The following is a 57117-nucleotide window of genomic DNA, read 5'->3' as shown; positions in this document are numbered from 1 at the left end:
CTTCGACACGATCACGATCGCGATGACGAGCAGGACAACCCAGATGATCAGCGAATCCATGAAGTATTTCCTCCTTGTTGTTGTATCAGCGGACGATCAGCCCGCGGGTTTCGCCACGACCACGAGGCAATTGCCGCGCACGGCGCTCACCTGGTACACGCGCGCATCGTCGCGCTCGCCGTGCGCGAGCTCGACGTCCCAATCGGCCCCGCGATACTGCACGCGCGCGCGGCCGTCACGCCACGCGTCGACCGTGATGGTCGAGCCGATATCGAGATTGACGTCGGGATTCGTCGACGTGTCGCGCTTCTGCTTGCGGCCGAGTCCCGAACGGCGCAGCACGATCATCGCGACGATCGCGACCGCGGCCGCTGCGCCGAACTGCACGTGCGGCGCGAAACCGGCCAGTTGCAACAACCCGCCGGCGAGAAAGCCGAGCGCGATCATCAACAGATAGAACGTGCCGGTCAGCAATTCGGCCACGACCAACACGCCGACTCCGACCCACCAGAACAGATGCCCCGACATCATTGTGGTCTCCAGAAAAACGTCCCCGATGCTCACTATATTCGCTGCGCTCGCGGCTGTGCGAAGCGGTCGGCACTCTTGGGGCGGCCCGGCGAGTACCGACGAAAAAAAACACCCCGGTGCTTACCGGGGTGTTTATAGCACGAACCTTGCATTTTGCCTTCAACGAAAGCGCGGCGGACCGCCCTTTCGTCGAAGTTGCATCACGACTCGTTACTTGCGGTTGGCGGCGAGCGCCTGCCACGTATCGATGATCGTGTCGGGGTTCAGCGAGATCGACACGATGCCTTCGTCCGTCAGCCATTGCGCGAAGTCCGGGTGATCGGACGGGCCCTGGCCGCAGATACCGACGTACTTGCCCATCTTGCGGCAGGTATCGATCGCACGCTTCAGCAGGAACTTGACGGCCGGGTCGCGCTCGTCGAAGTCGACTGCCAGCAGTTCCATACCCGAATCGCGGTCGAGGCCGAGCGTGAGCTGCGTGAGGTCGTTCGAGCCGATCGAGAAACCGTCGAAGTGTTCCAGGAACTCTTCGGCGAGGATCGCGTTGGTCGGGACTTCGCACATCATCACAAGGCGCAGGCCGTTTTCGCCGCGCTTCAGGCCGAACTTCTCGAGTAGGCCGACGACGCGCTCCGCCTGCTTCACGGTCCGCACGAACGGCACCATGATCTCGACGTTGGTCAGGCCCATCTCGTCACGCACGCGCTTCAGTGCACGGCATTCCATCTCGAACGCCTGCGCGAAGTCCTCGGCGATGTAGCGCGACGCGCCGCGGAAGCCCAGCATCGGGTTTTCCTCGTCCGGCTCGTAACGCGAACCGCCGATCAGCTTCTTGTACTCGTTCGACTTGAAGTCGGACAGACGCACGATCACCGGCTTCGGATAGAACGCCGCCGCGATCGTCGCGACGCCTTCCGTCAGCTTGTCGACGTAGAACTGACGCGGCGACGCGTGGCCGCGCGCCACGCTCTCGACCGCCTTCTTCAGGTCCTGGTCGATGTTCGGGTACTCGAGAATCGCCTTCGGGTGAACGCCGATGTTGTTGTTGATGATGAACTCGAGACGCGCGAGACCCACGCCGCCGTTCGGCAGTTGCGAGAAGTCGAACGCGAGCTGCGGGTTGCCGACGTTCATCATGATCTTGACCGGGATTTCCGGCAGCTCGCCGCGCTGCACTTCCGTGACTTCCGTCTCGAGCAGCCCGTCGTAGATCTTGCCTTCGTCGCCTTCCGCGCACGACACGGTGACGAGCGCGCCGTCCTTCAGGATGTCGGTCGCATCGCCGCAGCCGACGACTGCCGGCACGCCAAGCTCACGCGCGATGATCGCCGCGTGGCAGGTGCGGCCGCCACGGTTCGTGACGATCGCCGCCGCACGCTTCATCACCGGCTCCCAGTTCGGGTCGGTCATGTCGGCCACCAGCACGTCGCCCGGCTGCACGCGTTCCATTTCCGACGGATCCTGGATCACGCGCACGGGGCCTGCGCCGATCTTCTGACCGATCGCACGACCCGTCGCGAGCACCTGCGACTGCCCCTTCAGCTTGAAGCGCTGCTCGGCCTTGCCGGATGCCTGGCTCTTCACCGTTTCCGGACGTGCCTGCAGGATGAAGATCTTGCCGTCGCGGCCGTCCTTGCCCCACTCGATGTCCATCGGACGCTGGTAGTGCTTCTCGATGATGACCGCGTACTTCGCCAGCTCGATCACGTCTTCGTCCGTGATCGAGTAGCGGTTGCGCTGCTCGTGCGGCACGTCGACCGTCTTCACGCGGCCCGGCTCGCCCGGCTGCGTGAATTCCATCTTGATCAGCTTCGAGCCGATCGAGCGGCGGATGATCGGGTACTTGTCCTGCGCGAGCGTCGTCTTGAACACGTAGAACTCGTCCGGGTTCACCGCGCCCTGCACGACGGTTTCGCCCAGGCCGTAGCTCGACGTGATGAACACGGCGTCCTTGAAGCCCGATTCGGTATCGATCGTGAACATCACGCCGGCAGCGCCGACGTCCGAGCGGACCATGCGCTGCACACCGGCCGACAGCGCGACTTCGGCGTGCGTGAAGCCCTTGTGGACGCGGTACGAGATCGCGCGGTCGTTGTACAGCGACGCGAACACGTGCTTCATGCGGTCGAGCACGTCGTCGATACCGACGACGTTCAGATACGACTCCTGCTGGCCGGCGAACGATGCGTCGGGCAGATCCTCCGCGGTCGCGGACGAGCGCACCGCGAACGACAGCTCGCTCGGCGAGCCGTTCTTCAGCACTTCGAACTGCGCGCGGATTTCCTGCTCCAGGCGCGGCTGCAGCGGTGCGTCGACGATCCATTTACGGATTTCGGCACCGGCTTCGGCGAGCGCCTTCACGTCGTCGATGTCGAGCGACTCGAGACGCTTGGCGATGCGATCGGTGAGGTCGTTGTGCTTGAGGAAATCGCGGAATGCGAGCGCGGTCGTGGCGAAACCGGTGGGTACGCGAACGCCTGCTTCGGAAAGCTGGCTGATCATCTCGCCGAGCGACGCATTCTTGCCGCCCACGATTTCCACATCGGTCATCCGCAACTGCTCGAACGGAATTACATACGCCTGGTCCTTTGCGACGTTTGCTGCGTTAGTCATACAAGCCCCTAAGTGTGAAAAAAATGCTCGATCGCGCAAGTGGGCTCGAACGCGGGCGCCTGCAAAAAGGCGCGGCGCGTCTTGCGCAACCTGTTAGATAAACACTCGCAGCGGCGGAAATCTTCCGACCCGATTTGCAAAAATCCCGGCAGAAGGGCGATATTTTCAGACAAATCGCCAGACTTGCCGGGAGTTTCGGAATCGCGCGGCCCAGCCACGGGGCGCCGTTCGCGCCCTGCCCCCGCAATTGCTTATCCAACAGGTTGCCGCTATTCTACCGTGCCGGCTGCCGGATGTGGCGCGACCTTGTCACTGGGTCTGGAGGCTCGCCTCCAGCCGCCCGCGCAACTGCCCTTCACGCTCGACGTCCAGATTCATGCTGCCTACCGTATTCATCGTCTCCGACGGCACCGGGATCACTGCCGAAACCTTCGCGCACTCGATCCTCTCCCAGTTCGACCAGAAATTCCGTCTCGTGCGCGTGCCGTTCGTCGACTCGCTCGACAAGGCCTATGCGACCGTCGAAAAGATCAACGAAGCCGCCGTGCACGACGGCCGTCGCGCGATCGTGTTCACGACGCTCGTCGACAGCGAGTCGAACGACATCGTCAAACGCTCGAACGCGCTCGTGCTCGACATGTTCCAGCGCTTCGTCGAACCGCTCGAGCAGGAACTCGAGCTCAAGTCGAGCCACGCGATGGGCCGCGGCCACCAGAACGCGGACACCGAGGAATACAAGACGCGGATCGAGGCGATCAACTTCTCGCTCGCGCACGACGACGGCCAGTCGAATCGCAACCTGTCGGAGGCCGACGTGATCCTCGTCGGCGTGTCGCGCAGCGGCAAGACGCCGACGAGCCTGTATCTCGCGATGCAGTACGGCGTGAAGGCGGCCAACTACCCGCTGATTCCGGAAGACTTCGAACGCGGCAAGCTGCCGTCGGCGCTGGCGCCGTACAGCGAGAAGCTGTTCGGGCTGTCGATCGACCCGCAGCGCCTGTCGGAGATCCGCAACGAGCGCCGGCCGGGCAGCAAGTACGCGGCCCCCGAGAACTGCCGCTACGAGATCAACGAGGCCGAAGCGATGATGCGCCGCGAAGGGATCAAGTGGCTGTCGTCGACGCACAAGTCGATCGAGGAAATCGCGACGACGATCCTGCAGGAAATCCGGCTCGACCGGCAGTCGTACTGAGCGCGGAAGCGCTGGTGGCCGTCAAGCCGTCGCCGAAAACAACAAGGCCGCGTCAAACGCGGCCTTGTTTCGTTTTACGGCACATGCACCGCGCGCGGCGTCACGCCGGCCGCTGCTGCCGCACCTGCTCGAACAGGCACACCGCGGCGGCCGCCGCCACGTTCAGCGACTCCATCCCGCCCGGCTGCGGAATCGTCACGCGATGCGCGGCCGCGTCGCGCCAGAATGCCGACACGCCGGCACCTTCGTTGCCGAACACCCAGGCGACGGGCCCCGACAGGTCGCAGTCGTAGACCGCCTGCGCGCCGTGCGAGTCGGTCAGCGCGACCGGGACGTCGAGGCGTTCGGCCAGCGCCTCAGCTTCGACGTCCTCATGGATCGACAGCAGGAAATGCGCGCCCATGCCCGAGCGCAGCACCTTCGACGACCACGCATAGGCCGTCCCCGGCGCGCAGAACACGTGACGCACGCCGGCCGCCGCCGCGCTGCGCAGGATCGAGCCGACGTTGCCGGCATCCTGCACGCCGTCGAGCACGACCGACGTGTGCGTCACGCGTTCGGGCAGCGGGTGCGCCGGCCGGTCGACCAGCAGCAGGAAGCCGACGCCGTTGACGACGTTCGACAACTGCCCGAACAGCGCGTCCGGCAGCGTGACGATCCGCTGCGCGTCGATGCGTGCGACGATCGCCTGCGCCTCGGCGTGGCCGAGCGCGCCTTCGGTCGTGACGCACAGCTCGGGCGTCGCGCCCGTATCGAGGTACGCGCTTGCCAGATGGAAGCCTTCGAGCAGCGCCTGGCCGCTGCGGCGCTGATGGGGCGTCGAACCCGCGAGCGCCTTCAGGCGCTTGTACAGCGGATTGTCGCGGGATGTGATGCTTTTCATCGAATCAGGTCAAGCGCCGCACGAACCGGCGCGAACGAGCGCCGATGCGCTTCGCACGGGCCGTGCTCGCGGAGTGCGGCAAGGTGTTTCGCGGTGCCGTAGCCCGCATGCACGTTGAAGCCGTACACCGGGAAGCGTTCGTGCAGGTCGACCAGCATCCGGTCGCGCGTGACCTTCGCGAGGATCGATGCGGCCGAGATGCTCGGCACGAGCGCGTCGCCGCTGACGATCGCCTCGGCACGCACGCTCAGCGTCGGGCAGCGGTTGCCGTCGATCTGCGCGAGCGTCGGCAGTACCGACAAGCCTTCGACGGCCCGCTTCATCGCGAGCATCGTCGCATGCAGGATATTCAGCGTATCGATCTCGTCGACACTCGCCGACGCGACGCAATACGCGTGCGAACGCGTGACGATCAGGTCGTACAGCGCGTCGCGCTTCTTCGCGGACAGCACTTTCGAATCGTCGAGCCCGTCGATCGGCTGTGCCGGATCGAGGATCACCGCGGCGGCGACTACCGGCCCCGCGAGCGGGCCGCGGCCGGCTTCGTCGACGCCGCAGACGATCTCGTCCGGACGGCTGAAGTCGAAACCGCCCTGCACGTCGCTCGACGCACGGCGGCGTGGTGCACGGACCGCGGTCATGCGCGCCCCTTGCGTTGCTCGAGCACACGCACGACGGCCTCGGCCGCCTTCGCGGCCGTGTTCTGCCGCAGCGACAGATGCATTTCGGTAAACACTTCGGTCAGCGTGCGGCGGTTCGCGTCGTCGCGCAGCTGCGTGAGCGTCGCATCGGCGAGCGCCTCGGGCGTCGCGAAATGCTGCAGCAGTTCGGGCACGACGAAGCGCCCCGCGAGAATGTTCGGCAAACCCACATACGGCAGGTAGCCCTGCCGGCGCATGATCTGCCCGGTCAGCCAGGGCACCTTGTACGAGATCACCATCGGCTTCTTCAGCAGTGCGGCTTCCAGCGTGACGGTGCCGCTCTTCACGAGGATCGCATCGGCAGCCGTCATCGCGACCTGCGAGCGGCCGTCGGTGATCGTCAACGCGAGCTGCGGGTGCGCGTCGACGAGCGGCTGCAGCAGTTCGCGCAGTGCGGGCGTCGCGGCCGGCATCACGAACCGCACGCCGGGTTCGCGCTGCTGCATCAACGCCATCGCCGCGAAGAACGTCGGGCCGATCAGCGCGATCTCCGAGCGCCGGCTGCCCGGCAGCACCGCGATCACGGGGCCGTCGGCCGGCAGACCCAGCGCGATGCGCGCACCGTGCGTGTCGGGTTCGAGCGGGATTTCGTCGGCGAGCGGATGACCGACGTAGGTCGATGCGACGCCGGCCTTGTCGAGGATCGCCGGCTCGAACGGGAACAGGCACAGCATGTGGTCGACGGACTTCGCGATCTTCTTGATGCGGCCGCCGCGCCACGCCCAGATCGACGGGCACACGAAGTGGATCGACGGGATGCCCGCGTCGCGCGCGGCCTGCTCGACGTTGAAGTTGAAATCGGGTGCGTCGACGCCGATGAACGCGGCCGGACGCTCGGCGAGCAGCTGGCGCTTCAGTTCGCCGCGAATCCGCAGGATCTCGGGAATCTGGCCCAGCGCCTCGACATAGCCGCGCACGGTCAGCTTGTCCATCTGCCAGTGCGAGTCGAAGCCCTGCGCGATCATGCGCTGCCCGCCGATCCCGTAATACTGGGCCGATTCGGGCAGCCGCTCGCGCAGCCCGCCGAGCAGCGATGCCGCGAGCAGGTCGCCCGACGGCTCGCCGGCCACCATCGCGAGTCGCAGCTGATTGGTCGGGAGCGGCATCGCTTAGCGGATGATGCCGCGTTGCGACGCGTCGATGAACTCGACGAGCGCCGTCACCGGTGCATCGCCGTCGCCGCCCGCTTCCGCGAGTTCGCGCAGTTGCACCTTCGCCTCTTCCAGCGACAGGCCGTTCTTGTACAGCACGCGGTACGCGCTGCGCAGCGCCGAGATCGCATCGGCCGAAAAGCCGCGCCGGCGCAGCCCTTCGACGTTGATCCCGTGCGGCTCGGCCTTGTTGCCGGCAGCGATCACGAACGGGGGGATGTCCTGCACGAGCGCCGACGCGCCGCCCAGCATCGAGTGCGCGCCGATGCGCACGAACTGGTGCACGCCCGACATCCCGCCGATGATCGCGAAGTCGCCGATCTCGACGTGACCGGCCATCTGCGCGTTGCTCGACAGGATCACGTTGTTGCCGACGCGGCAGTCATGGCCGATGTGCACGTAGGCCATGATCCAGTTGTCGTCGCCGAGCGTCGTCACGCCGACGTCCTGCACGGTGCCCGTGTGGATCGTCGTGAATTCGCGGATCGTGTTGCGGTTGCCGATCACGAGCTTCGTCGGCTCGTCCTTGTACTTCATGTCCTGCGGACGGCCGCCGACCGACGCGTAATGGCCGATGCGGTTGTCCTCGCCGAGCGTCGTATGGCCTTCGATCACGCTGTGCGAGCCGATCGTCGTGCGCGCGCCGATCGTGACGTGCGGGCCGACGATCGCGTACGGGCCGATCTCGACCGATTCGTCGATCTGCGCGCCCGGTTCGACGATCGCGGTAGGATGAATCCTGGTCATGCGCCGTTGCCTCTCGATATGATGTGTCGCGTTGTTCGCGTGATGTTACCCATGCGTGCCGCGTCGCTCAGGGCGCCGCGTCGGCCGTCTTGACCGTGCACATCAGTTCGGCTTCCGCCGCCACCTTGCCGTCCACTTCCGCCACCGCCTTGAACTTCCAGATGCCGCGGATGTAGCGCTCGAACGTCACGTTCAGGATCAGCTGGTCGCCCGGTTCAACCACGCGCTTGAAGCGCGCGCCGTCGATCCCGACGAAGTAATACAGCGTGTTCTCCGGATCCTTCGGCTGCTCTTCCGCGAACGTCAGCAGCGCCGCGGCCTGAGCAAGCGCCTCGAGGATCAGCACACCCGGCATCACCGGCCGCTTCGGGAAATGCCCCTGGAAGAACGGCTCGTTGATCGACACGTTCTTCAGCGCTTTGATCCCTTTGTGCGGCTCGAGTTCGAGCACGCGATCGACGAGCAGAATCGGGTAGCGATGCGGCAGCAGCGTGAGGATCTTGTGGATGTCGAGATTGATTTTTTCAGTGCTCATGATGGTTCGTCTCACGCAGAGGCTGCGCGGTGGTGATGCAAAGGCTGAAGCGGGCCGCCGCGCGGCCCCGTCTGGCAAACCGGGCCGGTTGCGCTGGCCGTGCCCGGTTCGTGGTCTCGCATGATGCGCTCAGGCGTCGGTGCCGCCCTGGGCGGCGAGCGCGGCTTCGAGCGCCTTGATGCGCTCGCGCAGCTTGTCGAGGTTGCGCACGAGCGCGGCGCTCTTGTTCCATTCGCCGTGGTCGACGGCCGGAAACGCGCTGGTATAGATGCCGGCCTTCGGCAACGACTTCGATACGCCCGACTTCGCGGTGATGATCACATAGTCGCCGAGCGTCACGTGGCCGGCGATCCCGGCCGCGCCACCGATCATGCAGTGGCGGCCGATCGTCGTGCTGCCCGCGATGCCGGCGCTGCCGGCGATCACCGTATACGCGCCGATCCGGCAGTTGTGGCCGATCTGGACCTGGTTGTCGATCTTCACGCATTCCTCGATGACGGTATCCGCCATCGCGCCGCGATCGATCGTCGTGTTCGCGCCGATTTCGACGTCCGGGCCGATCGTCACGCCGCCGACCTGCGGGATCTTGACCCAGCTGCCGGTGCGCGCGTCGCCGTCGCCGACGAAATCCGGTGCGAAGCCGAAGCCGTCGGAGCCGATCACGGCGCCCGCATGGACGATCGCGCGCGGGCCGACCTTGCAGCCGTGGTACACCGATGCGTTCGGATAAAAGTGCGAGCCGGCGCCGATCGTCGTGCCGCGGCCGACGAACACGTTCGCGTCGAGCTGCACGCCGTCTTCAATCACCGCGCCGGCCTCGATCGTCACGTGCGGGCCGATCACCGCGGTCGCGGCGACCTTCGCGGCCGGATCGATCGTCGCGCTCGGATGCACGCCGGCCGCGCGCGGCGGCGTGGCGAGATCGATGAACATCTGCGCGACGCGCGCGAAGTACGCGTAGGGATTCGGCGTCACGATGAAGTTGCGGGGGCCGGCCGTCCGGCCTTGAGCGGCCGCACCCAGCTTTTCCAGATCCTTCGGTGCGATCAGGACCGCACCGGCGCGGGTCGACTCGACCTGCGACAGGTACTTCGGGTTCGCGAGGAACGCGAGCTGCTGAGGGCCCGCCTGGTCGAGCGGTGCGAGCCCGCCCACCTTGCACTGTGCGTCGCCGGCGATCTCGCCGCCGAACCGTTTTACGAGTTCCTCAAGCGTCAATGCCATTCGTCGTCTGCTCCGTTCAGTTCGTCGAGCCGGACGCGAGCGCCTTGAGCACCTTGTCGGTGATGTCGATGCGCGGGCTGACGTACACGGCTTCCTGCACGATCAGGTCGTAATTCTGCTGCTCGGCGATCTGCTTGATGACCTTGTTCGCCTTTTCCAGCACGGCCGCCAGCTCTTCGTTGCGACGCTGGTTCAGGTCTTCGCGGAACTCGCGCTGCTTGCGCTGGAAGTCGGTGTCGAGCTGCGCCAGATCGCGCTGCTTCTGCGCGCGATCGGCCGCCGACAGCGACGCGCCGTTCTTGTCCAGCGAATCGGACATCGACTTCAGACGCGCCGCCAGGTCCTGCAGATCCTTGTCACGCTTCGCGAACTCGGCTTCGAGCTTCGTCTGCGCCGCCTTAGCGGGCGCCGACTCGCGCAGGATCCGATCCGAATTGACCGCCGCGATGCGGGCGACGTCCTGTGCGTGCACCGTTGCCGCGCCCAGGGCCAGCGCAACGGTCAGCGCGCACATCACTCGTTTCGAAAACTTACCGGTTAGCAAAATTACCCTCTCGTTGCTGTTGTCATGCGTTCGGTCAGAACGCCGTCCCGATCTGGAACTGGAATTTCTGGTACTGGTCGCCTTCGTGCTTCTGCAGCGGGAAGCCCAGGCTCAGCTTCAGCGGGCCGATCGGCGAGATCCACGCGAGACCCACACCGTAGCCGTAACGCAGGCCGTTGGCGCCCGTACTCGTGCCGCCCGGCGCATTGCCCCACACGTTACCGCCGTCGAGGAACGTGAACACGCGCAGCGTGCGGTCGTAACCCGTGCCCGGCAGCGGGAACGTCAGTTCGATGTTGCCGACCAGCATCTTCGAACCGCCGATCGGGTCGTTCGTCTTCGTGTCGCGCGGGCCCAGCGAGCTCGGCTCGTAGCCACGCACGGAGCCGATACCGCCCGCGTAGTAGTTCTTGAAGATCGGGTACGGGTTGCCGATACCGTTACCGTAGCCGCCTTGCAGGTTCAGGCCCAGGATGAAGCCGCGCGAGAACGAATAGTAGTACTGCGCCTGCAGGTCGGCCTTGTAGTACTGGATCTTGCCGACCGGCACGCCGTACTCCATGTTCGCCTGCGTGAAGTAGCCGCGGCTCGGAATCAGCGCGCTGTCACGCGCGTCGCGCGACCATGCGACCGTCAGCGGCACCGTGTTCGACACGCGGCCGAACTCGTTCACGTAATCCTGGTAGCTCTGCGGCGTGTTCGAATCGACGTCCAGGCGGTTCTGCTCGAAGCCCGCGCCGAAGTAGACGGTGTCGACTTCCGAGAACGGAATGCCGAACTTCAGGTTGCCGCCCGCGCTGATGATCCGGAAGCTCGAGCTCGTCGAATAGTAGAGCGGCTGGTACGTGCGGTAGAAGACGTCGGTGATCCGCTTGATGCCGTCGACCGTGAAGTACGGGTCGACCTGCGTGACGGTCAGCGTGCGGTAGCTCTTCGCGGTGTTGACGTTCACCGACAGGCTCGTACCCGAACCGAACACGTTGTCCTGCGACACGCCGGCCGACAGCACGACCTTGTCCGTCGACGAGAAGCCGGCGCCCAGCGTGATCGCGCCGGTCGGCTTTTCGTCGACCTTCACGTTCACGTCGACCTGGTCGTTCGTGCCTTCGACCGGCACCGTCGTCACGTCGACGTTGGTGAAGTAGCCGAGGCGGTTCACGCGGTCCTTCGACAGCGCGAGGCGGTTCGAGTCGAACCACGAGCTTTCGAGCTGACGCATTTCGCGGCGCACCACTTCGTCGCGCGTGCGCGTGTTGCCGACCACGTTGATGCGGCGCACGTACACGCGGCGGCTCGGATCGACGACGAGGTTCAGGTTCACCTTGTGGTTCGCCTGGTCGATGTCCGGCTGCGCGTTGACGGTCGCGAATGCGTAGCCGTATTCGCCGAGCTTGTCGACGATCGACTTGGTGGTCTGCTGCAGCTTTTCGGCCGAGAAGCGGTCGCCCGGCTTGATCTTGATCAGCTTGTTGAGTTCGGCCTCGCGATCGAGCAGGTTGCCCGACAGCTTGATGCCCGACACCGTGTACGGCTCGCCTTCGTGCAGCGTGACCGTCAGGTACATGTCCTTCTTGTCCGGCGAGATCGACACCTGGGTCGACTCGATGTTGAACTCGAGGTAGCCGCGGTTCAGGTAGTACGAGCGCACGGCCTCGAGGTCGCCCGTGAGCTTTTCCTTCGAGTACAGGTCGTTCTTCGTGTACCAGGAGAACCAGTTCGGCGTCGACAGCTGCATCTCGTCGCGCAGCGTGCTGGTGCTGAACGCCTTGTTGCCGATGAAGTTGATCTGGCGGATCTTCGCGCTCGGGCCTTCGGCCACCGCGAACAGGATCGACACGCGGTTCGCGTCGACCGGCGTGATCGTCGTCTTGACCTCGGCCGCATAGAAGCCGCGCGTCAGGTACTGGCGCTTGAGCTCCTGCTCCGCCTTGTCGACGAGCGCCTTGTCGTAGTAGCGGCCATCGGCGAGGCCGACCGCGCGCAGCGCCTTCGTCAGGTTGTCCTTGTCGAATTCCTTCGTGCCGGTGAAGTCGATCGACGCGATGGCCGGACGCTCCTGCACCTGCACGATGACGACGTTGCCCTGCGTGGCAACGCGCACGTCGTTGAAAAAGCCCGTCGCGTACAACGCGCGGATTGCTTCGGATGCCTTGTCGTCCGTGAAGGTATCGCCCTGCTTGATCGGCAGATAGGCGAACACCGAACCCGCTTCGACGCGCTGCAGCCCCTCGATCTTGATGTCTTGCACCACGAACGGTGCCGCTGCATGCGCCGCGAGGCCGTGCGCGGCGAGCGCGGCCGCTGCAACTGTCTTAGGTACAAAGCGATGAGGTTTGAACAACATGCATCCCCAATATTTAGCTGCATCAAATCGGGCGGCTGGCCAGCGGCCGCCGCCTGACGCTTCAGAAATGGATTAACCGAGCCAGATCGTTGAACAGCGCGATCGCCGACAACGCGACGATGCAGATCAACCCGGCTCTTTGCAGAATCAGCTGCCAGCGCTCCGAGACGGCTTTCCCGGTCGCGGCTTCAACCGCATAATATAACAGATGCCCCCCGTCCAAAACGGGAATCGGCAACAAGTTCAGGACGCCAAGGCTAATGCTGACAAGGGCGAGGAACGACAGGAACGCCGACGGACCGAGTCGCGCGCTCTTGCCTGCGTAGTCGGCGATCGTCACCGGGCCGGACAGGTTCTTCAGCGACGCGTTGCCCGTGATCATCCGCCCGAACATCTTCAGCGAATACACGGAAATGTCCCACGTGCGGTGCGCGCCGAGCCGCAGGCTCTCGATCGGCCCGTAGCGCACGTCCACCGATGGCGCGTGCATCGACAGCGCCGCGCCGATGCGGCCGATCTGCTGCCCCGATTCGTCGTCACGCTGCATCTGCGGCACGATCGACACCGTCTGTGCGGCGCCATTGCGCTCGATCCGCAGCTCGAGCGGCTGGCCCGCATGGTGCTTCACCGTATCGATGAAACGCGCCGCGCCGCCGATCGGCTTGCCGTCGAGCGCGACCAGCTTGTCGCCGACCTTCAGGCCGGCCTGCTCCGCCGCGCTGCCCGGCTGCACCGACGCGACCGACAACGTGCCGCCGCCGGCCTCGAAGCCCAGATGGGCCATGAAGTCGTCGTCGAGCTGGCTGTCGGGCACGTTGCGGAGGTCGACGCGGAAGTCGAACGTCGCATTGCCGTCGCGCGCGCCGAGCACGACCTCGCGATGGTCGAACGCGGCCGACAGCAGCTTCCAGCGCAGGTCCGACCACGATCGCACCGGCTCGGACTCGCCGCCCTGCGCGTTGCGGATCGACACGACCGTCTCGCTGCCGTCGAAGCCCGCGCGGGCCGCCGCGGTGCCGGCGGCCGGCGGCGCGACGATCGCGGTCGGCTCGGTCACGCCGGTGGCGAATACGAGGGAAAACAGTGCGATTGCCAGCAGGAAGTTTGCAATCGGCCCGGCCGCGACGATCGCGATGCGCTTGTAGACCGACTGGCGGTTGAATGCCTGGCCGAGCGCCTCGGGCGGAATGCCTCCCGGGCCCGGATCGCGCTCGTCGAGCATCTTCACGTAGCCGCCGAGCGGCAGCACGGACAGCGTCCACTCGGTGCCCGTCCTGCGGCTGACCCAGCGCGCGATGGGCTGGCCGAAGCCGATCGAGAAACGCAGCACCTTCACGCCGCACCAGCGCGCGACGCGATAATGTCCGTACTCATGCACGACGACCAGTACCCCGATCGCCACCGCAAACGCGACCAGTTCGACCAGCACGTTCATGAGCACCCCATTCAGACAGTACGCTCCACGCGTGGCGCAGGCGCTTTCGCAATGATCGCGGCGGCGAGGCGGCGAGCCTCGGCATCCGCCGCGAGGACGTCGTCGAGCCCGTCGGGCGCGCGGTTCGGCAGCGTGTTGAGCACGGCGTCGACCGTCGCCGCGATCGCCATGAAGCCGATCCGGCGCTCGAGAAATGCTTCGACCGCCACTTCGTTCGCCGCGTTCAATGCGGCGCTCGCGATACCGCCTTCCTCGAGTGCCTTCAGCGCGAGCGCGAGGCACGGGAAGCGCGCGTAATCGGGCTTCTCGAACGACAGCTGGGCGATCTGCGCGAGGTCGAGCTGGTCGACGCCCGCATCGACGCGCTCGGGGAATGCGAGCGCGTGGGCGATCGGCGTGCGCATGTCGGGGTTGCCGAGCTGCGCGAGCACCGAGCCGTCGCGGTACGATACGAGCGAATGGATCACGCTCTGCGGATGGATCAGCACGTCGATCCGGTCGCCCGGCAGCCCGAAGATCCAGTGCGCCTCGATCACCTCGAGGCCCTTGTTCATCATCGTCGCGGAATCGACCGAGATCTTGCGGCCCATCACCCAGTTCGGGTGCTTGCACGCCTCGTCCGGCGTCACGTCGACGAGCGTGGCCGGCTCGCGCGTGCGGAACGGCCCGCCCGACGCGGTCAGGATGATCTTCGAGATCCCGCCGTGCTCGGCCGCGTCGCGCGGCATGCACTGGAAGATCGCGTTGTGTTCGCTGTCGACCGGCAGCAGGATCGCGCCATGGTCGCGCACGGCATCCATGAAGATCGCGCCCGACATCACGAGCGCTTCCTTGTTCGCGAGCAGGATCCGCTTGCCGGCGCGTGCGGCCGCCAGGCTCGGCGCGAGGCCGGCCGCGCCGACGATCGCCGCGACCACCGTGTCGCAGCCGTCGCTCTTCGACACGTCGACGAGCGCCTGCGGCCCGTGCAGCACGACCGTCTTGCTGCCCGCCGCGCGCAGTTTCGCGTCGACGTGCGCGGCGGTTGCGGCATCGCCGACCACCGCCACTTCGGGCGCGAAGCGCAGACACTGCTCGACGAGCTTGTCGCCGTTGCGGTGCGCGGTCAGCGCGTAGACCGAGAAGCGCTCGGGATGGCGCGCGACCACGTCGAGCGTGCTGTCTCCGATCGAGCCCGTGGAACCGAGCAATGTCAGACGTTTTTGCATAACAGGAATAATGGTTTAACCAAGCAGCAGCATCGCGAGCGGCAGCACCGGCAGCAGCGCGTCGACACGATCGAGCACGCCGCCGTGGCCCGGCAGCAGTCCGCTCGAATCCTTCACGCCCGCCTGCCGCTTCAGCAGCGACTCGAACAGGTCGCCGATCACGCTGTAGGCAACCAGCAGCGTCAGCGCGGCCCACGCACCGGGCATCCCGTAGCGCGCGGCAAATGCAGAAAACAGGGTCGGTTCGAATGCGTGCACGGCTATCGCGACACCGGCGACGACCATCACCGCGAACCAGCCGCCGATCGCGCCTTCCCAGCTCTTGCCGGGGCTGATCGTGATGGCCAGTTTACGCTTTCCGAAGGCCTTGCCCGCGAAGTATGCGCCGATATCGGCCAGCCAGACGACGAGAAGCAGCGACAGCACGAACGGCACGCCCTGCGCGCGGGCTGCGACGAGCGCGTGCCAGCAGGCGGCAAACACGACCAGGCCGGCGGCCAGCAGGAACGGCCGCCAGACGCCGCCCGCGAGTGCGGGCTTGCGCCGCAGCGCGAACGGGCCGACCAGCAGCCAGAACACGCCGGCCGCCATGAAAAGGGGACGGGACGCAGCCGCATCGACGCCGAGCGGCGCGGTGGCCGCGAGCGCGAGCGCCGCGACGAGCGCATAGACGACCGGACCGGCGCCGCCGAGCTTCAGCAGGCGCGCCCATTCCCACGCGGCGAACACCAGCACGACGCCGATCAGTGCGCCGAACCCGGCGAGCGGCGCGAACAGCGTCACCGGCAGCAGCACTGCCAGCATCACGATCGCCGTGATCACACGGGTTTTCAACATGAAAGGGAGTCGGCGTTCTGCGATTGCGGTTCGAGCTGCGCACTCGTGCGCCCGAAACGGCGCTCGCGCTCGGTATACGACGCCATCGCGTCGGCCAGTGCCGCGCCGTCGAAATCCGGCCAGTACTTGTCGGTGAAATAGAATTCGGCGTACGCGAGCTGCCACAGCAGGAAGTTGCTGACGCGTTGCTCGCCGCCGGTGCGGATGAAGAGATCGGGCTCCGGCGCGTAGGCCATCGCCAGGTGCGGCGCGAATGCGTCCTCGGTCACCTCGACCTCGCGGCCTTCGCGCACGGCCTGCTCGACGAGCTTCTTCGTCGCCTGCAGGATGTCCCATCGGCCGCCGTAGTTGGCCGCGATGGTGAGCGTCAGACGGGTATTGCGCGCCGTCTTGGTTTCGGCGCGGCGAATCAGCTCGCGGATGCGCGGCTCGAAACGGTCGAGATCGCCGACGACACGCAGGCGGATCCCGTTCGCATGCAGCTTGCCCACTTCGCGCTCGAGCGCGGTGATGAACAGCCGCATCAGGAACGACACTTCGTCGTTCGGCCGGCGCCAGTTTTCCGAACTGAACGCGAACAGCGTCAGGTATTCGACGCCGGCGCGCGCGCAGCCTTCGACCACCGCCCGCACAGCATCGACGCCGCGGGTGTGCCCCGCGACGCGCGGCAAGCGGCGTTCGGTCGCCCAACGGCCATTGCCGTCCATGATGATCGCGATGTGACGCGGCACGACACCGACGTCAGGCACGCGAACGGTAGAGCTGGTATAGGTCATGGCCGTTGAGACAGTAATGCGGGAAGAAGGCGGCGCGCGAGGACGGTCGTCAGACCGTCATGATCTCGGCTTCCTTGGTCTGCACGAGCTTGTCGATTTCGGCAACGTGCTTGTCGGTCAGCTTCTGCACGTCGTCGCTCGCGCGGCGCTCGTCGTCTTCCGAGATTTCCTTGTCCTTCACGAGCTTCTTCAGCGCTTCGTTCGCGTCGCGGCGCAGGTTGCGGATCGCGACCTTGGCCGTTTCGCCTTCGCTCTTCACGACCTTGGTCAGCTCGCGGCGGCGCTCTTCCGTCAGCGCGGGCATCGGCACGCGGATCAGGTCGCCGGTCGTTGCCGGGTTCAGGCCCAGATCGGCTTCGCGGATGGCCTTCTCGACCTTCGCGACCATGTTCTTTTCCCACGGCTGCACGCCGATCGTGCGCGCGTCGACGAGCGTCAGGTTCGCGACCTGCGAGATCGGCACCATCGAGCCGTAGTAGTCGACCTGCACGTGATCGAGCAGACCGGTGTGTGCACGGCCCGTACGGATCTTGGCCAGATCGTTCTTGAACGCTTCGATCGAGCGCTGCATCTTTTGCTCGACGCCCTTCTTGACATCAGCGACACTCATTTCAACCTCCGAACCTTCAAACCTTCAAAGAACACGGGCCCCGCCCGGCGCATGTCGCGCGCCGCGGCCGGTCGCCCGCATCCGCGGGAGTTTACACGTGGACGAGCGTACCTTCGTCCTCGCCCAGCACGATGCGCTTGAGCGCGCCCGGCTTGTTGATCGAAAACACGCGAATCGGCAGCTTCTGGTCGCGGCACAGCGCAAACGCCGTCGCGTCCATCACCTGCAGGTTGCGGCTGATCGCCTCGTCGAAGCTGATCGTCGTGTAACGCGTGGCCGACGGATCCTTCTTCGGATCGGCAGAATATACGCCATCGACCTTGGTCGCCTTCAGCACGACTTCGGCGCCCACTTCCGAACCGCGCAGCGCGGCGGCGGTATCCGTCGTGAAGAACGGGTTGCCGGTGCCGGCCGCGAAGATCACGACGCGGCCTTCCTCGAGCTGGCGGATCGCGCGGGGCCGGATGTACGGCTCGACGACCTGGTCCATGCGCAGCGCGGACTGCACGCGCGCCTCGATGCCGGCGTGGCGCATCGCGTCCTGCAGCGCCAGCGCGTTCATCATCGTCGCCAGCATCCCCATGTAGTCGGCCGTCGCGCGGTCCATGCCGGCCGCGCCACCCGCGACACCACGGAAAATATTACCGCCACCGATCACGACCGCGAGCTGCGTCCCGAGACGCACGACTTCGGCGATATCGGCCACCATCCGTTCGATCGTCGCGCGATTGATGCCGAAGGCATCGTCGCCCATCAGCGCTTCGCCGGAGAGTTTGAGGAGGACGCGTTTATAGGCATTGGACATAGGGGCTTCCGAGCGACGAGAGGATGACAACCACGAACTGTAGGGGCGAAATACTGATTCGGGCAAGCGCCGACGACCGGACCGGGGTTCCCGGCCGGCCGGCGGCGCCGCCGGCCGCGGCGGAGCGGACGCCCGCCGCGGATGCTGCCTGACTGCTTACTGCTGCTTTGCTGCTGCGACTTGCGCGGCCACTTCGGCGGCGAAGTCGTCCTGGCGCTTCTCGATGCCTTCGCCGACGACGAACAGCGCGAACTTCTGCACCGTCGCATTCGCTGCCTTCAGCATCTGCTCGATCGTCTGCTTGTCGTTCTTCACGAACGTCTGGTTCAGCAGCGACACTTCCTTCAGGTACTTCTGGACGCTGCCGTCGACCATCTTGGCGACGATTTCGGCCGGCTTGCCCGATTCCGCGGCCTTCTGCTCGGCGACGCGGCGCTCCGTCTCGATCAGTTCAGCCGGCACGTCGGCCGACGACAGCGCGACCGGCTTCATCGCGGCGATGTGCATCGCGACGTCCTTGCCGACCTGCTCTTCCGCACCCGTGTACTCGACGATCACGCCGATACGCGCGCCGTGCAGGTACGTGGCGATCTTGTTCGCGGTTTCGAAACGGACGAAACGGCGGATCGACACGTTCTCGCCGATCTTGCCGATCAACGCCAGACGCACTGCGTCGACGGTCGAGCCTTCGAGCGGCAGCGCCGACAGCGCGGCCACGTCGGCCGGGTTCTGCGTCGCGACGAGTTCCGCGACCGTCTTCGAGAACGCGAGGAAGTCGTCGTTCTTCGCGACGAAGTCGGTTTCGCAGTTCAGTTCGACCAGCGCGCCTGCGTTGCCGCCGACGAACGATGCGACGACGCCTTCTGCCGTCACGCGCGATGCGGCCTTGCTCGCCTTGTTGCCGAGCTTGACGCGCAGCAGTTCTTCAGCCTTGGCCAGATCGCCGTCGGCTTCCGTCAGCGCCTTCTTGCACTCCATCATCGGTGCGTCGGTCTTCGCGCGCAGTTCTGCCACCATGCTTGCGGTAATTGCCGCCATCATTCGCTCCTTGAGTCTGTATTCACAACGCCGCCCGCTTGGACGCGAACGGCCGAGATTCGTTTCCGGACCCACGCCGATTCGGCGCGATCAGGTCCGGCGCACAAGCTTAAAAAAAGGGGGCCTGTTGAGAGCCCCCTTTTTGCGCCGGCTCGGGGCCAGTTACGCGTTTTCCTCGACGTACTCGTCGTCGCCGCGTGCGGCCTGGACCACTTCGTTGACCGCATTCGCGCGGCCTTCGAGGATCGCGTCGGCCACGCCTTCGGCGTACAGCGCGACTGCCTTGCTCGAGTCGTCGTTACCCGGGATCACGTAATCCACACCTTCCGGCGAGTGGTTCGTATCAACCACGGCGATGACCGGCACGCCCAGCTTGTTCGCTTCCGTGACGGCGATCTTGTGGTAGCCGACGTCGACGACGAAAATTGCGTCCGGAATGCCGCCCATGTCCTTCACGCCGCCGATCGACTTCTGCAGCTTGGCGATTTCGCGTTCGAACAGCAGCGCTTCCTTCTTGCTCATCTTCTCGGTTTCGCCCGATTCGACGGCTGCTTCCATGTCCTTCAGGCGCTTGATCGATACCTTCAGCGTCTTGAAGTTGGTCATCATGCCGCCGAGCCAGCGTGCGTTGACGTACGGCATGCCCGCACGTTGCGCTTCCTGGGCGATCGTGTCACGCGACTGGCGCTTCGTGCCGACGAACAGGATCGTGCCGCGGTTCGCTGCCAGCTGGCGCACGTACTTCTGTGCGTCCGTGAACATCGGCAGCGTCTTTTCGAGGTTGATGATGTGAATCTTGTTGCGGTGACCGAAAATGAACGGAGCCATCTTCGGGTTCCAGAAGCGCGTCTGGTGACCGAAGTGGACACCCGCTTCCAGCATTTGGCGCATCGTAACTGCCATGTAAATTCTCCACGAGGGTTGGGTCTTAAGCCGGCTGCCGTACCGCCGCGCGAACCCGCCTCGAAGGACGTGGATTCCGCACGGACGGCACCCTGGTTGCGCCGGCTTGCGATTCGGCACGTGCAAAACGCCCGTGCCGTAAGCCTTTCACCGCGATGCCGCCCCGAAATGGGGCACAACGGCAAATTTGGATATCGACTTAGCCAAAGAGTATAGCACGCGGATTTGTCCGCTCTCAAGTCGCGCGGCACTTCCGCTTGCCGCGCGGCGGCGGGCCGGACAATCCGCGAAAACCCGCATCCGCGCGGCCGGCAGGGGCTGCGAGGCCCGCCATAAGGTGCGATAATCCGTCAATTCACCGCATTCCAGGCATACCTCGATGGCTATTACGCTCAAAAACGAACACGATATCGCGGAGATGCGCGTCGCCTGCCGTCTCGCGAGCGAAGTGCTCGACTTCATCACGCCGCACGTCGTCGCGGGCGTCACGACCGCCGAACTCGACCGCCTCTGCCACGAGTTCATGCTCAACGAGCAAGGCACGATCCCCGCGCCGCTGAACTACCAGCCGCCCGGCTATCCGCCGTACCCGAAGGCCACCTGCATTTCGGTCAACGACGTGATCTGCCACGGCATTCCCGGCGAGAAGGTGATCAAGAACGGCGACGCGCTGAACATCGACATCACCGTGATCAAGAACGGCTACTTCGGCGACACCAGCCGGATGTTCATCGTCGGCGAGGGTTCGATCCTCGCGAAGCGCCTCGTGCAGACCACCTACGAATGCATGTGGCTCGGCATCGACCAGGTCAAGCCCGGCGCGCACCTCGGCGACATCGGCTACGCGATCCAGAAGCACGCGGAGGCACAGGGCTACAGCGTCGTGCGCGAATACTGCGGCCATGGCATCGGCACGGTGTTCCACGAGGACCCGCAGGTCGTCCACTACGGTCGCCCGGGCACCGGCATCGAACTGAAGGCCGGGATGATCTTCACGATCGAGCCGATGATCAACGCCGGCAAGCGCGACATCCGCACGATGCCCGACCAGTGGACGGTCAAGACGCGCGACCGCAGCCTGTCCGCGCAGTGGGAGCACACGGTGCTCGTCACCGAAACCGGTTACGAAGTGCTGACCGTGTCGGCCGGCACGCCGGCGCGCCCCGTGTTCGCGCAACCGGCCGCCGCCGTCTGAGCGCCGTCGCGCCAGCCCGCCCCACTCCGCACCTGAACGGCCGCCCATGAGCGCTCACGCTGCCCCCTCGCCCGAAGCGCTGTCGCGGCGCGCCGAATTCAAGGCCGCCAAGACGGAGATGCTGGAGCGCTTTCGCCACGCGGCGAACGTCGCGTCGCTGATGCACGCGCTGTCGAAACTCACCGACGATGCATTGAAGCGCGTGTGGGACGAATGCGGACTGCCCGCGACGCTCGCGCTCGTCGCCGTCGGCGGCTACGGGCGCGGCGAGCTCGCGCCCTATTCCGACGTCGACATCCTCGTGCTGCTGCCGGATGCGCACGACGCGGCGCTCGACGCGCGCATCGAGCGCTTCATCGGGATGGCGTGGGATCTCGGCCTCGAGATCGGCAGCAGCGTGCGCACGGTCGCGCAGTGCATCGAGGAGGCGTCGCAGGACGTCACGGTGCAGACCTCGCTGCTGGAAGCGCGCCGCATCGTCGGCAGCACCGCGCTGTTCGAGCGCTTCACCGTGCGCTACCACGAAGCGCTCGACGCCCGCGCGTTCTTCACCGCGAAGGTGCTCGAGATGCGCCAGCGCCACGCGAAGTTCCAGGACACGCCGTACAGCCTCGAACCGAACGTGAAGGAAAGCCCCGGCGGGCTGCGCGACCTGCAGACGATCCTGTGGATCGCGCGCGCCGCCGGCTTCGGCAGCAGCTGGCGCGAACTCGACACGCGCGGCCTCATCACCGACCGCGAAGCGCGCGAGCTGCGCCGCAACGAAGGCTTCCTGAAGACGCTGCGCGCGCGGCTGCACGTGATCGCCGGGCGCCGCCAGGACATGCTCGTGTTCGACCTGCAGACGCAGGCCGCCGAGAGCTTCGGCTACCAGCCGACGCAGGCCAAGCGCGCGAGCGAGCAGCTGATGCGCCGCTACTACTGGGCGGCCAAAGCCGTCACGCAGCTCGCGACGATCCTGATCCAGAACATCGAGGCGCAGCTGTTCCCCGCGACGAGCGGCATCACGCGCGTGCTGTCGGCCGATCGCTTCGTCGAGAAACAGGGGATGCTCGAGATCGTCGACGACGGCGTGTTCGAACGCCATCCCGACGCGATCCTCGAAGCGTTCCTGCTGTACGAGACGACCCGCGGCGTGAAGGGCCTGTCCGCCCGCACGCTGCGTGCGCTGTACAACTCGCGCGAAATCATGAACAACACGTGGCGCCGCGATCCGCAGAACCGCGCCACGTTCATGCGCATCCTGCAGCAGCCCGAAGGCATCACGCACGCGTTCCGGCTGATGAACCAGACGAGCGTGCTCGGCCGCTATCTGCTGAATTTCCGCCGTATCGTCGGCCAGATGCAGCACGACCTGTACCACGTGTACACGGTCGACCAGCACATCCTGATGGTGCTGCGCAACATCCGCCGCTTCGCGGTGGCCGAGCATGCGCACGAATACCCGTTCTGCAGCCAGCTGATCGGCAACTTCGAGCGCCCGTGGGTGCTGTATGTCGCGGCGCTGTTCCACGACATCGCGAAGGGCCGCGGCGGCGATCACTCGACGCTCGGGATGGCCGACGCGCGACGCTTCTGCCGTGAGCACGGCATCGCCGGCGACGACGCGGCGTTGATCGTGTGGCTCGTCCAGCATCACCTGACGATGAGCCAGGTCGCGCAGAAACAGGACACGAGCGACCCCGAAGTCATCAAGCGCTTCGCCGAGGTGGTCGGTAACGAACGCTACCTCACCGCCCTCTACCTGCTGACCGTCGCCGATATCCGCGGCACGAGCCCGAAGGTGTGGAACACGTGGAAGGGCAAGCTGCTCGAGGATCTGTACCGCATCACGCTCGCGGTGCTCGGCGGCGCGAACCCCGACGCGCATTCGGAGCTGAAGTCGCGACAGGAGCAGGCGCTCGCGCTGCTGCGCCTGGAAACCGTGCCCGACGACGCGCACCGCGCGCTGTGGGATCAGCTCGACGTCGGCTTCTTCCTGCGTCACGACGCGGCCGACATCGCGTGGCAGACGCGCGTGCTGTACCGGCACGTGAACGCCGAAACCGCGATCGTCCGCGCGCGGCCGTCGCCGATCGGCGACGCGCTGCAGGTGCTCGTGTACGTGAAGGATCGCCCCGACCTGTTCGCGGGCATCTGCGCGTATTTCGACCGCAACGGGCTGTCGGTGCTCGATGCGCGCGTCAGCACGACGCGGCACGGCTACGCGCTCGACAACTTCATCGTCACGCAGACCGAACGCGACGTGCGTTACCGCGACATCGCGAATCTCGTCGAGCAGCAGCTCGCGACGCGGCTCGCCGAAACCGCATCGCTGCCGGAACCGTCGAAGGGCCGCCTGTCGAGGCTGTCCCGGACGTTCCCGATCACGCCGCGCGTCGACCTGCGGGCCGACGAGCGTGGTCAGTACTACATCCTGTCCGTGTCCGCCAACGACCGGCCGGGCCTTCTCTATTCGATCGCGCGCGTACTCGCCGAACATCGGATCGGCGTCCATGCGGCGCGGATCAATACGCTCGGCGAGCGCGTCGAAGACATCTTCCTGCTCGCGGGCGCCGGCCTGTCCGACAACCGCCTGCAGATCCAGCTCGAAACCGAATTGCTGCGTGCGATCGCAGTCTGAATGAATCCCAGCGTTTATGCGCACCAAATTAACCGTCAAGAATCCGAAGCCGGCGTCGCCGACTCGCGCCCCTGTCCGCTCCGGCAGCCTCGTCGCCCGCAAGGCGGTGCGCCCCGCCGCGCCGCCCGCGGGGGACAAGCCGACCCGCCCGAAGAAGGCGCCCGCTGCGGCCGCCGCCACCGGCGAGCGCTCGTTCAAGCCGCGCGGTGCGGCCGGCGCCGAGCGTCCGGGCGCGGATCGCGCACCGGCCAAGCGCGCACCGCGTGACGGCGGTGCCGAGCGTGGCGCGCGCGCGCCGTATCGCGAGAACGCGGCCGGTGAAGGTGCGAAGCGCAGTTTTGGCGATCGACGCACATCGTCCGATCGTCCGGCTCGCCGCGATGACGATGCACGTCCGCGTCGCGCGAGTGGCGAAGGCAGCACGCGCGCGCCCTATCGCGATAACGCATCCGGCGAAGGCGCGAAGCGCAGCTTCGGCGACCGCCGCACGTCGTCCGATCGTCCGCCGCGCCGTGATGACGATGCACGTCCGCGCCGCGCAGGTGCCGACGAAGGCAAGCGCCCGTCGTATCGCGACAATGCAGCCGGTGAAGGTGCGAAGCGCAGCTTCGGCGACCGTCGCACGGCGTCCGACCGTCCGCCGCGCCGTGACGACGATGCGCGTCCGCGTCGCACGGGCGCCGATGAAGGCAAGCGCCCGTCCTATCGTGACAACGCATCCGGCGAAGGCGCGAAGCGCAGCTTCGGCGACCGCCGTCCGTCGTCCGATCGTCCGCCGCGCCGTGATGACGATGCACGTCCGCGCCGCGCGGGCACTGATGAAGGCAAGCGCCCGTCCTATCGCGACAACGCATCCGGCGAAGGCGCAAAACGCAGCTTCGGCGACCGCCGCACGTCGTCCGATCGTCCGCCGCGCCGTGATGACGATGCACGTCCGCGCCGCGCGGGCACTGATGAAGGCAAGCGCCCGTCCTATCGCGACAACGCATCCGGCGAAGGCGCAAAGCGCAGCTTCGGCGACCGCCGCACGTCGTCCGATCGTCCGCCGCGCCGCAGCGACGACGATGCACGTCCGCGCCGCGCAGCAGGCGGTGACGACAGCAAGCGCCCGTCCTACCGCGACAAGCCCGCCGGCGATGGCGCGAAGCGCAGCTTCGGCGACCGTCCGGCCCGCCCCGCGCGCGACGGCGAGCGCCGTTCGTTCGGCGCGGTGAAGACCGCGCAACCCGTCAAGCGCGCGGCGGCCGACGTCGACTACGGCGACGAAACGGGCCTGATGCGCCTGTCGAAGCGGATGTCCGAACTCGGCATGTGCTCGCGCCGCGAAGCCGACGAATGGATCGAAAAGGGCTGGGTGCTCGTCGACGGCGAACGCATCGACACGCTCGGCACCAAGGTGCGCGCCGACCAGAAGATCGAGATCGACGAGCGTGCGAGCGCCGCGCAGGCCGCGCAAGTGACGATCCTGCTGCACAAGCCGGTCGGCTACGTGTCGGGTCAGGCGGAAGACGGCTACGAGCCGGCGGCCGTGCTGATCACGCGCGCGAACCGCTGGAGCGGCGACCATTCGCCGGTGCGCTTCTCGCCGCAGCACCTGCATGCACTCGCACCGGCCGGCCGTCTCGACATCGACTCCACCGGCCTGCTCGTGCTGACGCAAAACGGCGTGATCGCGAAGCAGTTGATCGGCGAACAGTCGGACATCGACAAGGAATACCTGGTGCGCGTGCGCTTCGGCGAACGACTGATCGACATCGACCAGCACTTCCCGGCGGAATCGCTCGCGAAGCTGCGCCACGGCCTCGAGCTCGACGGCGTCGCGCTGAAGCCCGCGCTGGTGAGCTGGCAGAACGGCGAGCAGTTGCGCTTCGTGCTGCGTGAAGGCAAGAAGCGCCAGATCCGCCGCATGTGCGAACTGGTCGGCCTCGACGTGATCGGCCTGAAACGCGTGCGCATGGGGCGCGTGATGCTCGGCGCGCTACCGCAAGGCCAATGGCGCTATCTGTCCGCCGACGAGACGTTCTGACCTCAGGCGCACCCGGTGCGCGATCCAATGAAAAAGCCCGCTCAAGCGGGCTTTTTCTTTTTCGCAGAAGCGCGGACGATCAGTCGTCGTCGGCCGGATCGAGCCCGGGGAACAGCACCTCGGTGAAACCGAAGCGCGTGAAATCGGTGATCCGCATCGGATACAGCTTGCCGATCAGGTGATCGTACTCATGCTGGACCACACGCGCATGGAACCCCTCGGCGACGCGATCGATCTTCTGGCCGAACTGGTCGAAGCCGCTGTAGCGCACCTTCGCGTAACGGCTGACGACGCCGCGCATGCCCGGCACCGACAGGCAGCCTTCCCAGCCCTCCTCCATCTCCGGCGGCAGGTACTCGACCTTCGGGTTGATCAGCACGGTCTCCGGCACCGGCGGCGCATCCGGGTAGCGGTTGTTGTTGCCGAAGCCGAAGATGATGATCTGCAGCCCGATGCCGATCTGCGGCGCGGCGAGCCCCGCGCCGTTCGCGTGGTGCATCGTCTCGAACATGTCCGCGACGATCTCGTGCAGCTCGGGTGTATCGAACCGCTCGACCGGCTGGGCGATTTCGAGCAGGCGCGGATCGCCCATCTTCAGGATCTCGCGAATCATGGCGTATTGCCCTCCAGGAGTTGGTGCAGACCGTCTTCGTCCAGCACGGGGATGCCGAGTTCCTCGGCCTTCGCGAGCTTGCTGCCGGCTTCGGCGCCCGCGACCACGTAATCCGTCTTCTTCGATACCGAGCCGGCCACCTTGGCGCCGGCCGCTTCGAGCATCTCCTTCGCCGCATCGCGCGTGAGATTCGGCAGCGTGCCCGTCAGCACGACCGTCTTGCCGGCCAGCACGCCCTGCGGCGCCTTCGGCGCGGGCGGCCCTTCCGGCCACGTGACCTTGCCCGGCGCGCGCAACTGCTCGATCACGGTCCGGTTGTGTTCCTCCGCGAAGAACTGGTGAATCGACTCGGCCACGATCGGCCCGACGTCGTTGACTTCGAGTAGTTCCTCGATCGACGCGTCCATGATCGGCGTCAGCGAGCCGAAATGCTTCGCGAGATCCTTCGCGGTCGATTCGCCGACATGGCGGATACCGAGCCCGTAGATGAAGCGCGCGAGCGTCGTATGCTTGGCCTTCTCGAGCGAATCGATCAGGTTCTGCGCGGACTTCTCGGCGAACCGGTCGAGTTCGGCCAGCGTCGCGAAGCCCAGATTGAACAGGTCGGCCGGCGTGCGCACGAGATTCAGCTCGACGAGCTGGTCGATGATCTTCTCGCCGAGGCCGTCGATGTCGAGCGCGCGGCGTTGCGCGAAATGCCACAGCGCCTGCTTGCGCTGCGCCGGGCAGAACAGCCCGCCCGTGCAGCGCGCGATCGCCTCGTCCGGCAGGCGCTCGATCTTCGAGCCGCACACCGGGCATTCGGTCGGCATCACGAATTCGGCCGCATCCGCCGGGCGCCGGTCGAGCAGCGCGCCGACGACTTCCGGAATCACGTCGCCCGCGCGGCGCACGATCACGGTGTCGCCGATCCGGATGTCCTTGCGGCGCACCTCGTCCTCGTTGTGCAGCGTCGCATTGGTCACGGTCGCGCCGCCGACGAACACCGGCTCGAGACGCGCGACCGGCGTGATCGCACCGGTGCGGCCGACCTGCACGTCGATCGCGACGAGCTTCGTCAGCGCTTCCTGCGCGGGGAACTTGTGCGCGAGCGCGAAGCGCGGCGCACGCGACACGAAGCCGAGCCGCTCCTGCTCGTCGCGCCGGTTGACCTTGTAGACGACGCCGTCGATGTCGTACGGCAGCGACTCGCGCTTCTCGCCGACCTTGCGGAAGAAGTCGAGCAAGCCTTCGGCGCCGTGCACGACCGCGCGCTCGCGATTCACCGGCAGGCCGAGCGACTCGTACCAGTCGAGCAGCGCGCTGTGCGTGTCGGGCATCGGCATCCCGTCGAGCACGCCGATCCCGTACGCGAAGAACGACAGCGGCCGCTGCGCGGTGATCTTCGAGTCGAGCTGGCGCAGGCTGCCGGCCGCCGCGTTGCGCGGGTTCGCGAATTCGCGCTGCTCGGCCGCGCGCTGGCGTTCGTTCAGGCGTGCGAAATCGCGCTTGAACATCAGCACCTCGCCGCGTACGTCGAGCACCGCCGGCACGTGCTTGCCCTTCAGCTTCAGCGGAATCGAGCGGATCGTGCGCACGTTCTCGGTCACGTCCTCGCCCGTCGTCCCGTCGCCGCGCGTCGCGGCCTGCACGAACACGCCTTGCTCGTAGCGCAGCGAGATCGCCAGGCCGTCGAACTTCAGTTCGCACGCATATTCGACGGGGTCGGTCACCGAGCCGGCGAGATCGGTCGTCTTGGCGAGCGCGTCGGCGACGCGCTTGTCGAACGCGACGATGTCCTCGTCGGCAAAGCCGTTGTTCAGCGATAGCATCGGCGCATCGTGGACGACCGGCGTGAAACCGCCGGCCGCTTCGCCGCCGACACGCTGCGTCGGCGAATCGGGTGTCACGAGTTCGGGATGGTCGGTTTCGAGCTGCTGCAGCTCGCGGAACAGCCGGTCGTATTCGGCGTCGGGCAGATCCGGCTGGTCGAGCACGTAATAGGCGTAGTTCGCCCGCTCGAGTTGGTCGCGCAGCCACGCGGCGCGCGCGTCGGGCTGGCTGGCTGGCGGTTCGGCTTGGGTTCGGGCCATGCTGGCGGCAGAGTCGTTCTGGGAAAAATCGGATACCCGATTATCTCAGTTTGACGCCACAGCGGGGCACGCAATGCGGGCCGGATGACGTGCTGCAGCGCACACGAAACGGTGCGCGCCGCAGCGACGGACGACGGCGCCCACGACCGTCGCCCGCGCCACCGCGTTACTGGCTGAATAGGCGGCGCGTGATCGGCGAACCGGCCGGGATGCCGGCTTCCTCGAGCTTCGCGTACAGCTTCATCAGTTGCTGGTCGATCGCGACCAGCGTCGACTCCGGCAGCGGCCGGCGCGAATCGTCGACGACGCGTGCGCCGATCCGCTCGGACAGCGACTTCGCGTAATCGCACATCAGCCGGAACGGCAGGATGTCCTCTTCCGCCACCGGCACGTCGAGCACCAGCGTGATCATGTTGCCGCCCTTGTACGTCAGGTCGTCGCGCAGGAAGTTGGTATCCCCGAACTGCAGCATGAATACCGGGTTCTGCTTCGCGTCGAGCTTCACGAAGCGCGTGCCGTCGCGCGACAGCAGCAGCCCGTCCTGCGACGCGACCGCCTGCACGTAGTTCGCCGACCACGGCGCACCGTCCGACATCACGTTGATCGACAGTTGCGCGTCGCACTGCGCGGCAAACGCGTCGAGCTCGCGCGCCATCGCGACCGTTTCCATCATGTCCGGGAATTCCGGCGCGCCGTCGATCGCGTCCGCGAACTGCTGGACGCCCGTCACGAATTCGGAGAATTCGAGCTCGTTCAGCGCGCCGCTGCGGTTCGCGAGCTGGGCGGCCGCGCGCAGTTCTTCGTAGCGCACGCCGTTCTGCAGCAGTTCCCACTGGCCGCCTTCCGGCTTGCCTTCGATGTGCACGGGCTTGCTGCCCGCGCGGCGCAGCCGCTGCGCGACCGGCAGGATCTTGTCGCCCGGCAGCGGACCGTTGAGGCGGATCGGCACGATGCAGTCGATCCGGCGGTCGACGATCGCAGGCGGCGCCGACGAGACCGTCGTCGCGGCCGGCATCACCGGTTCGGTCGGCTCGGCCTGTTCGGCCGCCGCTTCGTGTGCGGCGGCGGGCACGGCTTCTTCACCGGCAACCGGTTCGGTCGATTCGGCCGACGTGTCGACGCCCGTCGCCTCGGCCTGCAGGTCGGCCGGCGTATCGGCCGGCGCCGCGCCGCTCCCGGCCCCGCCGAACGTCGGCTCGACGCGCGCGGCGTCGGCCGCAGCCGCCGGCGCCGCCGCGACCGGTGCCGCGGGCTCGCGGCGCACCGGCTGACGCACCGGTTCGATGAACGGCAACTCTTCGTCGCGCTCGGGGCGGTTCATCGCCTCGGCCGCTTCCTCCGGCATCGGGCGCGGCATCCTGCGCCGCACTTTCGCGCCCTGCCATGCGTTGTAGACCACGACGCCGCCCACCACGACAGCGCCCGCGCCGATCAAACCGAGTGTCAACTCGTCCATGCACGCTCCATCAGCAATTCTTTTTCGTCGGGACCGCGAACGGGCGCTCGTGCGCCGCGCGAACGCGGTCCGGTTTCGTCAAACGTCAATTCTGGGCAAAACCCGCGGCGGTTTCCATGTCCACCGCCACGATCCGCGACACGCCCTGCTCCTGCATCGTCACGCCGATCAGCTGCTGCGCCATTTCCATCGCGATCTTGTTGTGCGAGATGAACAGGAACTGCGTCTTGTCCGACATCGCGCGCACGAGATTCGCGAAACGCTCGGTGTTCGCATCGTCCAGCGGCGCGTCGACCTCGTCGAGCAGACAGAACGGCGCCGGGTTCAACTGGAACATCGCGAACACGAGCGCGGTCGCGGTCAGCGCCTTCTCGCCGCCCGACAGCAGGTGAATCGTCGCGTTCTTCTTGCCCGGCGGCTGCGCCATCACCTGCACGCCGGCATCGAGAATCTCGTCGCCCGTCATGATCAGCTTCGCCTGGCCGCCGCCGAACAGGCGCGGGAACAGGTCGCTGAAATGACGGTTGACCTCGTCGAAGGTGCCCTGCAGCAGCGTGCGGGTTTCCTGGTCGATCTTGTGGATCGCGTCCTCGAGCGTCGTGATCGCGTCGATCAGGTCGGCCGATTGCGCGTCGAGGAACACCTTGCGCTCGCTCGCGGCCTTCAGCTCGTCGAGCGCGGCCATGTTCACCGGGCCGAGCGCGTTGATCGCGTTGTTCAGGCGCGTGACTTCGCCCTGCAGGTACGACGGCTTGAGATCCGGCGTCAGCTTCGCGGCCAGCGCGGTTTCGTCGACCTCGGCGGCTGCGAGCTGCTCGGCGAACTGCTCGACGGCCAGGCGCGCGGCCTGCTCCTTCAGCTGCAGTTCGGTGATGCGGTCGCGCAGCGGTTGCAGCGAACGCTCGGCGACGAGCCGTTGCTCGTCCGACGCGCGCAGCTTCGCGGTCAGGTCGTCGAGCTCGATCCGCGCGGCCTGCAGCGCTTCTTCCTTCGCCGCGCGAATTTCGAGCGCGTCCTGCAGGCCCGTGTGCGCGGTTTGCTCGTTGATCGTCTCGAGTTCGGCGCGCGCGTCTTCCAGCGACGCGGCGACGCGCTCGCTCTGCTCGTGCGCGACCTGGATCGTGCGCTTGAGCTCGTCGATCCGGGTCACCGCGTTGCGGGCGGCGAAGCGCGCGTCGTTCGCGCCGCGCTCCAGGTCGCGCGCTTCCTGACGCGCCTGCGTCAGCGATTCGTCGAGCGACTCGAACGCGAGCTGGTCGTCCTCGAAGCGCGCCTGCAGTTCGGCGAGCTCGCCGTCGAAGCGCTCGAAATTCGCTTCCGACTCCGCGCGCAATGCACGCTGCTCCTCGATCTGCGCGCCGATTTCCTCGAGTTCCTCGCGGATCTGCGTGCTGCGCTGCGTATAGCGTTCGTGCGCCTGGGCGAGCTTGAGCACGTCCATCTGCAGCGCATGCACGCGCTGCGTCGCGCGTTCGGCCTGCGCGCGCACGTCGCCAAGCGCCTGCGTGGCCTGCGTGTGTGCGGCTTCCGCCCGCACGGCAGCCGTGCGCGCCTCGTCGGCGAGCAGCGCCTGCGCCCGCACCTGGCGCGCCAGGTTTTCGATTTCCTGCTGGCGGGCCAGCATCCCGGCCTGCTCCGAATCGGCGGCGTACAGCTGCACGCCGACGCGCGTGACGATATGGCCGGCCTTGACGACGAACGCGCCGCCTGCCGGCAACTGCGTGCGCGTCGCGAGCGCCTGCGCGACGTCGTCGGCCACGTACACGTTGCCGAGCCAGTCGTTCAGCACCGCGCGGATGCCTGCGTCGTCGATGCGCACGAGCGACAGCACCGGCCGCAGCCCGGCCACCGCGGCGAGCGGCTCGCCGGCCGCGGGCGGCGCGTAGAACGCGAGCTTCGCGGGCGGCGCATCGGTCGCGAATGCCTTCACCCAGTCGAGATTCGATACTTCGAGCGCGGCGAGACGCTCGCGCAGCACGGCCTCGAGCGCCGCTTCCCAGCCGGCCTCGACGTGCAGCTTCTTCCACAGACGCGGCAGCGCGCCGAGCTCGTGCTTGTCGAGCCACGGCTGGATCTTGCCTTCAGTCTGCACGTTTTCCTGCAACTGCTTCAGCGCGGCGAGGCGCGCTTCGAGCTGGTGGATCTGCGCGGCTTCGGCCTGCACGCGCTCCTGCGCGGCGCGGCGCTCGCCGTCGAGGCGCGGCACCGTTTCCTGCGCGTCGGCGAGGCGCGCCTGCGCTTCAGCGAGAATCTCTTCCTGCTCGGCCAGCTGCATGCGCAGCTCTTCGAGCTGCGTTTCGTCCGGCGCGTCGAGCCCGCCCGCTTCGCTCTTCAGGCGCTCGTGACGCTGCTGAAGCTGCTGGAGCTGCTGATCGGCGTTGCGCTGGTGCGCGGCCTCGAGCTTCAGCGACTGCTCCGTCTGCGCGATCCGCGCGCGCTCGTCGTTGAGCTGCGCCTGCGCGTCGCGCCACTTCGCTTCGAGCGCCGGCAGCGCATCGTGCTTCGCGGCCGCGTTGTCTTCGGCGAGCGCGGCCTTCTCGTCGGCCATCGCGCGCGCCTCTTCGGCTTCCTCGAGCTCGTCCTGCGACTTCTCGGCCTGCGCGCGCCACTGCTCGCGCTGCGCGTTCAGCGCGGCGATCTGCGCCTGCACGCGATTACGCGATTCGACGATGAACTTGATCTCGGCTTCGAGGCGGCTCACCTCGGCGTTCGCCTCGTAGAGCGCACCCTGCGCGCCCTGCATCGCGTCGCTCGCCGAATAGTGCGCGACGCGCAGCGTCTCGAGCTGCGCCTCGACTTCGCGCAGTTTCGCCGTCTGCGCCTCGAGGTCGATCTGCGCCTGTTCGATCGCGCGCTGCTGCTTCTGCTGCTCGCCGGCGGCCTCGTTCTTGCGCAGCAGCCACAACAGGCGCTGCTTCTCCTCGCCGTCGGCGACGAGTTCCTTGTACTTGGTCGCGACCACCGCCTGCGCCTCGAGCTTTTCGAGGTTCGCGCCGAGTTCGCGCACGATGTCCTCGACGCGCGTCAGGTTCTCGCGCGTGTCGTGCAGGCGGTTCTCGGTTTCGCGGCGACGTTCCTTGTACTTCGACACGCCGGCGGCTTCCTCGAGGAACACGCGCAGCTCTTCCGGCTTCGCCTCGATGATCCGCGCGATCATGCCCTGCCCGATGATCGCGTATGCACGCGGCCCGAGGCCGGTACCGAGGAAGATGTCCTGGATATCGCGGCGGCGCGCCGGCAGGTTGTTGATGTAGTAGCTCGACGTGCCGTCGCGCGTCAGCACGCGCTTGACGGCGATTTCGCCGTACTGGCCCCACTGCCCGGCCGCGCGGCCGTCGGAGTTGTCGAAGATCAGTTCGACGCTGGCCCGGCTGCCGGGCTTGCGGGCGGTCGAACCGTTGAAGATCACGTCCTGCATCGATTCGCCGCGCAGCTCGGAGGCGCGCGACTCGCCGAGCACCCAGCGCACGGCATCGATGATGTTGGACTTGCCGCATCCGTTCGGGCCGACCACGCCGACAAGCTGGCCCGGAACCTGGAAATGCGTGGGATCGACGAAGGATTTGAAGCCAGCGAGTTTGATCGAGCTCAGACGCACGGCGGTATCGGATGTGAAGAAGGTGTGAAACGGACGGGGCCGCACGGCGCAGGGCCGGAGAGCCCCTGCGCGCCACGCGCCCCGGAATTCAAAAACGGGGCCGCGCGCATCCAGCGTTGGGCCCCGCAAACGGCTTCCATCATACCATCGCGCGTGCGCCGTCCCGACCGTCGCCGGGTTTGTCCGGTGCCGGCGCGGCACGATGGACCCGACTCGACAGCAACGTCGCGAGCACGATGCACGCGCCGCCCGCCCACTCGCGCGCGCTCGGCAACTCATTCGCGAACACCCACGCCGACAGCGCGGTGATCACGATCTCGAACAGCATGATGATCGACGCGCGGTTCGCCGGCACGCGCGCGAGACCGTACTGCACGAGCAGGTTGTTCGACGCCATCGTCACGCCGATCGCCGCGATGATCAGTGCGGCCACGCCCAGTTGGCCGCTCGCCGGCGCGGCCGGCAGCCCTTCGAACAGCGACGCGATCGCGCCGAACACGGCCGCGCCGCCGAACAGCGTCGCGGTGCGCATTTCCGCGCGCATGTCGGGCAGCTCGCGGCTCGCCTTGATCACCAGCACGTTGCTCATCGCGAAGCTCAGCCCGGCCGCGAGACCAGCCCATTCGGCCGGGTTGGCCGGCAGCGGCAAGCCGAGCGCCGGCGACCACAGCATCAGCATCGCGCCGCCGATCGACAGCGCCGCGAGCCCCGCGCCGGCCCAGGTCAGCCGCTCGCGCAGCAGGAAGTGCGCGTAGATCGCGGTCCAGGCCGGCGTCAGGTAGAACAGCAGCATCACGCGCAGCACCTCGCCGTGGATCGTGCCCCATACGAACCCGAGATTCGTCACGCCGGCCGTCACCGCGATGCCCGGCAGCACCCAGTGCCAGCGCAGCGTCGCGATCGTGCGGTGCCGCGCGACGATCACGAACAGGAAGGCGACGAGGCTCGTCAGCGCGCTGGCCAGCGTGCCCGTCACGCCGAGCGACGCGAGAATCCGCAGCGGATACCAGATCAGGCCCCATACCGACGCGCCGATCAGGATGGCCAGCGTCGGCAGGCTGCCGCGTACCGCGTTGTTCATTTGGTTCGATACCCTTTATTCGACCGGCCCGGCCGCCGCTCCGGCAGGCCGTGACCGCATTGCGTCACGCTATAATCGTCCGCTGCGAGCCGCGCGCCCCGGCGCCCGTTCGCAGCCGCGCGGCGCGCCCGCCGCTTCTTTCGCTCCAACCGGCCGCGATGGCCGCTTCGCCCGTGAACCCTCGACTCGACTCGCTCCAGCCCTATCCCTTCGAAAAGCTGCGCGCCCTGTTCAAGGACGTGACGCCTTCCGGCGACCTCAAACCGATCAGCTTCGGCATCGGCGAGCCCAAACACGCGACGCCGGCGCTGATCCGCGACGCCGTGGTGGCCGCGCTCGACGGGCTCGCGTCGTACCCGGCCACGGCCGGCTCGGACGCGCTGCGCACGTCGATCGCGCACTGGCTCGAGCGCCGCTACGGGTTGCCGGCGATCGATCCGGCCACGCAGGTGCTGCCGGTGTCGGGCTCGCGCGAAGCGCTGTTCTCGCTCGCGCAGACGGTGATCGATGCACGGCCGTCCGCAGACGGCAAGAAGGCGATCGTACTCTGTCCGAATCCTTTCTATCAAATTTACGAAGGCGCGGCACTGCTCGCCGGTGCCGAACCCTATTTCGCGAACAGCGACCCGGCCCGCAACTTCGCGTGCGACTACGCGGCCGTGCCCGACGACGTGTGGGCGCGCACGCAGCTGCTGTACGTGTGCTCGCCCGGCAACCCGACGGGTGCCGTGCTGACGCTCGACGACTGGCGCGAGCTGTTCGCGCTGTCGGACCGCCACGGTTTCGTGATCGCGTCCGACGAGTGCTATTCCGAGATCTATTTCGACGAAGCGGCGCCGCCGCTCGGCGGCCTTGAGGCCGCGCACCGCCTCGGCCGCGGCTTCGAGCGGCTCGTGATGCTCTCCAGCCTGTCGAAGCGCTCGAACGTGCCGGGCATGCGCTCGGGCTTCGTCGCCGGCGACGCCGCGCTGCTCAAGAAATTCCTGCTGTACCGCACGTACCACGGCGCCGCGCTGTCGCCGGTCTGGCAGCACGCGAGCATCGCCGCATGGAACGACGAGGCGCACGTGCGCGAGAACCGCGCGCTGTACCTGCAGAAGTTCAACACGGTCACGCCGATGCTCGCCGACGTGATCGACGTGAAGCTGCCCGACGCCGCGTTCTACCTGTGGGCCAACGTGTCGCGCACCGGCCTGTCGGACACCGAGTTCGCCCGCCGCCTGTACGCCGACTATAATGTGACGGTTCTGCCCGGCTCGTACCTGGCGCGCGATGCGCACGGCACGAACCCGGGCCGCGATTTCATCCGGATCGCGCTCGTCGCGGGCACCCCCGAATGCGTCGAGGGCGCGCAACGCATCGTCGATTTCTGCCGCGCTCTCGCGCGGTAAGACGTCCATCCCGATCAATTCCATCCATCTCCTGCGAAAACGAACATGTCGCAACAACTTCAGCAAATCATCGATACCGCCTGGGAAAACCGCGCCGAGCTGTCGCCGAAGGCCGCGCCCGCGGACGTCCGCGAAGCCGTCGCTCACGCGATCGAGCAACTCGACAAGGGTGCACTGCGCGTCGCCGAGAAAATCGACGGCAACTGGACGGTCCACCAGTGGCTGAAGAAGGCCGTGCTGCTGTCGTTCCGCCTGGAAGACAACGCGCCGATGCCGGCCGGCGGCTACTCGCAGTTCTACGACAAGGTGCCGTCGAAGTTCGCGAACTACACGGCCGAAGACTTCGCCGCGGGCGGCTTCCGCGTCGTCCCGCCGGCCATCGCGCGCCGCGGCTCGTTCATCGCGAAGAACGTCGTGCTGATGCCGTCGTACACCAACATCGGCGCGTACGTCGACGAAGGCACGATGGTCGACACGTGGGCCACGGTCGGTTCGTGCGCGCAGATCGGCAAGAACGTGCACCTGTCGGGCGGCGTCGGCATCGGCGGCGTGCTCGAGCCGCTGCAGGCGAATCCGGTCATCATCGAAGACAACTGCTTCATCGGCGCGCGCTCGGAAGTCGTCGAAGGCGTGATCGTCGAGGAAAACTCGGTGATCTCGATGGGTGTGTACCTCGGCCAGAGCACGAAGATCTACGATCGCGAGACGGGCGAAGTCAGCTACGGCCGCATCCCGGCCGGCTCGGTCGTCGTCGCAGGCAACCTGCCGTCGAAGGACGGTTCGCACAGCCTGTACTGCGCGGTGATCGTCAAGAAGGTCGACGCGAAGACGCGTGCGAAGGTCGGCCTGAACGAGCTGCTGCGAGGCGACTGATGGCAAAGCCGCACACCGTGGTCGTCTACGGTATTCCGAACTGCGACACCGTGAAGAAGGCCCGCGTGTGGCTCGACGATCACGGCGTCGAATTCGAGTTCCACGATTTCAAGAAGCTCGGCGTCAGCGCGCCGCTGATCGAAGACTGGCTGAAGGACGTGTCGCTCGACGCGCTCGTGAACAAGCGCGGCACCACGTGGCGCGGCCTCGACGACGCGATGAAGGCGGCTGCCGAAACGAAGACCGGCGCGGTCGCGCTGATGATCCACAAGCCGTCGGTCATCAAGCGCCCCGTGCTCGTCGTCAACGGCCGCGTGAAATCGCTCGGCTTCGTGGCCGATCAATACGCGGCGCTGTTTGCCGCATAGGGTTGCCCGCGCTGCGCCCACGGGCGCCGCCCTGTCGCTGCCGGCCACCGCGCCGGCATTTTTTATCGAAAGTGGTCCGAACCATGTCCGCCACCCTAGCCCTTACCGAACAGCTGATCGCCCGCGCGTCCGTGACGCCCGACGACCAGCACTGCCAGCAGATCATGACCGAGCGCCTCGCCGCGCTCGGCTTCGAATGCGAGACCATCGCGTCGCACGGCGTGACCAACCTGTGGGCCGTCAAGCGCGGCACCGACGGCCTCGACGGCAAGCTGCTCGCGTTCGCGGGCCACACCGACGTCGTGCCGACCGGCCCGCTCGAACAGTGGACCTCGCCGCCGTTCGTCCCTGCCCATCGCGACGGCAAGCTGTACGGCCGCGGCGCGGCCGACATGAAGACGTCGCTCGCGGCGTTCGTCGTCGCCTCCGAGGAATTCGTCGCGGCGCATCCGGACCACCGCGGCGCGATCGCGTTCCTGATCACGAGCGACGAGGAAGGCCCGGCCACCGACGGCACCGTGAAGGTCGTCGAGCTGCTGCAGGCACGCGGCGAACGGCTCGACTACTGCATCGTCGGCGAACCGACGTCGACGGCCGAGCTCGGCGACGTCGTCAAGAACGGCCGCCGCGGGTCGATGTCCGGCGAACTGGTCGTCAAGGGCGTGCAAGGCCACATCGCGTATCCGCACCTCGCGAAGAATCCGATCCACCTGCTCGCGCCGGCGCTCGCCGAGCTCGCCGCCGAGCAATGGGACGCCGGCAACGAATACTTCCCGCCGACCACCTGGCAGGTGTCGAACTTGCACGCCGGCACCGGCGCGACCAACGTGATCCCCGGCCACGCCGACCTGCTGTTCAACTTCCGCTTCTCGACCGCGAGCACCGTCGAAGGCCTGCAGGCCCGCGTGCACGCGATCCTCGACAAGCACGGCCTCGAATACACGCTGAAGTGGTCGGTGAGCGGCCTGCCGTTCCTCACGCCGCGCGGTGAACTGTCGGGCGCACTCGAAAACGCGATCCGCACCGAGACCGGCATCACGGCCGAGCTGTCGACGACGGGCGGCACGTCGGACGGCCGCTTCATCGCGCGCATCTGCCCGCAGGTGATCGAGTTCGGCCCGCCGAACGGCAGCATCCACAAGATCGACGAGCACATCGAAGTGCGCTTCGTCGACCCGCTGAAGAACGTGTACCGACGCGTGCTCGAACAACTGATCGCCTGACGGAGCCTCGCATGACGACACCTTTTGCCACAGTCCGCGACCTGCTGCGCTACGCGGTCACGCGCTTCTCGAAAGCAAAACTCGCGTTCGGTCACGGTTCGGACAACGCGTACGACGAAGCGGCCTACCTCGTGCTGCATACGCTCGACCTGCCGCTCGACACGCTCGAGCCGTTCATGGACGCGCGCCTCTTGCCCGACGAAATCGCGGCCGTGCTCGCGGTGATCGAACGACGCGCGGCCGACCGCGTGCCGGCCGCGTACCTCACGCACGAAGCATGGATGCATGGCCACCGCTTCTACGTCGACGAACGCGTGATCGTGCCGCGCTCGTTCATCGGCGAACTGCTCGACGACGGGCTGCAGCCGTATGTCGCCGATCCCGAGCAGGTCGGCGCGGTGCTCGAACTGTGCACCGGCTCCGGCTGCCTCGCGATCCTCGCGGCAAGCGCGTTCCCGAATGCCGAGATCGACGCGGTCGACCTGTCGGACAAAGCGCTCGAAGTCGCGGAAATCAACGTGCGCGACTACGGCCTCGAAGACCGCATCGGGCTGCACCGCGGCGACCTCTACGCACCGCTGCCCGCGTTCCGCACCGATCCCGACTCGCGCTACGACGTGATCCTGACGAACCCGCCGTACGTGAACGCGGCGTCGATGGCCGCGCTGCCGCCCGAATATCGGCACGAACCCGAGATGGCGCTCGCCGGCGGCGACGACGGGATGGACATCGTGCGACGCATCGTCGCCGAAGCGCACCGCTGGCTGCATGACGACGGCGTGCTCGTCGTCGAGATCGGCAACGAGCGCGAGCACGTCGAAGCGGCGTTCGGCGGCCTCGAGCTCACGTGGCTGCCCACCAGCGCGGGCGATGACGCCGTATTCCTGATCCAGGCGTCCGATCTGCCGCGCAAGGCCTGAGCGTTGCCGGCCCACCCGCCGTGCGGCACACCGTTGCGCCGCACGGTTGGGTAAGATGCGCGTAGGCGGCCGCCCGGCCGCACGACCTGCGGAATCCCCCTCGGGAGTCCGCTCGGGAGTCCTTTACGCGCCCATGACCCTCGACTGGCTACATCTCGGCACCCTGATCCTGACCATCCATGTGCTCGGGATCGTTGCGGCGTGCCACGCGATCATGAACACGCGCACGTCGCAAGGCGCGATCGCGTGGGCCGTCTCGCTCACGGCCATGCCGTACCTGACGCTCGTTCCATACCTGTTCCTCGGCCGCAGCAAATTCTCCGGCTACGTCGACGCCCGGCGCCACGAGCTGGAAATGTTGCGCACACACACACCGCGTGCGCCGTGGCGCGCGACCGATGCGACCGACGGGCCGGCCGCCGACGCGCTGGGGCAGGCTGCCGTGCTCGCGCTCACGCGGCTCGGCGGCATGCCGTTCCTCGGCGGCAATTCGGTACGCACGCTGGTCAACGGCGACGCGACGTTCTCCGCCATCCTGTCGGCGATCGACGCCGCACGCGACTACGTGCTCGTCCAGTTCTTCATCGTGCGCGACGATGCGCTCGGCCGGATGCTGCGCGACTCGCTGCTCGCGCGCGCGGCCGCCGGCGTACGCTGCTGCCTGCTGTACGACAGCATCGGCAGCTTCGACCTGCCGCACAGCTACGTCGACGCATTGCGCCGGGGCGGTGTGGAAGTCCATCCGTTCGCGACCAACCGGAAATTCGTCAACCGCTTCCAGCTGAACTTCCGCAACCATCGCAAGATCGTCGTCGTCGACGGCAATCGCGCGTTCGTCGGCGGCCACAACGTCGGTGTCGAATATCTCGGCGCGAAGCCGCGCCTGTCGCCATGGCGCGACACCCACATCGAGATCCGCGGCCCCGTGGTGGCGAGCATCCAGTACGTGTTCGCCGAAGACTGGCACTGGGCGACGCAGAAACTGCCGCCCATCGCGCTGCCGCCGCCCGCGCAGCCCGGCGACGGCATGCATTGCCTCGCGGTGCCGATGGGGCCGGCCGACAAGCAGGAAACCGGCTCGCTGTTCTTCGTCGAATCGATCAACGCCGCCCGCGAGCGGGTCTGGATCACCACGCCGTACCTCGTTCCCGACGAAGCCGTGGTCTCCGCGCTAAAACTCGCCGTGATGCGCGGCGTCGACGTACGCATCCTGATTCCGAGCCGGCGCGATCACTACGTCGTGTTCGAGGCGTCCAAGCTTTATGCGCGCGACCTCGTCGATGCGGGCGTGAAGGTGTTCCGCTACCGGCCCGGCTTCCTGCACCAGAAGGTCGTGCTGATCGACCGCATCGCGGCGGCGGTCGGCAGCGCGAATCTCGATAACCGTTCGTTCCGCCTCAATTTCGAGGTCATGGTCATGACCGTCGATCGCGCGTTCGCCGGCGAAGTCGAGACGATGCTCGATGCCGACTTCGCGCAGGCGTACGAGGTGGATGCGGACGAATACCGGCACTCACCTGCCTGGCGGCGCATCGCGATGCACGTCGCGCGGTTGTTCGCCCCGATCCTGTAACGGCGGCACACGCACGATCTGCACCGGCGCGGCCCACGCCGCGCATCGCCGTCACAGCAGCTTGTCGATGTCCGCTGCGATTTCATCGGGCTTGGTGGACGGCGCGTAGCGCTTGACGATGCGCCCTTCGCGGTCGATCAGGAATTTCGTGAAATTCCACTTGATCGCCTTGAGGCCGAGAATGCCGGGCGCCTCGTCGGTCAGGTAGCGATACAGCGGATGCGCATGGTCGCCCTTCACGTCGATCTTCGCGAACATCGGAAACGTGACGCCGTAGTTGCGCTCGCAGAATGCACCGATCTGCGCGGCGTCGCCCGGCTCCTGCTTGCCGAACTGGTTGCACGGGAAGCCGAGCACGAAGAAACCACGCGCCGCGTACTGGTCGTACAGCTTCTGCAGACCCGCGTACTGCGGCGTGAAACCGCACTCGCTCGCGGTATTGACGATCAGCAGCACCTTGCCGCGATACGCGTCGAGCGATACCGGCGCACCGGCGAGCGTCTCTGCGCTGAACGAATACAGGGTAGACATCGGGCACTCCTTTTACGAAACCGATCGACGTGGAGTCTAGGCGAAATTGCGCCGTTGCGGCATCCGCCGAACGGCCGATGCCCGGCGCAACCGGCGCGCGGTCTAGAATAGCGGTTTTGGCCAGTCATTTCCGCCGTGATCCGTTTCAATCAGTTCAGCCTTGCGCGCGGCACCAAGCCGCTGTTCGAGTCGACCTCGTTCGTGCTCAATCCCGGCGAGAAAGCCGGCCTGATCGGCGCGAACGGCGCCGGCAAGTCGACGCTGTTTTCCGTCCTGCGCGGCGAGCTGCATTCCGACGGAGGCGATTTCTCGATGCCGCCGTCGTGGCGGATCGCCCACGTGTCGCAGGAAACGCCCGCGGTCGACCGCTCGGCGCTCGACTACACGCTCGACGGCGATACCGCGCTACGCGAGATCGAGGCACGCATCGCCGCCGCGTCGGCCGCGCATGACGGCGCCGCCGAAGCCGACGCGCACGCGGCATTCGCCGATGCCGACGGCTACACCGCGCCGGCCCGCGCCGAAGCGCTGCTGCTCGGCCTGGGCTTCACGCTCGCGCAAACGCGCGAATCCGTCGCGAGCTTCTCCGGCGGCTGGCGCATGCGCCTGAACCTCGCGCAAGCGCTGATGTGCCGCTCCGACCTGCTGCTGCTCGACGAACCGACGAACCACCTCGACCTCGACGCGATCGTCTGGCTCGAAGACTGGCTGCATCGCTACCCCGGCACGCTCGTCGTGATTTCGCACGACCGCGAATTCCTCGATTCGATCTGCAACGTCACGCTGCATCTGGAAAACCGCCAGGTGAAGCGCTACGGCGGCAACTACTCGCAGTTCGAAGTATTACGCGCGCAGCAACTGGCGCTGCAGCAAAGCGCGTACGAGAAGCAGCAGAAGACGATCGAGCATCTGCAGAGCTTCGTCGACCGCTTCAAGGCCAAGGCGACCAAGGCCAAGCAGGCGCAAAGCCGGATGAAGGCGCTCGAGAAGATGGAGTTGATCGCGCCCGCGCACATCGCGTCGCCGTTCACGTTCGAATTCCGCACGCCCGACGCCGCGCCGAATCCGATGATGGTGATGGAAGACGTCCGCTGCGGCTACCACGCCGACGACGGAACGGACATCCCGATCGTCGAGCGCGTCGCGCTGTCGATCCAGAACGGCCAGCGTATCGGCCTGTTGGGCGCCAACGGCCAGGGCAAGTCGACGCTGATCAAGACGCTGGCCGGCACGCTCGCGCCGCTGTCGGGGCACGTGCGCGACGGCAAGGGGCTGACGATCGGCTATTTCGCGCAGCACCAGCTCGAAACGCTGCGCGAAGACGATTCGCCGCTCGCGCATCTGGCACGGCTTGCGCCCGACACGCGCGAGCAGGAACTGCGCGACTTCCTCGGCGGCTTCAATTTCTCGGGCGACATGGCGACCAGCCCGGTCGGGCCGTTCTCGGGCGGCGAAAAAGCCCGCCTCGCGCTCGCGCTGATCATCTGGCAGAAGCCGAACCTGCTGCTGCTCGACGAACCGACGAACCACCTCGACCTCGAAACGCGCCACGCGCTGACGATGGCGCTCGCGCAATTCGAAGGCACGCTGATCCTCGTGTCGCACGATCGTCACCTGCTGCGCGCGACGACCGACCAGTTCATGCTGGTCGCGAAGCACCGGCTGCAGCCGTTCGACGGCGACCTCGACGACTACCGCGACTGGCTGCTGCAGCACGCGGCCGAGCAGCGCGCGGCCGCGAAAGCCGACAGCGCGGCAGCCGCGGGCGCCGATCCGGGCGTCAACCGCAAGGATCAGAAGCGTCAGGCGGCCGAGGAACGCCAACGGCTGTCCCAGTTGAAGAAGCCGCTGCAGAACCGCATCACGAAGCTCGAGAAGGAAATGGAAGCACTGCACGCCGAGAAGGCGCGCCTCGACGCGTTCGTCGCCGATCCGGCGAGCTACGAAGCCGCGCGCAAGACGGAACTGACCGACGCGATCCGCAAGCTCGGCGAAGTCACGACCCGGCTCGAAACGGTCGAGGCGGACTGGCTCGCCGTGCAGGAAGAACTCGAGCAGATCAGCTGAACGGCGGCCGTCGGGCCGTCGGCAATGAGCGCGTCATCGGCGACGTAGCGCATTGGGGGCGTCGGGCGTCGACGCCCCATGAATCCGCCCGGCCGCACTCCGGCCCTGGAAACGACGAGGCCGGGCGCCTGGCCCGGCCTCGTTGTCATTGCTGCGTTCGACGTGGCTGCGTCGGCCAGCCGCATCCACACTCAGCGGCGCGGCAGCGTGTCGCGCGGCATCTGCTCGTCATCGCCCATCAAGTGCCGGCGCCCCTTGATCGGCCGGCGGATCGCAGCGGCGACTTCGGCTTCCGTCACGTCCTCGGACACGACCTTGCGCGCCAGCCGCCCTTCTTCGTCGATCCATTCGACGATCCGGCATCCACCGCCCCACGGCTGGCGAATCGGCTCCGACACGCGGCAGCCGCGCAGGTTGTAAAGGCGTCCGCCAGGCGCTTCCCCGTACGATTTCAACATAGGTTCCCTTCGCATTGCGCGGTTCGACAATCCGGCAAAGGATAGGGAAAAGCGATGTCCGGCGGGTTACATCAGCCTACATATTCTTTACAGCGAATTACGCGACAGATCGCCCGGCCCGCTACGGCCCCTGCCAGGGCCCGGCCCGCTCATTCGAGATCGCGCACGCGGTCGATCGCCTGCTCGAGCCGCTCGACGGCCATCACGTTCAGCCCTTCGATCGGCTGTTTCGGCGCATTCGCCTTCGGAATCAGCGCGGACGTGAAACCGAGCTTCGCCGCTTCGCGCAGCCGTTCCTGCCCGCGCGGGGACGGCCGGATTTCGCCCGCCAGTCCCACCTCGCCGAACACGATCAGCCCTTTCGGCAGCGCCTTGTTGCGCATCGACGAGTGAATCGCGAGCAGCACCGCGAGGTCGGCGGCCGGCTCGGTGATCTTCACGCCGCCCACCGCATTGAGGAACACGTCCTGGTCGAAGGCCGCGATGCCCGCGTGGCGGTGCAGCACCGCGAGCAGCATCGCGAGCCGGTTCTGCTCGAGGCCGACCGCTAGCCGGCGCGGGTTCGGCACGTGCGCCGTATCGACGAGCGCCTGGATTTCGACGAGCAGCGGGCGCGTGCCTTCCTGCGTGACGAGCACGCACGAACCGGGCACGACCTGCTCGTGCTGCGACAGGAACAGCGCGGACGGGTTGGCTACGCCGCGCAGCCCGCGCTCGGTCATTGCGAACACGCCGAGCTCGTTGACCGCGCCGAAGCGGTTCTTGAACGCGCGTACGAGCCGGAACGACGAATGCGTGTCGCCTTCGAAGTACAGCACGGTATCGACGATGTGCTCGAGCACGCGCGGGCCGGCCAGATTGCCCTCCTTCGTCACGTGCCCGACCATGATGATCGCGGTGCCCGACTGTTTCGCGATGCGCGTGAGTTGCGCCGCGCATTCGCGCACCTGCGCGACCGAGCCCGGCGCCGACGTGAGCGCGTCCGAATAGACGGTCTGGATCGAGTCGATGACGGCCACGTCCGGCCGCTCGGTATCGATCGCGGCCTGGATCTTCTCGAGCTGGATCTCGGCGAGCAGCTTCAGTTCGGCCGCCGGCGCGCCGCCGTCGAGCAACGCGAGCCGTTGCGCGCGCAACGCGATCTGCGCGGCCGATTCCTCGCCGCTGATATAGAGGGCACGCCGCTCGCTCGCGATGTCCGCGAGCGACTGCAGCAGCAGCGTCGACTTGCCGATGCCCGGATCGCCGCCGATCAGCACGACACCGCCGGGCACCAGCCCGCCGCCCAGCACGCGGTCGAATTCGCCGATGCCGGTGGAGAAGCGCGGCACGTCGGCGGCCTCGATGTCGGCGAGCCGCTGCACCGGCGCCCGCTTCGCGAGCGACTGGAACCGATGGGCGGCCGGCGACTCGGCGACCGATTCGACGAGGGTGTTCCAGGCCTGGCACGACGGGCACTGGCCCTGCCACTTCGGGGTCTGTCCGCCGCACTCGCTGCAGACGTAAACGGTTTTCTGTTTGGCCACGCGCGATGCCCTTATTCCGCTCGCACCGGCACGCGGGCCGCGACCGCGCACATCAGCTCGTAGCCGATCGTGCCGCAATGGCGCGCGACGTCGTCGATCGGCAGCGCGTTGCCCCACAGCTCGACACGCGCGCCGACGCCGGCCTGCGGGCACGGCGTCAGGTCGACGGTGATCATGTCCATCGACACGCGGCCGACGATCCGCGTACGGATGCCGTCGACGATCACGGGCGTGCCTTCGGGCGCCACGCGCGGATAGCCATCCGCATAGCCGCACGCGACGACGCCGATCCGCATCGGCGCCTGCGCCGAAAACGTCGAACCATAGCCGATCGCCTGGCCCTTCCCGATCGTCTGCACCGCGATCAGCTCGGACGCGAGCGTCATCGCGGGCTTCAACCCCGTGTCCGCGATATCGGACGACAGCCCGGACGGCGACGCGCCATACAGCACGATCCCCGGCCGCACCCAGTCGAAGTGCGTATCCGGATGCCACAGCACGGCAGCCGAATTCGCGAGACTGCGCGCGCCGGCGATGCTTTCCGCGCCGCGCTCGAACGTCGCGAGCTGCTCGGCGACGCCGCGCTCGTTGTCCGCGTCCGAAAAATGGGTCATCAACGTGATCTGGCCGATGCCGGGGCACGCGCGGGCACGCTCCCACGCGGCACGGTATTTTTCCGGCATGTAACCGAGCCGGTTCATCCCGCTGTTCATCTTGAGCTGCACGTTGACGGGTTTCGACAGCCGCGCCGTTTCCAGCATCCGCATCTGCTCGTCGTTGTGGACGGTCGTGGTCAGGCTGTAGCGGTCGATCACGTCGATGTCGGTCGAGCGGAAGAAGCCTTCGAGCAGCAGGATCGGGCCGGCCCAGCCGAGCTCGCGCAGCTTCACCGCCTCGTCGAGGTCGAGCAGGCCGAAGCCGTCGGTGCCGCGCAGGCCCGGAAACGCGCGGGCGAGACCGTGGCCGTACGCGTTGGCCTTGACGACCGCCCAGACCTTGGACGGGCCGGCAAAGCGGCGGACGACAGAGAGATTGTTCGCGAGAGCGGCGGTGTGGATGGTGGCGGAGATCGGGCGCGGCATGGGAAATTTACGTAAAGACGCTTGCGAATCATCAGCTTACCGCGCCTTTTGAGCACCGAAGCCGACAATTTGCGGAACGATCGGGGAATCTTGCTAGTCCGAATTCGCGTATTTTCATGTTATAAAGCCGTGCGCACAACCCATTTCGAACGGAATAAGCCGATCGCATACCAGGCGGCCTACGCGGCCCTGCCGCAGCGACGAAAGCATCGCATCAGATGAAAAAAGGTTTTTACACCATCATGGCCGCGCAGTTTTTCTCGTCGCTGGCCGACAATGCGCTTCTCATCGCCGCCATCGCCCTGCTGAAAGACCTCCACGCCCCCAACTGGATGACACCGCTGCTGAAGCTGTTCTTCGTGTTGTCCTATGTGGTGTTGGCGGCGTATGTCGGTGCGTTCGCGGATTCGCGCCCGAAGGGCCGCGTGATGTTCATCACCAACTCGATCAAGGTGGTCGGCTGCCTGATCATGCTGTTCGGCGCCCACCCGCTGATCGCGTACGGGATCGTCGGCTTCGGCGCGGCGGCCTACTCGCCCGCCAAATACGGGATTCTCACCGAACTGCTGCCGGCCGACCGGCTGGTCGCCGCGAACGGCTGGATCGAGGGCACGACCGTCAGCTCGATCATCCTCGGCACCGTGCTCGGGGGCGCGCTGATCAGCCCGCACATCGCATCGCACGTGATCGCCCATACCCCCGCCTGGATCGGCACGCCCGCCGAGGCCGCGATGGCGATCATCATGGCGATCTACGTGGTCGCCGCGCTGTTCAACCTGCGCATTCCCGACACGGGCGCCCGCTACCCGAAGCAGGAGCGCGGCCCGGTCAAGCTGCTCACCGATTTCGCCGACTGCTTCATGGTGCTCTGGCGCGACAAGCTCGGCCAAATCTCGCTGGCGGTCACGACGCTGTTCTGGGGGGCCGGCGCGACGCTGCAGTTCATCGTGCTGAAGTGGGCCGAGGTGTCGCTCAACATGTCGCTGTCCGAAGGCGCGATCCTGCAGGCCGTGGTCGCGGTCGGCGTCGCGGGCGGCGCGATCGCCGCCGCCGCCCGGATTCCGCTGAAGAAGTCGCTGACCGTGCTGCCCGTCGGCATCATCATGGGCATCGCGGTGATGCTGATGGCGTTCTACACGCGCGACCTGTTCCCGGCGCAGTGGGCCGTGCACTTCGGCCATCTGCGCCTGCCGTTCTACCTGATCGTCGCCTACATCTTCCTGATCGGCGTCGGCGCGCTGTCCGGCTATTTCGTCGTGCCGATGAACGCGCTGCTGCAGCATCGCGGCCATGTGCTGCTGTCGGCCGGCCATTCGATCGCGGTGCAGAACTTCAACGAGAACCTGTCGGTGCTCGTGATGCTGTGCCTGTATGCGGTGCTCGTGTGGCTCGACGTACCGGTCGGCGTCGTGATCGTGCTGTTCGGCACGTTCGTCTGCCTGACGATGTGGCTCGTGATGCGCCGCCACCAGGCGAACCAGCGTCAGTTCGACTCGGTCGCGCTGATCGGCGAATCGCGGCACTGACGCTACACTTTCCGTTTTCGTCTGCCGGCGCCGGTGCTCACACCGGCGCGTTGCCCTCATGACGCACCCGATACCCAACCTCCTGACGATCGCCGGCTCCGATTCGGGCGGCGGCGCAGGCATTCAGGCCGACCTGAAGACGTTTTCGGCGCTCGGCGCGTATGGCGCGAGCGTGATCACCGCGCTGACTGCGCAGAACACGCGCGGCGTGACGGGCGTGCATGCGCCGGACGCCGCGTTCGTGACCGCGCAGCTCGACGCGGTGTTCGACGATATCCGCATCGACGCGGTCAAGATCGGGATGCTCGCCAACGCGGCGATCGTGCAGGCGGTGGCCGACGCGCTGCGCCGTTACGCGCCGCGCTTCGTGGTGCTCGATACGGTGATGATCTCGAAGAGTTCGCACGCGCTGCTCGCGCCCGATGCCGTCGACGCGCTGCGCGACACGCTGCTGCCGCTCGCGACGGTCGTCACGCCGAACCTGCCCGAAGCGGCCGCGCTGCTGAACGACGCGCCCGCCACCACCGAAGACGACATGGTGCGGCAAGGCACGGCGCTGCTGCAGACGGGCGCGCGCGCCGTGCTGATGAAGGGCGGCCACCTGCCCGACGCGTCCGCGAGCCCCGACTGGCTCGTCGAGGCAACCCGCACCGTGCGGCTCGACGGCGCACGCGTGCCGGTCAGCAACACGCACGGCACCGGCTGCACGCTGTCGTCGGCAATCGCCGCGCTGCTGCCGCAGCAGCCCGACCTCGAAAGCGCGGTACGCGAGGCAAAAACCTACCTGACCGGCGCGATCGCCGCGAGCGGCCACCTCGACGTCGGTCACGGCGTCGGTCCGGTCCATCACTTCCATCGCTGGTGGTGAGCGGCCGCTGACGCGGCGTCAGTGATCCTGCGCCGCGAACGCCTGCGCGCGCGCCGGCCAGTCGTCGGGCACGACGAAACCGCGCGCCGTCTCGCGCCACGTGCCGTCGCCCCCCTTTTCATGGATCGCGATCAGGTCGGGCGTCTGGCGCGTCGCCAGCACGGCCGGCAACTCCGGTGCGCTCGCCAGCGGCTCGGGCTCGACACCCGCGCCGGCGATGGCACGCCGCGGTGCCAGCCACGCCAGTCTCGGTAATACGCTCCATGCCGCGCCGTCACGCTGCGCGGCCGCCCATGCCGGCCACTGCCCGTGCGTCAGCCAGAAACCGCGCGGATGATCCGGCGCGATTTCGACTGACACCGGCGGCACCGGCGCGCCGTACGGATGGAACAGCCAGCCCTTGATGAACATCTGCGCGTCGGCCGGCGCGCCGTAGCCGAGCCGGGCAAAGCCGTCGTGTTCGCCGAGCCGCAACTGGTGGTCGAGCAGCCGGCTGCGCTTGCGGTCGAACCGATCGACGAGATTGGGGCCGACGAAGTCGGCGAGCGATGCGCCGTCGCGGACCGGCGCGCACAGATAGCACTTCACCGCGAGTTCCCAGTGCAGGCGTCGGCCGTCCGGCGTATCGACGAGAAAATCGACTTCGCCGAGCGTGCGGCCATTGCTGCGCAGCGGCAGATTGGCCGCGACGAGCCGCAGCGATGGCCCGTGCGTCAGAAAGTACTCGAGCAGGCATTCGGCGTAGCGGCCGAGCCGGGTCGGCCGAAACCCGTCGAGCGCGCGATGCAGCGGCCCGGGCTGCGCATCGAGCGCGGCGAGCCACGCTTCGACGGCCGCTTGGCCCGTTGCATCCAGCCATGGGCGCGCGAGCGGCGCGCCCGGCACCGCGGTGAGCAGGCTCGGGCTGGCGAGCAGCCAGCCCAGATCGCGCACCGCGGCGTCATGCAGCGTATCGACGAACGCGACCGCCGCGCCGGTCGTCATGGTCCGGCCGGGCCGTTCGTGTCGGCGCCTTGCGCACGCTTGAACGTGTCGCGCGCGAGGCACAGGTCGGCCCACGCCTTCGACTTGTCCTGCAGGCTGCGCAACAGGTACGCCGGGTGATAGGTGACGATCACCGGCACGCCCTCGTACGCATGCACGCGGCCGCGCAGCGACGCGATGCTTGCGTCCGTCTTCAGCAGCGTCTGTGCGGCAAAACGGCCGAGCGCGACGATCAGCTTCGGCTTCACGAGCGCGACCTGGCGCTGCAGATACGGCTCGCAGCTCGCGACCTCGTCCGGCTCCGGGTTGCGGTTGCCGGGCGGCCGGCACTTGATCACGTTCGCGATGTACACGTTGTCGCCACGCTTGAGCGCCAGCGACTGCAGCATGTTGTCGAGCAGCTTGCCGGCCTGGCCGACGAACGGCTCGCCCTGCTTGTCCTCGTTCTCGCCCGGCGCTTCGCCGATCAGCATCCAGTCCGCTTCGCGATCGCCGACGCCGAACACGGTGTTGGTCCGCTTCTCGCACAGACGGCACAGCGTGCAGTCGGCCACGCGCGCGGCCAGCGCATCCCAGTCGAGCGCGGCGACCGGTGTGCCGGCGGGGCGCGATTCGGCGGCCGGCACGGGCACGGATTCGCCCGGCGGCGCCGCGTCGAACCAGGCGAAATCGTCGTCTCCCGCCGGCGGCGCATCATCCTTCGGCGGCATCGTATCGGTCGATGCGGGCGATGTGATCGATGCAGCCTGCGCGGACGGGCGATCGCCGTCGACTACACCGTGCGCCGGCGCCCGCGACTCGCGAAGCGGCAAACCATCGGCAGTGCCACGCGCGACGGCCGTCGGCCTGTCGCCCTGTGCCGGCGCATGCGCTGCACGCACCGGCCGCTCGGCGGCGACGGCGGTACCGTCGTCGGGCGCCGCGGTTTGCGCGACGGCAGGCGCGTCGGCTGCCGCGCCTTCGTCCGCGCGCTGCCCGCGCCGCACCCAGATCTGCGCGAGGCCCAGTTCCTCGAGCGCCGCTTCACCCCACGCCATGCGCGTCCCCCTCGTCCTTGTTCAGCGTCAGACGCATCACGATCGCGTCCTCCCGGCTGCGATGCTTCGCCGGATAGTAGTTCTTGCGCCGGCCGATCGTCACGAAACCGAAGCGCTCGTACAGATGAATCGCGCGCGGATTGGACGGCCGCACTTCGAGCAGCACGCCGTCGAGCCCCTCCGCGCGAGAAATGCGCACCGCCTCGCGCAGCAGCGCGAGGCCGGCGCCCGCATGCTGCGCGGCCGGCGCGACGCACAGATTCAGCAAATGCATCTCGTCGACCACGGGCATCAGCACGCAATAGCCGACGAGCGACCCCGTCACGTGCCGCAGGCACACGCCCAGATAGCCGTTGCGCAACGAATCCTCGAAGTTGCCGCGGCTCCACGGGAATTCGTACGCGACGTGCTCGATCGCGACGACTTCGTCGAGGTCGGCGTCCGTCATCGGCGCCAGATAGCGGTCGCTCAGCAGGACACCCGTCATCCCTTCGCTCCGCCCGTCTGCGCGGCCCGTGCCGCGATGCGCTCGGCGGTGGTCTGCGCGACCTTGTCACGCACGTATTCGGGCGCGGCCTGGTCGGCCGGCACCGCCCGCCCGGCGCGGAACGCGCGCAGCGCGGCATGCGCGACCGCCAGCGCATGCGGCAGCGCCTCGCCGTCGATCGCGGCCGCCCGCGCAGCGGCCGGCAACTGCGCGCCGAACGCCGCGGCCGCATTGCCGGCGAGCGTGAACGGCGCATCGGGTACGCCGACGGCGCCCGGCGCGTCGAGCGACGCCGGATGCAGCGTACGCCAGTCACCGGCGCCGTCGTCCCATTCGAAATCCGCCCAGTAGGCTTCGTCCATCCGCGCGTCGAGCGCGGCGAGCACGCGGGTCGTGCCGGGCGCGCGCAGCCGCGCGTGCTCGGCGCACGCGAGCAGCGTGCCGATCGGCACGACCGGCAGCCCGGCCCCGAACGCGAGGCCCTGGGTGATGCCCGTCGCGGTACGCAGGCCCGTGAACGAGCCGGGGCCCGCGCCGAATGCGATCGCGTCGCAGTCGGCGAGCGTCAGCCCGGATTCGGCGAAGAGTTCCTGGATCGCCGGCAGCACGCGCGTGCTCGACACGGCGCCCGTCGGTTCGTGGCGGACCCAGGTTTGCGGGGTGGAAACGGCGTCATCGGCCGAGGCCGAGCGCAGCAGCGCGACCGAGCAGTATTCGGTCGACGTATCGATGGCGAGGAGCACTGTTTGCGTCATGGCCGACATTGTAATGCGCCGCCCCGCTCCCACGGGCGATCGGGCCCGATCTGTGCGCGCGGGCGGCGCCGGCGGCGGTTTGGAAGGATCGCTCGACCCTGCGCGACGGCCCGCTTGTTAAGATCGGCCGATCTGAAACCCTTACGGAGACACCCGATGAGCGAACTCACCGCCCAATTCGACCAGGCCCAGATCGACGTCAAGCAACTGACGGAACGGCCGGGCAACCTGACCCTGCTGCGCCTGTACGCGCTCTTCAAGCAGGCGACCGACGGCGATGCGCACGGCGACAAGCCGGGCTTCACCGACATCGTCGGCAAATACAAGTACGATGCCTGGGAAGCGCTGAAGGGTACGTCGCAGGATGCGGCGAAGCAGCAGTACATCGAACTCGTCGAATCGCTGAAAAACGGCACGGCGTCCTGACGGAATCGGCGCCTCCGCAATCGGCAATCAAATCAGTGGCGCAGCGCAGCAAATTTCTTTATAATGCGGCCTGCGTCACCTCCCGCGCTCGGCTCGCAAGCCGTTCCGGCCCGACGCCTCGTAGCGTTAAGCTCCAATCCGGTTTAGAACCTGTCCCCTCCTGCTTCGACCCTTGCGGTCGTCAACTAGGCTGGCGGCCCCGCTCCTGAAGCGCGCCGCACCCAAAACAGCTTCTAATGCCTCATCCGCCGACGGTTCGGCGGATTGCACCCGTTTCCCGATTTGCTCGCTGAATCCGACGACTTGGGTATGCGCGATTGGCGCCGACGTTTCACCCACTGTGTTTCAAGGATTGTTATGACTTCGAGCATCAACTCCAGCCCGCTCAACGCGATCGCCGACCAGGCGCTCGGTCTCGACGACGCCGCCGCACCGGCCGCGGTCGAACCGGCGTCGGACGAGCCGAGCTTCGCGTCGCTCGGGTTGTCGCCGGAGATCGTCTCCGCGCTGCAGGCCGCCGACTACGTGAAGCCGACGCCGGTCCAGCAGCGCGCGATTCCGGCCGGCATCGCCGGCCGCGACCTGCTGGTGTCGAGCCCGACCGGTTCGGGCAAGACGGCCGCATTCATGCTGCCCGCGATCGAACGTTTCGCGCAGCTCCAGAAGACGCAGGCGCAGCAACCGCGCGCGCCGCGTGAACCGAACCAGGGCGACCGCCGCGTGCGCCGCCCGCAACCCGTCGCGCGCCCGGGCCTGCTCGTGCTGACCCCGACCCGTGAACTCGCGATGCAGGTCACGACGGCCGCATCGACGTACGGCAAGCACCTGAAGCGCCTGCGCACGGTCAGCATCCTGGGCGGCGTCGCCTACGGCCAGCAGCTGATGCTGCTCGCGAAGAACCCGGAAATCCTGGTTGCCACGCCGGGCCGGCTGCTCGATCACCTCGAGCGTGGCCGTATCGACCTGTCCGAACTGAAGATGCTCGTGCTCGACGAAGCCGACCGCATGCTCGACATGGGCTTCATCGAAGACATCGAAACGATCGTCGCCGCCACGCCGGAATCGCGCCAGACGATGCTGTTCTCGGCCACGCTCGACGGCAAGATCGGTTCGCTGACGAGCCGCCTGCTGAAGGATCCGGAACGGATCGAGATCCAGCAGCGCCTCGAATCGCGCGCGAACATCGCGCAGACCGTCCATTACGTCGACGACCGCGATCACAAGGATCGCCTGCTCGATCACCTGCTGCGCGACGACGCGCTCGACCAGGCGATCATCTTCACGGCGACCAAGATCGACGCCGACCAGCTCGCCGGCCGTCTCGCCGACGCAGGCTTCGAATCGGCCGCGCTGCACGGCGATCTGCCGCAGGGCGCGCGCAACCGCACGATCCGTGCGCTGCGCGAGCGCCGTGTGCGCGTGCTGGTTGCCACCGACGTCGCGGCACGCGGCATCGACATCCCGGGCATCACGCACGTGTTCAACTACGACCTGCCGAAGTTCGCGGAAGACTACGTGCACCGTATCGGTCGTACCGGCCGCGCGGGCCGTTCGGGTATCGCGGTGAGCCTCGTGCACCACGCCGAGCAAGGCGCGCTCAAGCGCATCGAGCGCTTCGTGCGCTCGCCGCTGCCGGTCAACGTGATCGAAGGTTTCGAGCCGCGCAAGTCGCCCCCGCGTAACGGCGGCACCGGTGGCCGCGGCCGTCCGGGCGGTGGTAACGGCGGTCGTCGTTTCGGCGGCAAGCCGGGCGGCGGTCATGGCGGCAACGGCAACGGCCGCAGCTACGGCGGCGGCAATGGCGGCGGCTGGAGCGGCAAGCCGGGCGGCAGCCGTGACGGCGGCCCGCGTCGCGACGGCCAGCGTAGCGGCGGCCCGCGCCGCAGCAACTCGGCATCGTAAGCACACACGGGCGGCCCTCGGCCGCCCTGCGGATCGGCTACCCGCCTATCCCAGCCAACCGGCGCATCCGCGCCGGTTTTTTTTCGCCTCGCCGTCGATTTCACGATGCGGAAAATTTTTTTGCGTCGTAAAAATCATGCTGCACGGCACAACCCGTACGATTGCGGGATAGGAAAATGCGTTTCTTATCCCGAAATCAAACAATCAAGTCATTGATTAAAAACAACTAAAAAATTCCACGCCTCCCGAGCCAGCCCCTGTTTCGCTCCCGCCGATTTGCCTAGACTCTTATACAAGACCTCGCGAAACGGAACGTACCGCTTCCCCGCCTCGCGAACAGCATCATCCCCGTCAGATTCGGCAGGCATACATCGCATCAAGGAGCTCATCATGTCGCGTCAGCAACAGGCACAGGAACTGCAGCAGCAATGGGAAACCGATCCGCGCTGGAAGGGCATCAAGCGCAGCTACTTGGCTGAGGACGTGGTCCGCCTGCGCGGCTCGATCCCGATCGAGCACACGCTGGCCAAGCGCGGCGCGGAAAAACTGTGGGGCCTCATCAACAACGAGCCGTTCGTCAACGCACTCGGCGCGCTGACCGGCAACCAGGCGATGCAGCAGGTGAAGGCCGGCCTGAAGGCCATCTACCTGTCCGGCTGGCAAGTCGCCGGCGACGCGAACGTCGCGGGCGAAATGTACCCGGACCAGTCGCTGTACCCGGCTAACTCGGTGCCGCTCGTCGTGAAGCGCATCAACAACACGCTGACGCGCGCCGACCAGATCCAGTGGTCGGAAGGCAAGAACCCGGGCGACGAAGGCTACGTCGACTTCTTCGCGCCGATCGTCGCCGATGCGGAAGCCGGTTTCGGCGGCGTGCTCAATGCGTTCGAGCTGATGAAGGCGATGATCGAGGCCGGTGCATCGGGCGTTCACTTCGAGGATCAGCTCGCATCGGTGAAGAAGTGCGGCCACATGGGCGGCAAGGTGCTCGTGCCGACGCGCGAAGCCGTCGCGAAACTGTCGGCCGCGCGGCTCGCGGCTGACGTGATGGGCACGCCGACCGTGCTGGTTGCGCGCACCGACGCGGAAGCGGCCGACCTGATCACGTCCGACGTCGACGACAACGACAGGCCGTTCCTGACGGGCGAGCGCACGGTGGAAGGCTTCTTCCGCACGAAGCCGGGCCTCGAACAGGCGGTCTCGCGCGGCCTCGCGTACGCGCCGTACGCCGACCTGATCTGGTGCGAAACCGGCAAGCCCGATCTCGAGTACGCGAAGAAGTTCGCGGAAGCGATCCACAAGCAGTTCCCGGGCAAGCTGCTGTCGTACAACTGCTCGCCGTCGTTCAACTGGAAGAAGAATCTCGACGACGCGACGATCGCGAAGTTCCAGAAGGAGCTGGGCGCGATGGGCTACAAGTTCCAGTTCATCACGCTGGCCGGCTTCCATGCGCTGAACTACTCGATGTTCAACCTCGCGCACGGCTATGCCCGCACGCAGATGAGCGCGTTCGTCGAACTGCAGCAGGCCGAGTTCGCGGCCGCCGACAAGGGCTTCACGGCAGTCAAGCATCAACGCGAGGTCGGCACCGGCTACTTCGACGCGGTGACGCAGACGGTCGAACGCGAAGCATCGACGACCGCGCTGCACGGCTCGACCGAGGACGAACAGTTCTTCGACGGCAAGAAAGTCGCGTAACACGCCCAGGCGTGATGCCGATCCCCGCCGCGTCTCGCGACGCCGCGGCATCGGCCACCGGAACAACAATCAGGGAGGAGACGGCAGGCGCGCGAGTCCCTTCGCGCGACCGGCCGCGCGGCCTGCGGGCCGCCAGCAACGATGCACGCCGGCTTCGTCCGGCGCGCCCTTTTTCCGCGGCGCAGCCCGCCCGGCCACGGCCAGCGCTGCCCTACCGATAGACGATCACCGGAATTTTCGTATGGGTCAGCACGCGCTGCGTCTCGCTGCCGATCAACAGGCTGCCGAGCCCGCGGCGTCCGTGGGACGCCATGAAGATCACGTCGCACCCGCCGCGCTCCGCCGCCTCGATGATGCCGAGATACGGCGACGGATGCACGCTCGTCCACGTGTCGCACGCGACCCCGGCCGCCTTCGCGGCCGCCTCCACCTCGTCGAGATGCGCACGCGCCTCGCGCTCGCTGCGCGCACGGAAGTCGGCGGGCGGCTCGATGATCACTTCGGAAAACGGCGAGTACGGGTACTGCGGCAGGCACGCGTAGGCCGTCACGCGCGCGCCGACCGCACGAGCCAGGTCGATCGCGCCGTCGATCGCCTTTTGCGACAGTTCGGAACCGTCGGTTGGAACGAGGATGTGCCGGAACATCGCGCCCTCCTTCGTCAATCGCACGCCGCGCGCCG

At 67.1% G+C, this 57117-nt stretch carries 49 protein-coding genes (1 of these 49 running past the window's edge); 16 read left to right on the top strand and 33 right to left on the bottom strand.

Features of this window, described 5'->3' with window-relative positions; genetic code table 11:
* From BLS50_RS14935 to ppsA, 3 genes are all read right to left on the bottom strand, one after another.
* Window positions 1–60, bottom strand: the beginning of a protein-coding gene (locus BLS50_RS14935; RefSeq protein ID WP_006478510.1) for an SPFH domain-containing protein. 876 nt of this gene lie to the left of the window's left edge; only the first 60 of its 936 coding nucleotides appear in the window; its start codon is at window positions 58–60; its stop codon lies beyond the left edge, outside the window.
* A gap of 36 nt (window positions 61–96) precedes the next feature.
* Window positions 97–531 (bottom strand): NfeD family protein, encoded by a 435-nt coding sequence (locus tag BLS50_RS14930; protein ID WP_074802521.1) that lies wholly within the window; start codon window positions 529–531, stop codon window positions 97–99.
* Window positions 532–741: 210 nt separating this feature from the next.
* The gene (gene ppsA / locus BLS50_RS14925) at window positions 742–3144 is read right to left on the bottom strand and encodes a phosphoenolpyruvate synthase (protein WP_006478508.1); all 2403 of its coding nucleotides are present in this window, start codon (window positions 3142–3144) and stop codon (window positions 742–744) included.
* Window positions 3145–3520: 376 nt separating this feature from the next.
* Here ppsA and ppsR point away from each other — a divergent pair, with 376 nt between their 5' ends.
* Window positions 3521–4336, top strand: coding sequence for a posphoenolpyruvate synthetase regulatory kinase/phosphorylase PpsR (ppsR, locus tag BLS50_RS14915; protein WP_011549549.1), 816 nt, complete (start codon window positions 3521–3523; stop codon window positions 4334–4336).
* 100 nt (window positions 4337–4436) lie between these two features.
* On the opposite strand, the gene BLS50_RS14910 is transcribed toward ppsR, so the two are convergent.
* From BLS50_RS14910 to rpsB, 16 genes are all read right to left on the bottom strand, one after another.
* Window positions 4437–5219, bottom strand: a complete 783-nt coding sequence (locus BLS50_RS14910; protein WP_074802520.1) for a TrmH family RNA methyltransferase — start codon at window positions 5217–5219, stop codon at window positions 4437–4439.
* The gene (rnhB, locus tag BLS50_RS14905; protein WP_006478505.1) at window positions 5216–5860 is read right to left on the bottom strand and encodes a ribonuclease HII; all 645 of its coding nucleotides are present in this window, start codon (window positions 5858–5860) and stop codon (window positions 5216–5218) included. The genes BLS50_RS14910 and rnhB overlap by 4 nt, the downstream gene beginning before the upstream one ends.
* The gene (lpxB, locus tag BLS50_RS14900; RefSeq protein WP_027813227.1) at window positions 5857–7026 is read right to left on the bottom strand and encodes a lipid-A-disaccharide synthase; all 1170 of its coding nucleotides are present in this window, start codon (window positions 7024–7026) and stop codon (window positions 5857–5859) included. The genes rnhB and lpxB overlap by 4 nt, the downstream gene beginning before the upstream one ends.
* Before the next feature lie 3 nt (window positions 7027–7029).
* Entirely contained in the window at window positions 7030–7818 is a 789-nt protein-coding gene (lpxA, locus tag BLS50_RS14895; RefSeq protein ID WP_006478502.1) for an acyl-ACP--UDP-N-acetylglucosamine O-acyltransferase, read from the bottom strand.
* Window positions 7819–7885: 67 nt separating this feature from the next.
* Window positions 7886–8353 (bottom strand): 3-hydroxyacyl-ACP dehydratase FabZ, encoded by a 468-nt coding sequence (gene fabZ, locus BLS50_RS14890; RefSeq protein ID WP_006495559.1) that lies wholly within the window; start codon window positions 8351–8353, stop codon window positions 7886–7888.
* A gap of 129 nt (window positions 8354–8482) precedes the next feature.
* Entirely contained in the window at window positions 8483–9577 is a 1095-nt protein-coding gene (gene lpxD, locus BLS50_RS14885; RefSeq protein ID WP_011549545.1) for a UDP-3-O-(3-hydroxymyristoyl)glucosamine N-acyltransferase, read from the bottom strand.
* Window positions 9578–9593: 16 nt separating this feature from the next.
* On the bottom strand, window positions 9594–10091 hold the full coding sequence (locus BLS50_RS14880; RefSeq protein ID WP_011549544.1) for an OmpH/Skp family outer membrane protein: 498 nt from the start codon (window positions 10089–10091) through the stop codon (window positions 9594–9596).
* Window positions 10092–10155: 64 nt separating this feature from the next.
* Window positions 10156–12465, bottom strand: a complete 2310-nt coding sequence (bamA, locus tag BLS50_RS14875) for an outer membrane protein assembly factor BamA (RefSeq protein ID WP_034196349.1) — start codon at window positions 12463–12465, stop codon at window positions 10156–10158.
* Between the two features lie 61 nt (window positions 12466–12526).
* Entirely contained in the window at window positions 12527–13900 is a 1374-nt protein-coding gene (gene rseP / locus BLS50_RS14870) for an RIP metalloprotease RseP (protein WP_074802519.1), read from the bottom strand.
* 11 nt (window positions 13901–13911) lie between these two features.
* Window positions 13912–15108, bottom strand: a complete 1197-nt coding sequence (locus BLS50_RS14865; protein ID WP_006483824.1) for a 1-deoxy-D-xylulose-5-phosphate reductoisomerase — start codon at window positions 15106–15108, stop codon at window positions 13912–13914.
* A gap of 15 nt (window positions 15109–15123) precedes the next feature.
* The gene (locus BLS50_RS14860; protein WP_074802518.1) at window positions 15124–15945 is read right to left on the bottom strand and encodes a phosphatidate cytidylyltransferase; all 822 of its coding nucleotides are present in this window, start codon (window positions 15943–15945) and stop codon (window positions 15124–15126) included.
* Complete coding sequence (gene uppS / locus BLS50_RS14855; protein ID WP_006478494.1) at window positions 15939–16721, bottom strand: polyprenyl diphosphate synthase; 783 nt, start codon at window positions 16719–16721, stop codon at window positions 15939–15941. The genes BLS50_RS14860 and uppS overlap by 7 nt, the downstream gene beginning before the upstream one ends.
* Before the next feature lie 49 nt (window positions 16722–16770).
* The gene (gene frr / locus BLS50_RS14850) at window positions 16771–17331 is read right to left on the bottom strand and encodes a ribosome recycling factor (RefSeq protein ID WP_006478492.1); all 561 of its coding nucleotides are present in this window, start codon (window positions 17329–17331) and stop codon (window positions 16771–16773) included.
* A 91-nt stretch (window positions 17332–17422) separates the two neighbouring features.
* Complete coding sequence (gene pyrH, locus BLS50_RS14845; RefSeq protein ID WP_006402648.1) at window positions 17423–18136, bottom strand: UMP kinase; 714 nt, start codon at window positions 18134–18136, stop codon at window positions 17423–17425.
* Window positions 18137–18292: 156 nt separating this feature from the next.
* Window positions 18293–19174: a translation elongation factor Ts gene (tsf, locus tag BLS50_RS14840; protein ID WP_027805697.1), complete on the bottom strand. Its 882-nt coding sequence runs from the start codon at window positions 19172–19174 to the stop codon at window positions 18293–18295.
* 162 nt (window positions 19175–19336) lie between these two features.
* Window positions 19337–20077, bottom strand: a complete 741-nt coding sequence (gene rpsB, locus BLS50_RS14835; protein ID WP_011352461.1) for a 30S ribosomal protein S2 — start codon at window positions 20075–20077, stop codon at window positions 19337–19339.
* 379 nt (window positions 20078–20456) lie between these two features.
* Here rpsB and map point away from each other — a divergent pair, with 379 nt between their 5' ends.
* From map to BLS50_RS14815, 3 genes are read left to right on the top strand one after another with little or no spacing between them, the layout of a single operon-like run.
* Window positions 20457–21272: a type I methionyl aminopeptidase gene (gene map / locus BLS50_RS14825; RefSeq protein ID WP_012328760.1), complete on the top strand. Its 816-nt coding sequence runs from the start codon at window positions 20457–20459 to the stop codon at window positions 21270–21272.
* 46 nt (window positions 21273–21318) lie between these two features.
* Window positions 21319–23895: a [protein-PII] uridylyltransferase gene (locus tag BLS50_RS14820; protein ID WP_074802517.1), complete on the top strand. Its 2577-nt coding sequence runs from the start codon at window positions 21319–21321 to the stop codon at window positions 23893–23895.
* Window positions 23896–23911: 16 nt separating this feature from the next.
* Complete coding sequence (locus BLS50_RS14815) at window positions 23912–25921, top strand: pseudouridine synthase (protein WP_074802516.1); 2010 nt, start codon at window positions 23912–23914, stop codon at window positions 25919–25921.
* A gap of 79 nt (window positions 25922–26000) precedes the next feature.
* On the opposite strand, the gene def is transcribed toward BLS50_RS14815, so the two are convergent.
* The 5 genes from def to BLS50_RS14790 all read right to left on the bottom strand — a co-directional run bounded on the left by def (window position 26001) and on the right by BLS50_RS14790 (window position 34741).
* Window positions 26001–26534: a peptide deformylase gene (gene def / locus BLS50_RS14810; protein WP_006478485.1), complete on the bottom strand. Its 534-nt coding sequence runs from the start codon at window positions 26532–26534 to the stop codon at window positions 26001–26003.
* Entirely contained in the window at window positions 26531–28606 is a 2076-nt protein-coding gene (gene ligA / locus BLS50_RS14805) for an NAD-dependent DNA ligase LigA (protein WP_074802515.1), read from the bottom strand. Before ligA ends, def begins: the two co-directional genes overlap by 4 nt.
* Window positions 28607–28772: 166 nt before the next feature.
* Window positions 28773–30062: a cell division protein ZipA C-terminal FtsZ-binding domain-containing protein gene (locus tag BLS50_RS14800; RefSeq protein WP_074802514.1), complete on the bottom strand. Its 1290-nt coding sequence runs from the start codon at window positions 30060–30062 to the stop codon at window positions 28773–28775.
* An 85-nt stretch (window positions 30063–30147) separates the two neighbouring features.
* Window positions 30148–33660 (bottom strand): chromosome segregation protein SMC, encoded by a 3513-nt coding sequence (smc, locus tag BLS50_RS14795; RefSeq protein WP_074802513.1) that lies wholly within the window; start codon window positions 33658–33660, stop codon window positions 30148–30150.
* Between the two features lie 139 nt (window positions 33661–33799).
* Window positions 33800–34741, bottom strand: a complete 942-nt coding sequence (locus BLS50_RS14790; RefSeq protein WP_074802512.1) for a DMT family transporter — start codon at window positions 34739–34741, stop codon at window positions 33800–33802.
* A 158-nt stretch (window positions 34742–34899) separates the two neighbouring features.
* Here BLS50_RS14790 and dapC point away from each other — a divergent pair, with 158 nt between their 5' ends.
* The 6 genes from dapC (at window position 34900) to cls (ending at window position 41089) form a co-directional block, all read left to right on the top strand.
* Complete coding sequence (gene dapC, locus BLS50_RS14785) at window positions 34900–36132, top strand: succinyldiaminopimelate transaminase (RefSeq protein ID WP_011549532.1); 1233 nt, start codon at window positions 34900–34902, stop codon at window positions 36130–36132.
* Between the two features lie 45 nt (window positions 36133–36177).
* On the top strand, window positions 36178–37005 hold the full coding sequence (dapD, locus tag BLS50_RS14780) for a 2,3,4,5-tetrahydropyridine-2,6-dicarboxylate N-succinyltransferase (protein WP_006478479.1): 828 nt from the start codon (window positions 36178–36180) through the stop codon (window positions 37003–37005).
* On the top strand, window positions 37005–37373 hold the full coding sequence (locus BLS50_RS14775; RefSeq protein WP_006478478.1) for an ArsC family reductase: 369 nt from the start codon (window positions 37005–37007) through the stop codon (window positions 37371–37373). Before dapD ends, BLS50_RS14775 begins: the two co-directional genes overlap by 1 nt.
* Before the next feature lie 83 nt (window positions 37374–37456).
* Window positions 37457–38596 (top strand): succinyl-diaminopimelate desuccinylase, encoded by a 1140-nt coding sequence (gene dapE, locus BLS50_RS14770; protein ID WP_074802511.1) that lies wholly within the window; start codon window positions 37457–37459, stop codon window positions 38594–38596.
* Between the two features lie 11 nt (window positions 38597–38607).
* Complete coding sequence (gene prmB, locus BLS50_RS14765) at window positions 38608–39516, top strand: 50S ribosomal protein L3 N(5)-glutamine methyltransferase (RefSeq protein WP_006478476.1); 909 nt, start codon at window positions 38608–38610, stop codon at window positions 39514–39516.
* Between the two features lie 133 nt (window positions 39517–39649).
* Window positions 39650–41089, top strand: coding sequence for a cardiolipin synthase (gene cls, locus BLS50_RS14760; RefSeq protein WP_054927934.1), 1440 nt, complete (start codon window positions 39650–39652; stop codon window positions 41087–41089).
* 51 nt (window positions 41090–41140) lie between these two features.
* Here cls and BLS50_RS14755 read toward each other — a convergent pair whose 3' ends face one another.
* Window positions 41141–41620, bottom strand: a complete 480-nt coding sequence (locus tag BLS50_RS14755) for a glutathione peroxidase (protein WP_011549528.1) — start codon at window positions 41618–41620, stop codon at window positions 41141–41143.
* Window positions 41621–41755: 135 nt separating this feature from the next.
* Here BLS50_RS14755 and BLS50_RS14750 point away from each other — a divergent pair, with 135 nt between their 5' ends.
* The gene (locus BLS50_RS14750) at window positions 41756–43687 is read left to right on the top strand and encodes an ATP-binding cassette domain-containing protein (RefSeq protein WP_074802510.1); all 1932 of its coding nucleotides are present in this window, start codon (window positions 41756–41758) and stop codon (window positions 43685–43687) included.
* Window positions 43688–43878: 191 nt separating this feature from the next.
* On the opposite strand, the gene BLS50_RS14745 is transcribed toward BLS50_RS14750, so the two are convergent.
* From BLS50_RS14745 to alr, 3 genes are all read right to left on the bottom strand, one after another.
* Window positions 43879–44145, bottom strand: coding sequence for a DUF2866 domain-containing protein (locus tag BLS50_RS14745; protein ID WP_006488228.1), 267 nt, complete (start codon window positions 44143–44145; stop codon window positions 43879–43881).
* A 149-nt stretch (window positions 44146–44294) separates the two neighbouring features.
* On the bottom strand, window positions 44295–45671 hold the full coding sequence (gene radA / locus BLS50_RS14740) for a DNA repair protein RadA (RefSeq protein WP_006488230.1): 1377 nt from the start codon (window positions 45669–45671) through the stop codon (window positions 44295–44297).
* Window positions 45672–45682: 11 nt separating this feature from the next.
* Window positions 45683–46753 carry an alanine racemase gene (gene alr / locus BLS50_RS14735; protein WP_074802509.1) on the bottom strand — a complete coding sequence of 357 codons (1071 nt, stop codon included), beginning with the start codon at window positions 46751–46753 and terminating at the stop codon, window positions 45683–45685.
* A 218-nt stretch (window positions 46754–46971) separates the two neighbouring features.
* Between alr and lplT the strand changes: the two genes are divergently transcribed.
* Together lplT and thiD are read left to right on the top strand one after the other, a co-directional pair.
* Entirely contained in the window at window positions 46972–48279 is a 1308-nt protein-coding gene (gene lplT / locus BLS50_RS14730) for a lysophospholipid transporter LplT (protein ID WP_011549523.1), read from the top strand.
* Window positions 48280–48337: 58 nt separating this feature from the next.
* Complete coding sequence (gene thiD, locus BLS50_RS14725; RefSeq protein ID WP_074802508.1) at window positions 48338–49147, top strand: bifunctional hydroxymethylpyrimidine kinase/phosphomethylpyrimidine kinase; 810 nt, start codon at window positions 48338–48340, stop codon at window positions 49145–49147.
* Between the two features lie 18 nt (window positions 49148–49165).
* On the opposite strand, the gene BLS50_RS14720 is transcribed toward thiD, so the two are convergent.
* From BLS50_RS14720 to tsaB, 4 genes are read right to left on the bottom strand one after another with little or no spacing between them, the layout of a single operon-like run.
* A complete protein-coding gene (locus tag BLS50_RS14720; protein ID WP_074802507.1) occupies window positions 49166–50131 on the bottom strand; it encodes a DUF1853 family protein in 966 nt (321 codons plus the stop codon).
* A complete protein-coding gene (locus BLS50_RS14715; protein WP_074802506.1) occupies window positions 50128–51168 on the bottom strand; it encodes a uracil-DNA glycosylase in 1041 nt (346 codons plus the stop codon). Before BLS50_RS14715 ends, BLS50_RS14720 begins: the two co-directional genes overlap by 4 nt.
* Window positions 51155–51655 carry a ribosomal protein S18-alanine N-acetyltransferase gene (gene rimI / locus BLS50_RS14710; protein WP_006478464.1) on the bottom strand — a complete coding sequence of 167 codons (501 nt, stop codon included), beginning with the start codon at window positions 51653–51655 and terminating at the stop codon, window positions 51155–51157. Before rimI ends, BLS50_RS14715 begins: the two co-directional genes overlap by 14 nt.
* Window positions 51652–52419 carry a tRNA (adenosine(37)-N6)-threonylcarbamoyltransferase complex dimerization subunit type 1 TsaB gene (gene tsaB, locus BLS50_RS14705; RefSeq protein ID WP_074802505.1) on the bottom strand — a complete coding sequence of 256 codons (768 nt, stop codon included), beginning with the start codon at window positions 52417–52419 and terminating at the stop codon, window positions 51652–51654. Before tsaB ends, rimI begins: the two co-directional genes overlap by 4 nt.
* Window positions 52420–52566: 147 nt before the next feature.
* Between tsaB and BLS50_RS14700 the strand changes: the two genes are divergently transcribed.
* From BLS50_RS14700 to aceA, 3 genes are all read left to right on the top strand, one after another.
* Window positions 52567–52836 carry an acyl-CoA-binding protein gene (locus tag BLS50_RS14700; RefSeq protein ID WP_006478462.1) on the top strand — a complete coding sequence of 90 codons (270 nt, stop codon included), beginning with the start codon at window positions 52567–52569 and terminating at the stop codon, window positions 52834–52836.
* Window positions 52837–53193: 357 nt separating this feature from the next.
* On the top strand, window positions 53194–54738 hold the full coding sequence (locus BLS50_RS14695; protein WP_074802504.1) for a DEAD/DEAH box helicase: 1545 nt from the start codon (window positions 53194–53196) through the stop codon (window positions 54736–54738).
* Between the two features lie 390 nt (window positions 54739–55128).
* Window positions 55129–56436 carry an isocitrate lyase gene (aceA, locus tag BLS50_RS14690; RefSeq protein ID WP_074802503.1) on the top strand — a complete coding sequence of 436 codons (1308 nt, stop codon included), beginning with the start codon at window positions 55129–55131 and terminating at the stop codon, window positions 56434–56436.
* A gap of 211 nt (window positions 56437–56647) precedes the next feature.
* Here the strand turns inward: aceA and BLS50_RS14685 are convergent, their stop codons facing one another.
* The gene (locus tag BLS50_RS14685; RefSeq protein ID WP_011549516.1) at window positions 56648–57082 is read right to left on the bottom strand and encodes a universal stress protein; all 435 of its coding nucleotides are present in this window, start codon (window positions 57080–57082) and stop codon (window positions 56648–56650) included.
* Window positions 57083–57117 lie beyond the last annotated feature (35 nt).

Source organism: Burkholderia orbicola, assembly GCF_900100915.1.
Taxonomy (GTDB): Bacteria; Pseudomonadota; Gammaproteobacteria; order Burkholderiales; family Burkholderiaceae; genus Burkholderia; species Burkholderia orbicola.
The sequence above is the reverse complement of the archived record's forward strand: the minus strand, read 5'-3'. Positions and strand labels throughout refer to the sequence as shown.

What these genes read in the sequence shown, in the direction of transcription:
- BLS50_RS14700 (WP_006478462.1), top strand. Translation starts at nt 52,567, where the DNA reads ATGAGCGAACTCACCGCCCAATTCGACCAGGCCCAGATCGACGTCAAG.
- thiD (WP_074802508.1), top strand. Translation starts at nt 48,338, where the DNA reads ATGACGCACCCGATACCCAACCTCCTGACGATCGCCGGCTCCGATTCG.
- BLS50_RS14815 (WP_074802516.1), top strand. Translation starts at nt 23,912, where the DNA reads ATGCGCACCAAATTAACCGTCAAGAATCCGAAGCCGGCGTCGCCGACT.
- dapE (WP_074802511.1), top strand. Translation starts at nt 37,457, where the DNA reads ATGTCCGCCACCCTAGCCCTTACCGAACAGCTGATCGCCCGCGCGTCC.
- cls (WP_054927934.1), top strand. Translation starts at nt 39,650, where the DNA reads ATGACCCTCGACTGGCTACATCTCGGCACCCTGATCCTGACCATCCAT.
- uppS (WP_006478494.1), bottom strand. Translation starts at nt 16,721, where the DNA reads ATGACCTATACCAGCTCTACCGTTCGCGTGCCTGACGTCGGTGTCGTG.
- rnhB (WP_006478505.1), bottom strand. Translation starts at nt 5,860, where the DNA reads ATGACCGCGGTCCGTGCACCACGCCGCCGTGCGTCGAGCGACGTGCAG.
- pyrH (WP_006402648.1), bottom strand. Translation starts at nt 18,136, where the DNA reads ATGTCCAATGCCTATAAACGCGTCCTCCTCAAACTCTCCGGCGAAGCG.
- BLS50_RS14755 (WP_011549528.1), bottom strand. Translation starts at nt 41,620, where the DNA reads ATGTCTACCCTGTATTCGTTCAGCGCAGAGACGCTCGCCGGTGCGCCG.
- rimI (WP_006478464.1), bottom strand. Translation starts at nt 51,655, where the DNA reads ATGACGGGTGTCCTGCTGAGCGACCGCTATCTGGCGCCGATGACGGAC.
- BLS50_RS14685 (WP_011549516.1), bottom strand. Translation starts at nt 57,082, where the DNA reads ATGTTCCGGCACATCCTCGTTCCAACCGACGGTTCCGAACTGTCGCAA.
- ppsR (WP_011549549.1), top strand. Translation starts at nt 3,521, where the DNA reads ATGCTGCCTACCGTATTCATCGTCTCCGACGGCACCGGGATCACTGCC.
- rseP (WP_074802519.1), bottom strand. Translation starts at nt 13,900, where the DNA reads ATGAACGTGCTGGTCGAACTGGTCGCGTTTGCGGTGGCGATCGGGGTA.
- fabZ (WP_006495559.1), bottom strand. Translation starts at nt 8,353, where the DNA reads ATGAGCACTGAAAAAATCAATCTCGACATCCACAAGATCCTCACGCTG.
- ppsA (WP_006478508.1), bottom strand. Translation starts at nt 3,144, where the DNA reads ATGACTAACGCAGCAAACGTCGCAAAGGACCAGGCGTATGTAATTCCG.
- ligA (WP_074802515.1), bottom strand. Translation starts at nt 28,606, where the DNA reads ATGGCCCGAACCCAAGCCGAACCGCCAGCCAGCCAGCCCGACGCGCGC.
- BLS50_RS14880 (WP_011549544.1), bottom strand. Translation starts at nt 10,091, where the DNA reads ATGTGCGCGCTGACCGTTGCGCTGGCCCTGGGCGCGGCAACGGTGCAC.
- aceA (WP_074802503.1), top strand. Translation starts at nt 55,129, where the DNA reads ATGTCGCGTCAGCAACAGGCACAGGAACTGCAGCAGCAATGGGAAACC.
- BLS50_RS14745 (WP_006488228.1), bottom strand. Translation starts at nt 44,145, where the DNA reads ATGTTGAAATCGTACGGGGAAGCGCCTGGCGGACGCCTTTACAACCTG.
- BLS50_RS14720 (WP_074802507.1), bottom strand. Translation starts at nt 50,131, where the DNA reads ATGACGACCGGCGCGGCGGTCGCGTTCGTCGATACGCTGCATGACGCC.
- tsaB (WP_074802505.1), bottom strand. Translation starts at nt 52,419, where the DNA reads ATGTCGGCCATGACGCAAACAGTGCTCCTCGCCATCGATACGTCGACC.
- alr (WP_074802509.1), bottom strand. Translation starts at nt 46,753, where the DNA reads ATGCCGCGCCCGATCTCCGCCACCATCCACACCGCCGCTCTCGCGAAC.
- BLS50_RS14775 (WP_006478478.1), top strand. Translation starts at nt 37,005, where the DNA reads ATGGCAAAGCCGCACACCGTGGTCGTCTACGGTATTCCGAACTGCGAC.
- dapD (WP_006478479.1), top strand. Translation starts at nt 36,178, where the DNA reads ATGTCGCAACAACTTCAGCAAATCATCGATACCGCCTGGGAAAACCGC.
- BLS50_RS14910 (WP_074802520.1), bottom strand. Translation starts at nt 5,219, where the DNA reads ATGAAAAGCATCACATCCCGCGACAATCCGCTGTACAAGCGCCTGAAG.
- map (WP_012328760.1), top strand. Translation starts at nt 20,457, where the DNA reads ATGGCTATTACGCTCAAAAACGAACACGATATCGCGGAGATGCGCGTC.
- tsf (WP_027805697.1), bottom strand. Translation starts at nt 19,174, where the DNA reads ATGGCGGCAATTACCGCAAGCATGGTGGCAGAACTGCGCGCGAAGACC.
- def (WP_006478485.1), bottom strand. Translation starts at nt 26,534, where the DNA reads ATGATTCGCGAGATCCTGAAGATGGGCGATCCGCGCCTGCTCGAAATC.
- lpxB (WP_027813227.1), bottom strand. Translation starts at nt 7,026, where the DNA reads ATGCCGCTCCCGACCAATCAGCTGCGACTCGCGATGGTGGCCGGCGAG.
- frr (WP_006478492.1), bottom strand. Translation starts at nt 17,331, where the DNA reads ATGAGTGTCGCTGATGTCAAGAAGGGCGTCGAGCAAAAGATGCAGCGC.
- lpxA (WP_006478502.1), bottom strand. Translation starts at nt 7,818, where the DNA reads ATGACCAGGATTCATCCTACCGCGATCGTCGAACCGGGCGCGCAGATC.
- BLS50_RS14930 (WP_074802521.1), bottom strand. Translation starts at nt 531, where the DNA reads ATGATGTCGGGGCATCTGTTCTGGTGGGTCGGAGTCGGCGTGTTGGTC.
- BLS50_RS14865 (WP_006483824.1), bottom strand. Translation starts at nt 15,108, where the DNA reads ATGCAAAAACGTCTGACATTGCTCGGTTCCACGGGCTCGATCGGAGAC.
- BLS50_RS14695 (WP_074802504.1), top strand. Translation starts at nt 53,194, where the DNA reads ATGACTTCGAGCATCAACTCCAGCCCGCTCAACGCGATCGCCGACCAG.
- lpxD (WP_011549545.1), bottom strand. Translation starts at nt 9,577, where the DNA reads ATGGCATTGACGCTTGAGGAACTCGTAAAACGGTTCGGCGGCGAGATC.
- BLS50_RS14790 (WP_074802512.1), bottom strand. Translation starts at nt 34,741, where the DNA reads ATGAACAACGCGGTACGCGGCAGCCTGCCGACGCTGGCCATCCTGATC.
- lplT (WP_011549523.1), top strand. Translation starts at nt 46,972, where the DNA reads ATGAAAAAAGGTTTTTACACCATCATGGCCGCGCAGTTTTTCTCGTCG.
- BLS50_RS14820 (WP_074802517.1), top strand. Translation starts at nt 21,319, where the DNA reads ATGAGCGCTCACGCTGCCCCCTCGCCCGAAGCGCTGTCGCGGCGCGCC.
- BLS50_RS14800 (WP_074802514.1), bottom strand. Translation starts at nt 30,062, where the DNA reads ATGGACGAGTTGACACTCGGTTTGATCGGCGCGGGCGCTGTCGTGGTG.
- rpsB (WP_011352461.1), bottom strand. Translation starts at nt 20,077, where the DNA reads ATGGCAGTTACGATGCGCCAAATGCTGGAAGCGGGTGTCCACTTCGGT.
- BLS50_RS14715 (WP_074802506.1), bottom strand. Translation starts at nt 51,168, where the DNA reads ATGGCGTGGGGTGAAGCGGCGCTCGAGGAACTGGGCCTCGCGCAGATC.
- prmB (WP_006478476.1), top strand. Translation starts at nt 38,608, where the DNA reads ATGACGACACCTTTTGCCACAGTCCGCGACCTGCTGCGCTACGCGGTC.
- BLS50_RS14860 (WP_074802518.1), bottom strand. Translation starts at nt 15,945, where the DNA reads ATGTTGAAAACCCGTGTGATCACGGCGATCGTGATGCTGGCAGTGCTG.
- bamA (WP_034196349.1), bottom strand. Translation starts at nt 12,465, where the DNA reads ATGTTGTTCAAACCTCATCGCTTTGTACCTAAGACAGTTGCAGCGGCC.
- dapC (WP_011549532.1), top strand. Translation starts at nt 34,900, where the DNA reads ATGGCCGCTTCGCCCGTGAACCCTCGACTCGACTCGCTCCAGCCCTAT.